The organism is Nitratireductor pacificus pht-3B (assembly GCF_000300335.1).
Lineage (GTDB): Bacteria > Pseudomonadota > Alphaproteobacteria > Rhizobiales > Rhizobiaceae > Nitratireductor > Nitratireductor pacificus.
This window is the reverse complement of the sequence record NZ_AMRM01000013.1, coordinates 1-57,671: the sequence shown is the minus strand read 5'-3', so window position 1 is coordinate 57,671 and position 57,671 is coordinate 1. Positions and strand designations below refer to the sequence as shown.

Genomic DNA, 57,671 nt, shown 5'->3' with positions numbered 1-57,671 from the left:
CATCGCCTGGAATGCGCCGGGCTATGGCGGCTCCGCGCCGCTCGACCTCGAATGGCCGCTGGCAAGCGATTACGCCGCCGCGCTGAAGGCGCTTCTCGACCGGCTCGGGCTGGAGAGAATCCTGCTTGCCGGCCATTCACTTGGCTGCCTGATGGCCGCTTCCTTCGTCACCGCCCATCGTGACCGTGTCGCCCGGCTGCTGCTGAGTTCCCCGGCGCTCGGCCATGGCGTGCCGCGCGGCGCGGCGCTGAGCGCCGCAGCGCAGGGGCGCATCGACGATCTGGAGCGGCTTGGCGCCGACGACTTTGCCGCGCTGCGCGCGCCGAGGCTGGTCTACGAGCCGGAGGCCAATCAGGACATCGTTCGCCGCGTGCGCGACGGCATGGCGAGGGTTAGCGCGCCCGGCTATCCGCAGGCGGCGCGCATGCTCGCCTCCGGCAGGCTTCTGGACGATGCGGAGCGCCTGCAGGTGCCGACCGACGTGATCGTCGGCGCGGAGGACGTCGTCACGCCGCCGGATTCCGCGCGTCGCGCCCATGCCGCGCTGCGCGACCCCTGGCGCGGTGCGCTCACCCTCGTGCCCGGTGCCGGGCACGCCCTTTATCAGCAGGCTCCGGCCGCCTTCGCGGCGGCGCTGGAAGCTCTGGCAGAAACCGTCGGCTGAGGCCGCGAGGAGGAATGACCATGGCAGAGACCGTTCGGGTCGGCAGTCTTCGCGGCATCATGATGCGCGGACCGGGCATCACGAAGACCCTGCCGTTCTACGAGGACATGTGGGGCCTCAGCCTCGCCCACCGGGAGGACGGCATCGCGCTGCTGCGCGGCGCGGGGGGCGAGCCCTTCCTGTACGGCTTGAAGGATGGCCCCGTCTACGGCATTGAATATGTGCATTTCTCCATGCCGGACCGCGCCTCGATGGCGGCGCTGCATGCGCAGATCGTGGCGCGCGGCGGCATCGTGCTCGGCGATCCCGCCCCCTTCGACGACTATGCCGGCGGCTACGGCTTCGAGATGCTCGACCCCGACAACCGCCGCCTGCGCTTCCGCACCGAGGCGCTCAGCCTCGACGAGGAAGCGGAGTGGGCGAAGCCGCGCAAGGTCAGCCATGTGGTGCTCAACACGCCCGACATGGAAGGCGTGCAGGAATTCTACGCCCATGTGCTCGGCTTCCGCGTCTCCGACTACTCCGCCGACCAGATGGTGTTCCTGCGCTGCAATTCGGATCATCATTCGATCGCGCTGGTGCGCGGTGACTATGCCAGCGTCAACCACGTCGCCTTCGAGATGCCGTCGATCGACGAGTTCATGCGCGGCATCGGCCGGATGAAGCAGAAGGGGCACGTGCCGACCTGGGGACCGGGCCGGCACGGGCCGGGCAACAACCCGTTCGCCTATTTCGTCTCGCCCTCCGGCTTCGTCATCGAGTTCACCTCCGAGCTGCAGCAGATCGACGAGGCGACGCACGAGGCGCAGGTGTGGCCGCGCGACAAGCCCGAGGCGATGGATCGCTGGATGACCGCTGGCCCGCCGACGCCCGCCCAGCGCGCCGTCATGCAGGGTCGCCCTGATCCCGGTTTTCCCGAACTCGCGCCGACGAGGAGCAACGCCTGATGCATTATGGATATGACGGCAAGGTGGCCGTGGTCACCGGAGGATCGTCGGGCATCGGTCTGGCGACGGTCGAGACGCTGCTCCAGTCGGGTGCCAGCGTGGCGCTCTGCGCCCGCACGGAAAGCCGGCTGAAGGACGTGGCCGCGGTTCTTGTCCGCGACTACGGCGAGGACCGCGTCCTGGCCCGCGCGCTCTCCGTGCTCGAGCCGGAAGCCGTGAAGGGCTTTGCCGCCGAGGTGGAAGCGCGCTTCGGACGCTGCGACCTGCTGGTCAACAATGCGGGTCAGGGACGCGTCTCGACCTTCGCCGACACCAATGACGACGACTGGCGCGCCGAGTACGAGCTGAAGCTGTTCAGCCAGATCCACCCGACGCGCGCCTTCCTGCCCATGCTGGGCAGGGCCAGGGGCGCCATCGTCGCCGTCAACTCGCTGCTCGCCTACCAGCCGGAGCCGCACATGGTCTGCACCTCGTCGGCGCGCGCCGGCGTGCAGAACCTCGTCAAGTCGCTGAGCGGCGAACTGGCGCCCGACGTGCGCGTGAACTCGATCCTGCTCGGCCTTGTCGGCTCGGGCCAGTGGTCGCGCCGTTTCGCCGAGCGCGAGGACCAGAGCCAGAGCCGGGCCGAATGGTACGGGGCGCTGGCGGCGAAGAAGGGCATTCCGCTCGGCCGCCTCGGGGACCCCTCGGAAGCGGCGGCCGCCATCGCATTCCTCGGCTCGCCTGCGGCGAGCTACATCACAGGCGCGCAGCTCGAAGTGTCGGGCGGCCTGTCTCGTTACATCTGAAGGACACGGGATGAAACTCGAAACAATCACAGTCACCGAGACGGTCGGGGATTTCATCGCCCGGTATCTGGCGGAGATCGGCGTCACCACCGTCTTCGGGGTCATCTCCATCCACAACATGCCGATCCTCGACGCCATTGCCCGCCAGGAACGCATCCGCTTCGTGCCGGCGCGCGGCGAGGCCGGGGCGATGAACATGGCGGACGCCTATGCGCGCGTCTCGGCGGAACTGGGCGTGTGTCTGACCTCGACCGGCACGGCAGCGGGCAATGCCGCCGGCGCGCAGGCCGAGGCGCTGACCGCCGGGTCGCCGGTCCTGCACATAACGACCCAGGTCGATCTGGAATTCGCCGACCGTGACCGCGCCGCGATCCATGACGTGCCGCGCCAGCCCGAGATGCTGCGTGGCGTGTCGAAGGCCGTGTTCCGCATGTGGGACGCGAACGGCGCCGTCGGCGCGCTGACGGCGGCGGTATCGGCGGCCCTGTCCGCCCCGACGGGACCGGTCAGCCTGGAAATCCCGGTGGACGTGCAGCGCAAGCCGGCGCGCGCGACCGCGCATATCCACAAGCCGCAGCCGACCCTGCCGATCGCTCCGGACACGGTGATCGACGAGATCGCCGAATTGGTCAAGGCGGCCAGGCGCCCGCTGCTGTGGCTGGGCGGCGGGGCGCGCGCGGCGGGCAGGGAAGCCACCGAACTGATGCGGCGCGGCTTCGGCATCGTCACCTCCACCAATGGCCGCGCCATCGTTTCGGAAGCCGAACCCGCGAGCTTGGGCGCCTTCAACATGACGCCGGAGGCGGCTGAGCTTTACAAGAGCTGCGACCTGATGATCGTCGTCGGCTCGCGCCTACGCGGCAATGAAACCCGCAACAACATGATGCCGCTTCCCCGGCCTCTGGTTCAGGTCGATGCTGACGCGGCGCAGGGCGGCCGCAACTATCCGGTCGAGGTGTTCGCCCATGGCGATGCCGCCGACACGCTGGCGCGCCTGCTCCAGCGCCTGCCGGACACGCTCGACACCGACACGAACCTCTCCTTCGACATCGCGCGCACGCGCGCCGAGGCCGAGGGCCGGATGCGCGATGTGCTCGGCCCCTACCGCGTCGTCGCCGACACGCTGGCCGACCGCGTGTTCTCGAATGGGCATCCCTGGGTCCGCGACGTCACCATCTCCAACTCCACCTTCGGCAACCGCTATGTCCGCATCGCCGGACCCAATCTCGGCGTTCATGCGCTGGGCGGCGGCATTGGCCAGGGCGTGGCGATGGGCGTCGGCGCGGCGATCGCCAGCGGCGGGGCGAAGGCCATCACGCTGCTCGGCGACGGCGGAACGATGCTCGGCCTCGCCGAGATGATCACGGCCGTCGAGGAGAACGCGCCGCTGGTCTATCTTTTGATGAACGACAAGGCCTACGGGGTCATCCAGAACATTCAGGACGCGCAGTATGGCAGCCGCAGGCATTATTCGGCGCTGGCGACTCCAGACTTCGCCGGCTTCTGCCGGTCGATCGGCATGCCGCACCGACTGGTCAGCAACGTGGCGGACTTCCCCGCCGCGCTCGACGAGGCGGTGGCCGCGGAGGGACCGCGCCTGATCGAGATCGACATGTGCGCCGTCGGCCCGTTCAACGAAGCCTTCGCCGGTCCTCCGGCGGGTGCCGCCGGCAATGGGAAATAGCGCGATGCGGCTCGGACTGATCGGCTTCGGAAATATCGCGTTGACCCTTCTGGGGCAGCTTGCGGAAACACTTGACACTCCGCTTGAGCATCTCGTGGTGCTGTCCCTGCCGGAACTGGCCGGCGACACCGAAGCGCGCCTGAAGGGTGAGTTCGCCGGCGTTGCACGCGAGGCCGTCGTGGTCACCGACGCGCAGGCGCTCCTGTCCCACCGGCCCGGCCTGGTGGTCGAATGCGCCGGGCACGCGGCTGTCGTGGCGCATGTGCCGGCAGTGCTCCGCAACGGCACCGAGGTGGTGATCGTCTCCATCGGCGCCCTTTCCGATGCGAACCTGGAGACGGAGCTGCGCGCCGCCGCCATCGAAGGCGGAACGCGGCTGATCCTGCCGGCCGGCGCGGTCGGCGGCATCGATCTTCTGGCGGCTCTCGGCGCTGCGGGGGGACTTGAGGTTCGCTATCGCGGTTCCAAGCCGCCGCTTGCATGGAGCGGCACCCCTGCGGAGAACACGCTGGACCTCGGCACGCTGAAGGAGGCTGCGACCTTCTTCACCGGGACGGCGCGCGAGGCCGCGCGGGATTTCCCGAAGAACGCCAATGTCGCGGCGACGCTGGCGCTTGCCGGCGCCGGCTTCGAGGCGACGCGCGTGGAACTCACCGCCGATCCCGCGGCCCCCGGCAATGTCCACGAATACTCGGTGGTCTCGCCGTTGGCGAAATACACGATGCGCATCGAGAACCTGCCTTCGGCGGGCAATGCCAAGACATCCGTTTCGACGGTCTACAGCGTGCTGCGCGAAATCCGGAACCGGATCGGTCCGGTGGCGATCTGAGGTGGAGGCGAAGATGATCGAATTGCCGCAGAACAAGCTTTTCATCGCCGGCGAATGGGAGGAGGGAACGGGTGCGGAGATCACCTCGATCTTCCCCGCCGACGGCAGCGTCAACCGCGTGCTGCGCGGCGCCTCGACCGCCGATGGCGAGCGCGCCATCGAGCGCGCCAAACGCGCGCAGGCGGATCCGGCCTGGCGCAATCTGAAGCTGCACGAGCGCGCGCGCTTCCTCTACGCCATCGCCGACGGCATCGAGGCGAACGCCCAGCGGATCGCCCATATCCAGACCCGCGACACGGGCAAGACCCTGCGCGAGACCGGCGCGTTGGCGGCCTCCGCCGCCGGCACGTTCCGCTATTTCGGCGCGATGCTCGAGACCTCGGACGAGGCGCTGACGGCGCAGCGCGGCAACGCCCTCACCATGTCCGTGCACGAGCCGCTTGGACTGGTCGGCGCCATCACGCCATGGAACTCGCCGATCGCCTCCGACGCGCAGAAGGTTGCCCCGGCGCTGGCCGCCGGCAATGCCGTTCTCCTAAAGCCGGCTTCCTGGTCGCCGCTGGTGTCGCTGGAACTGGCGCGCATCATCGAGGCCTCCGGCCTTCCGAAGGGCCTGTTCTCCGTCCTTCCGGGATCGGGCCGCGAGATCGGCAATCTTCTGGTCGAGCATCCGGACATCGCCAAGATCAGTTTCACCGGCGGCACGGAGACGGGCCGGGCGCTCGCCGTGAAGGCGGCCGGCAAGCTGATGCCTGTCTCGCTCGAACTGGGCGGCAAGTCGCCGACCATCGTCTTCGCCGACGCCGATATCGAGCAGGCGCTGGCGGGCGTTCTGTTCGGCATCTTCTCATCGTCGGGCCAGAGCTGCATCGCCGGCGCCCGCCTTTTCGTTGAGCGGCCGATCTACGCGCAGTTCGTCGAGCGGCTGGTGGCGGCGACGAAGCGGCTGAAAGTCGGCCATCCCTTCGAGGCAGACACGCAGGTTGCGCCGCTGGTGCATTTCGACCATCGCGACGGCGTCGCCGAGCATGTGCGGATGGCGCTGGGCGAGGGGGCCGAGCTTCTGGCCGGGGGCGCCGCGCCGGAAGGCCAGGACTTCGACAAGGGCGCCTACTATCTGCCGACCATCCTTGCCGGCGTCGACAACACGGCGCGCATCTGCCGCGAGGAGGTCTTCGGGCCGGTTCTGGTGGTTCTCCCCTTCGATGACGAGGCGGACGTGATCGCCCAGGCGAACGACAACGAATACGGTCTCGCCTGCGGCATCTGGACCCGCGACTTCCCGAAGAGCTGGCGGGTGGGCAGTGCCATCAGCGCCGGAACCGTCTGGGTCAATACCTACAAGCAGTTCTCCATCTCGACGCCCTTCGGCGGCGAAAAGGAGAGCGGCATGGGGCGCGAGAAGGGCCGCGACGGCATTCGCGCCTACATGGCGCAGAAATCCTTCTACACCGACCTCTCGGGCGCGCCGCATCCATGGGCGGCCGCGACGGTGCAGGCGTCATGAGCCGGGCTGTCGCCATCGTCGGTTCGGGACCGTCCGGCTGCTATCTGGCGCAGGCGCTGCTGAAGGCCACGCCCGACCTGCGACTGGACCTGGTCGACCGGCTGCCCGTGCCCTACGGCCTCGTGCGTTACGGCGTCGCCGCCGATCATCAGGGCACCAAGGGCGTGATCCGTCAGTTCGAACGACTGTTCGAGCGCCAGGGCGCCGGCTTTGTCGGCAATGTCGCCGTGGGCGAGGATGTCAGTCTCGATGACCTGCGCGAGGCCTATGACGCGGTGGTGCTGGCGGCCGGCCTGTCGGCCGACCAGGCGCTCGGCATTCCCGGCGAGGAACTTGAGGGCGTCTACCGGGCCGGCCGCCTGACCCGCGCGCTCTACGAGCATCCCGATGCCGAGCCGCTGCCCGGACTGGGACGGCGCGTCGTCATCATGGGCAATGGCAATGTCGCCATCGATCTCCTGCGCCTGCTCGCCAAGACGCCCGACGAACTCGCCGGTTCCGATCTCGGCCCCGGCCCGAGCGCCTGGCTCGCGGCTTCCGGCATCGAGGAGATCGAGATCGTCGGCCGCTCGCCCGCCGCCGCGGCAAAGTTCGACGCCGTGATGATCAGGGAACTGGCGAAGCTCGCGGGCGTCGCCATCCGTGTCGTCGATGCGGGCGCAAGCGACGATCCGGAGGGCGCGAAGACGATCGCGGCGCTGGAGGCCATCGACGGCCACGGCTCCGGTTCCCGCCGCATCACCTTCCGCTTCGGCCTGACGCCTGTCGAACTTGCGGGTGCGGACGGACGGGTCGGTGAAATACGCTTCGTGGACGGAAGCGGCGATGTGACGTCTCTTCCGTGCAGTGCCTTCATCACGGCAATCGGCTTCGATGACGAAGGCGTTCTGCCACGCGATGCCCTGCTCGGCTCGGCGGCGGACAGGGAAGCGGGCGTGCTCGCGCCGGGCCTTTATGCCACCGGCTGGTTCCGCCGTGGACCGCAGGGAACGATCCCAGACAACCGCGCCGACGCGCAGCTCCTTGCCGCGCGCATCCTGGCCGATCTGGAGACGGGCGCCGCGCCCGCGGCAAAGCCGGGGCGGGACGCCTTTCCGGAATGGGCCGGCGCCGTCGGCTATCAGGGCTGGAAGCGCATCGACGCCGCCGAGATCGCCGCGGCACCGGAAAACCGCTGCCGGGTCAAGATCAATTCACGCGACGCCATGCTGGCGCTGGCCTTTCAGGAAGAGGAGTGTCCTCGATGAACATCATGCTTCTTTACGGCACCGAGACCGGCAATGCCGAGATGCTGGCCGAGGACATCATGGCCGAGCTGGAAGGCGAACACGCGGTCGAATGCCGAAACCTCTCGGATTTCGCTCCGGACGAGTTCGATGCCGGCCGGCTGCACATGATCGTCTGCTCCACCTATGGCGATGGCGAGCTGCCGGCTTCCGCGCAGCCCTTCGCCGCGGCGCTGAAGGCGGCTTCGCCCAGCCTCTCCGGCGTTCATTTCGCCATTTTCGGCCTCGGCGACAGCGAGTATGAGGAGACCTTCAACTTCGGCAGCAAGGGGCTCGCGGAACTGCTGGCCGCGCACGGCGCGAAGCAGGTCGGCGAGCGCCTCACGCACGATGCCTCCGGCAGCGACATGGCGGAAGATCTGGCGTTCCCCTGGGCGGCGCAGACAGTAGCGCTTGCCGAGGAAGCAATCGGCGAGAACGCCTGATGAAGGCCGCCGGGATCCGCGCCCTGGTCGCCGCCCCCTGGCGGCACGGCGATTGCATCGATCTTTCGGGCGTTGTCTGCGAGGGCGCTCTCGATCTCGCGGGCCTTGATGTGACGGGGGTCGATTTCACCGGCGCCTCCTTTCCGAGCGGGATCGATGCACGGGGCGCCCGGTTTCTCGGCGTGAGCTGGTTCAGCGGCGCGCGTTTCGGAAGCGAGGCCCGTTTCTCGCGCGCGATCTTCACCAATGATGCGCGCTTCGATGCCGCGGCGTTCGACGCCGCCGCGCGGTTCGATGAAACGGAGTTTCGCGGCATCGCCCGTTTCGACGAGGCGCGTTTTGCAGCCGGGGCGGATTTCCGGAGCCTTGCCTGCTACGGCAATTTCTCATTGCAGGGCGTGGAGATGCGCGGTCCTGCCTCCTTCCGGCAGGCCGAATGGCTGGGTGGCCTGTGGTGCCAGGACGCGCGGTTGCCGGAAGCAGCCGATTTCGCGCAGACGCAGGTGCATGGCCGCCTGTGGCTTCGCCGCGCCCTCGCCGGGAACGCGCCGCTTCGCGATACGGCTTTCGCCCTGTCCTACGGCTATACCTACAACTGATCGGCCGACCAGCCGCGATAGCCGAGCGCTTCCGACATGGCGCGGGCCGCGGCCTTCAGCTCGTGCTCGATCTTCTCCACCTGCGGACTGTCCTCGGCGAAGACGCTCGCATGGCCGGTCACGTTGATGGCGCCCACCGCACGCGCCTGATGGTCGTGGATGGCGACGGCCGCGGAGCCGATCTCGCGCTCGAAATTGGCGACGCTCCAGGCTGCCCCGCGCACCCTGTCTGCCTGCAGTTGCGTTTCGAGTTCCGCCAGCGAGGTGCGGGTCTTGGTGGTGAACGATTCCATCACCTGGCCGGCATAGAGCGCGCGCAGCGAGGCCGCCGGAAGCTCCGCCAGAAGAATGCGCCCGATGGTCGTCGCATGCGCCGGCAGGCGGGTACCCTCGCGCACCGTGCTTGCAAGGTGCGAGTTCGGCGTCTCGCGCGCCAGATAGACGATCTCGCGGCCTTCGAGAACGCCCAGATGCGCCGACAGGTTGAGCGACTGCACGAGCTGCTTCAGGAAGGGGCGGGCGACCTGCAGGATCCCGCGCTCGTTCAGCGCCTCGGAGGCAAGTGCGATGAGGCCCGTCCCGAGCCGGTATCCACCGTCGTCGGCGATCTGCTCGAGAATGCCCTCGGCCTCCAGCGTCGCGAGCAGCCGGATCAGCGTTGTGCGGTTGATGTTGAGCGCCTTGGCGGCACTGCTGATGTTGCGGCAGCGGTTGCCGGCGGCGACATAGCGCAGAAGCGCCACGGCCCGGACCACGGGCGGCACCACGTAGAGCGGCTCCCGCGTCTCGTCCTGCTCGGTTTCAGCCATTCTGATTCCCACCACATTGCGCGTATTTGCACAGTTTAATCATATTTGAACGCGACGATAGGAAAAATATCCAGCCGAACGAATCGCTCCCCTGGAGCGGTGGCGCGTGGAACATGGGCTGTCGGCTGCGCTACAGATAATGCATGCCGAGGCGATGTCCATCCACCTCGTGCACATCGATGCGGGTGTCGTAGATGTCCTGCAGGACCGGTTCACGCATGAATGTATCCGGCGTGCCTTCCAGCACGACGCGGCCATCGCGCATGGCGATGATCCTGTCGGCGTAGATGGAGGCGAAGTTGATGTCGTGGATGACGATGATGATCGACTTGTCGAAAGTATCCGCCGCCCGGCGCAGCAGCTTCATCATCGCCGCCGCATGCTTCATGTCGAGGCTGTTCAGCGGTTCGTCGAGCAGCACATAGTTGGTGTCCTGCGCCAGCACCATCGCCACGAAGGCGCGCTGCCGCTGGCCGCCGGAGAGTTCGTCCAGGAACCGTCCGCTGAGCGTTTCCAGGCCGAGATAGGCGATGGCCTCGCGCACGTGGCGCTCGTCTTGCGCCGTCGGCCTGCCGGCGCAGTGGGGAAAGCGCCCGAACGTCACCAGTTCCTCGACCGTCAGGCGCATGCCGACCTGGTTGGCCTGCCGCAGGATGGCGAGACGCTTGGCCAGCACCTCGCTCTTCGTCTTCTGCACGTCCAGCCCGTCCACCAGAACCGTGCCGGCGCTTGGCGCAAGCAGCCGCGCGATGATCGACAGCAGCGTCGATTTCCCCGCGCCGTTGGGACCCACGATGGCCGTGATTCCGCTGTCGGGCAGCACGAGGTTCACATCGTCGAGAACGGTCTCGTCCTCGTAGGTTTTGCTGACGCCGGTGATTTCGATCATCGTTTCAGATTCCGGTAGAGAAGCAGCATGAAGGTGATGCCGCCGATGAACTCGATAATGATGCTGAGCGCGGTGTCGAAGCCGAAGACACGCTCCAGGATCGTTTGCCCGCCGACCAGGGCGATGATGGCGATCAGCGTCGCCGCGGGCAGGGTATAACGGTGGCGGTCGGTTCCCAGCGCCTGATAGGCGAGATTGGCGACGAGGAGACCGAAGAAGGTGACGGGGCCGACCAGCGCCGTCGAAACCGAGACCAGGATCGCGATCAGGGCGAACAGCAGCATCACGAGGCGCCGGTAGTCGACGCCGAGATTGATCGCCACGTCGCGGCCGAGCGCCAGCACGTCGAGCCGGGCGATGAGCTGGCGGCTGACGATGGAGGCTGCGACGACGATGATGCCGGAGATGACCAGAAGCTCCTGGTCGATGGTGTTGAAGCTGGCGAAAAGCTGGTCCTGCAGGACGATGAACGCGTTGGGGTCGAGAAGGCGTTGCATCAGCAGGGAGAGGCTGCGGAAAAAGACGCCGAAGACGACGCCGGCCAGCACGACCAGATGCAGGCTGCGCCGGCGCCCGAGGAAGAGCCAGCGAAACAGGAGCAGGGACAGGCTGCCCATGATCAGAGCTTCCAGGACGAAGCGCAGGCGTGGGTCGAAGGTGGATAGCTGGTGCGCGCCCATGAAGAAGACCACGGCGGTCTGGATCGCCGCGTACAGCGAATCGAAGCCCATCACCGACGGCGTGAGGATCCTGTTCTGCGTGACAGTCTGGAACAAGACCGTCGAGACCGCCACCGCATAGGCGACGAGCACCATGCTGATCAGCTTGGTTCCCCGGAAGGCGAGGATGAAATCCCACTGCCCTTTGGCGCCGAGCGTCATGAACACCGCCACCGCGACCAATGCCGCGGCGGACAGGCCGGCGAGCACCATCCGTGCCCTGTGGGTGGATTGCCGTTCAGCCAAGGCGCGCCCGCCGTCGCAGGAGCAGATAGAGGAAGATGGCGGACCCCAGAACGCCGACCACCGTTCCGACGGGAATCTCGTAAGGAAAGCGCAGGGTGCGGCCGGCAATGTCGCAGGCGAGCAGGAACGCGGCTCCCGAAAGCGCCACCCATGGCAGGGCCCGCCGCAGATTATCGCCGACCATCATGCGCACCACATTGGCGACGATGAGGCCGAAGAACGGCACCGCGCCGGACGTGACCACTGCTGTGGCGGCGACCAGTGAGACGATCGACAGGCCGAAGGCCAGGATTCGCCCATAGTTGAGGCCGAGATTGCGCGTGAACGCCTCGCCGAGGCCCGCCACGGTGAACCGGTCGGCCGCCAGATAGGCGAGCGCGGCCAGAAGCCCGGCGATCCACAGCAGCTCGTAGCGGCCGCGCAGGACGCTGGAGAAATCGCCATTGGTCCATGCGGCCAGCGATTGCAGCAGGTCATAGCGATAGGCAAGGAACGTCGTGATCGCATTGATCACGCCGCCGAACATCAGGCCGAGCAGGGGGACCAGCAGGCTGGCGCTGGAGGGCATCCTGGCGACGAAGCGCAGGAACAGGAACGTCGCAGCCAGCGCGAACAGCGCTGCCACGAGCATTTTCGAGAAGATCGGCATGGCCGGCGCCAGAAGCGCCGTCGCCAGAAGGCCGAGGCTGGCCGCTTCGACGGTGCCCGAGGTCGTGGGCTCGACGAAGCGGTTGCGAAACAGCATCTGCATGATGACGGCGGCGACGCCCATCGACATGCCCGACAGGATGATGGCCAGGGTGCGTGGAATGCGGCTGACGAGCAGGAGCTGCAAGGCCCCGCCACCCTCGCCGTCTCCGACCAGCGCGCCAAGGGACATGTCGGCGACGCCGATGAAGATGCTGGCCGTCGCGAGGGCTAGGACGAGCGCCGCCGCCAGGATCAGCCCGGCGGCGTTGCTCCATCCACCCGCATTTGCCGGCAATGCCCGCATGGCCACGAAGGATCAGCCCTGTCCGCCCAGCGCCTTGGCCAGATTGTCGACGACCGTCTGGAGGGAGGAAATGCCGCCGCCCACCAGGTACCAACGCACCGTGTCGGCATAGAAGATGCGGTCGTTCTTCGCGGCTTCCGTGGCGGCGATCAGCTCGTTGTCGAGCGTCTGCCTGGCGGTCTGGCCGGAATTGCCGACGGCCGAGTCGCGATCGACCACGATCAGCCAGTCGGGATTGGTCTTCAGGATGAATTCGAACGAAACCGCCTCGCCATGGGTCGCCGCCTCGACATCGTCGACCGCCGGCTGGATACCGAGATCCTGGTGGACCCAGCCGAAGCGGGAGCCGGTGCCATAGGCGGAGATCTTCCCGCCATTGGTCAGGATGATCAGCGCCTTTCCGGCGCTGTCGGCGTGCGCGCGCAGCTCGGCGACGGAGCTGTCTAGCTGGGCGATCAGTTCCGCGGCCTTGTCCTCCTTGCCGAAGATCCGGGCCAGTGTTTCGGTGTTCTTCTTGGCGCCGGCGAAGAAGGCGTCGGGCGCCACGGTCAGGTCGATGGTCGGAGCGATGCGCGACAGCGCGGCATATTGCGGCGCTGAGCGACCGGCAACGATGATCAGGTCGGGCGCGGCGGCGTTGACCGCCTCGAAGTCAGGCTCGAACAGCGAGCCGATTTTCGCATAGGCGTCGCCGCGATACTTCTCCAGATAGTCGGGGATCAGCGCCGACGGCACGCCGGCCACCTCGACGCCCAGCGCGTCGAGCGTGTCGAGCGCGGCCAGATCGAAGGTGAAGACCTTTTTCGGCACGCCGTTCAAAACGGTCTCGCCCTGTGCGTGCTGAACGGTGATCTCCTGCGCCTGGGAGAGCGTAGGCAGAAGCAGGGCCGCGAGGATGAGCAGCGGCGATAACAGCCGCGCGAGATAAGAGACGTTCAGCATGATCGTAGGCTCCGGGATAGGAATAAGGACCAGGCAATCGGGTCACATGACCGTTCCGGTTAGGAACCCTGTCTTGCCTGGCCATCCGTTATCAAATATGATCTTCATAATCAACTTTGATGGGCGGCATTCTTCCATGAGCAGCGCCCGCGATTTTATGGCTCAAAGGAGTTTGCCAATGCCCAGTTCGACGGCCGTCATCGCGACCGCGCACGCATCCAAATATCTGCAGCAGCTCTGCAAGCATTTCGCGCACAAGGTTTCGGTCGAATTCGATGCGGAGCGTGGGCGGGTGGACTTCCCCTTTGGTGACTGCCGCCTCAGCGCGGACGAGAAGGCGCTGACGATCGATTGCGAGACGAAGACGGACGAAGAAATGGAGCGGGTTCAGGGTGTCGTGTTCGACCACCTGAAGCGCTTCGCCTGGCGCGAGGAATTCGAGGCCAGCTGGACGGTCTCCGCCTGAAGCCGCCTGCGGCGTTTGGAAGCGCCCGGACCTCCCCTGCATGCGGGAGAAATGGGATCGGGTGCGGAGCCGCGACAAACCCCCTGATCTCCCTCAATCGGTTTGCGCCGGTTCCCCATTGCGGGTGACGTGCTCTCTTCCGGGGAGGCAGACGGCTGGCTTGACATTCTGAAACCTGATGATTATCAATATTCGTCAGGAAAGAGACATCCATGATCCAGCCAGCACGCCCACGAACCGACCCTGAGGAAACCCGCGCGCGGATTCTCGAAGTCGCCGAGGAGTTCTTCCGCCGGGTCGGGTATCAGAAGACGTCGGTCGCCGACATCGCAACGGAACTCGGAATGAGTCCGGCGAACATCTATCGCTTCTTCCCCTCAAAGGGCGCCATCAACGAGTGCATCTGCGGCCGCGTCGTGGAGGAGGTGGCCGAGTTTGCGTTCGGGATCGCCCGTTCCTCCAATCCCGCCTCCGAAAAGCTCGTCCGCCTTTTGACGGCGATCCATATCCACAACAAGGCGACGCTTCTCAAGGAAAAGCGCACGCACGACATGATTGTCGCGGCGATGCAGGAGAACTGGTCGATCATCAAGGCGCATATCGAGCGCATCACGACCATCGTCGAGGGCATTATCCGGGAAGGCGTGGCTGCGGGCGAGTTCGACGTCGAGGACCCGGCCGAGGCGGCGCGCTGCGTAAAGACGGCTTTCGTGCCCTTCTTCCATCCGATGCTGATCGAGAACTGCATGCAGAACGGCGAGGATACCGAGGCGGGACTGCGCGAGCAGATGGGTTTCATCCTGAAAGCACTGGGCAAGAGAGACTAGCATCGCGCCGTGGAGCGCGATTTCGCACATCCAAAAAATGACGATTGTTCAAATTCGTTATTCAACACTATTCAGAATATGAGGCGCAGATGTCGCTGTTAATGCTCAAACGGATTGTCCTGGTGGCTGCTGGCGCGGCTCTTCTGGCCGGGTGCCAGAAGGAGGAGGCAGCCGAGCAGCCCGATCCGGTCGTGCGTGTCGAGACGGTGCGCCTTGCCCCGCTGGCAGAGACGCGCACCTATACCGGCATCGTCACCCCCCGCATCGAGGTGGCGGAAGCGTTCCGCGTCGGCGGCAAGGTCGCCGCGCGGCTGGTCGATGTCGGCGACACCGTGGAGGAAGGGCAGGTGCTGGCCCGCCTCGACCCGGTCGATCTCAATCTCCAGCTCGAGCAGCGGCGCGCCGAGCTGCAGGCGGCGGCTGCGAGCCTCGCCAAGGCCGAGGCCGACGCGGCCCGCGCCCGCGCGCTGTTCGAGCGCGGCCATGTCGCCCAGGCCGCCATCGACGCGCAATCGCTGGCCGTGGACGAGGCCAGCTCGCGGCACGAACAGGCGAAGCGCAGCGTTGCGCTGGCCGCCAACCAGATGGGGTACAGCGAACTGAAGGCTTCCGCACCCGGCGTGGTGAGCATCGCCACCGCCGAGGCCGGCCAGGTGATCGCCGCGGGGCAGACCGTGGTCAGCATCGCCCGGCTGGACGAGAAGGAGGTCGAGGTGGCGATCCCCGAAAGCCGCCTTGCCGATCTCGAAGGGTCACAGGCCAGCGTCGTGCTCTGGGCGGGCGGCGAAGCCTATCCGGCGGAGCTGCGCGAGGTTTCGCCCGAGGCGAGCGGCACGAGCCGGACCTATCCGGTCCGCTTCTCCATCGCCGGCGCGGATGAGGCGGTGCGCCTCGGCATGACCGCAACCGTATCGCTGACCAAAGGCAATCCGGTGCCCGTTGCCCGCGTGCCGATGACAGCGCTCCTCGACGACGGCCGTGGACCGGTGGTCTTCGTGGTCGATCCGACCTCCAGCGCGCTTGAGCGCCGGCCGGTCGTCGTCGAGGCTTACCAGTCGGAGAAGGCCGTCGTCAGCGGCGGCCTCGAGGGAGGCGAGAAGATCGTCACCCTCGGCGTACAGAAACTGGAGGCCGGCGACAGGGTCCGGCTTGCCGAAATCCAGTCCGCCAGCGCGCGCTGACCCGGGGGCCGACATGCAGCGTTTCAACCTTTCCCAGTGGGCGGTGACCCATCAGGCTCTTGTCCTGTTCCTGATCATCGTCCTGTCGCTGGGCGGGGCCTATTCCTATTCCCGCCTCGGCCGCGCCGAGGATCCGAGCTTCACGATCAAGGTGATGGTGGTGACGGCGGTCTGGCCGGGCGCCACCGCCGAGGAAGTCCAGCGGCAGGTGGCCGATCCGATCGAGAAGATGCTGCAGGAGATCCCCTATTTCGACAAGGTGCGCACCTATTCGAAGCCGGGATCGACCTTCATGCAGCTGCAGCTCGACGACACCACGCCGCCCGGCGCGGTGGCGGACATCTGGTATCAGGTGCGCAAGCGCGTCGGTGACATTCGCGGCAGCCTGCCTGCCGGCGTGATCGGCCCCTTCTTCAACGACGAGTTCGGCGATGTCGACAGCGCGCTCTACATGCTGTCGGGCGAGGGCGCCACCATGCGCGACCTGAAGGATGCCGCCGAAGACATTCGCCAGCGCCTGCTGCGCGTGCCGGATGTGGAGAAGGTGCGCTTCTATGGCGAGCAGGACGAGCGCATCCATGTCGAGGTCTCGCATTCGAAGCTCGCCACGCTCGGCATCGATCCGCAGCTGATCTTCAACTCCATCGCCGCGCAGAACGCCGTGACGCCGGCCGGCGAGATCGAGACCGCTTCCGATCGGGTGTTCCTGCGCGTCGAGGGCGCGCTGAACGGTGTGGACGCGGTGGCCGCCGTTCCGGTCTCCGTCAACGGCACGGTGTTCCGTCTCGGCGATATTGCCGAGATCAGCCGCGGCTATCAGGATCCCCCCACCTTCACCGCCCGGCACGAGGGACGCGAGGCGATCGCCATCGGCGTCGTCATGGCCGAAGGCGCCAACATCCTGACGCTGGGGGAGAATCTCGAGACGGCGATGAATGCAGCCCGCGCGGACCTGCCGGTCGGGCTGGAGGTGGAATTGATCGCCGACCAGCCGGAGGTGGTGCAGGAATCGGTCGGCGAGTTCATCAAGGTCTTCCTGGAAGCGCTGGTCATCGTTCTCGCCGTCAGCTTCCTGTCGCTGGGCTGGCGCACGGGCATCGTCGTCGCGCTCGCTGTGCCGCTCGTCCTGGCGATCGTCATGATCGCGCTCGATCTCCTCGGCATGAGCCTGGAGCGCATCACGCTCGGCGCCCTGATCATCGCGCTCGGCCTCCTGGTCGACGACGCGATCATCGCGGTCGAGATGATGGTGGTGAAGATGGAGCAGGGTTACGACCGGCTGAAGGCGGCGACCTTCGCCTGGACGTCGACCGCCTTTCCGATGCTGACCGGCACGCTGGTGACCGCGGCGGGTTTCCTGCCCGTCGGCTTCGCCCAGTCGACGGCGGGCGAATATGCCGGCGGCATCTTCTGGGTGGTCACCATCGCGCTGGTCGCCTCCTGGTTCGTCGCGGTCGTCTTCACCCCCTATATCGGCGTCAAGCTGTTGCCCGACTTCCACAAGCGTGGTTCCGCGGCAGCGGGCGAGGGCGGCCATCACGACATCTACGACACCCGTCTCTACAATGCCCTGCGCGCCGTGGTCGACTGGTGTGTCTCCTGGCGCTGGCTGGTGATCGCCGCCGTCATCGGCCTGTTCGCCATGTCGATCTGGGCCTTCGGCTTCGTCCAGCAGCAGTTCTTCCCGACCTCGCCGCGGCCCGAGCTGATGGTCGAGATCCGCCTGCCGGAAGGTGCGCCCTTCAAGGCGACGGAGGCGGCCGTCCGAGAGATGGAGGCGGTGGTTGCCGCCGACCCGGAGGTGCTGACCTACAGCACCTATACCGGTGCCGGCGCCCCGCGCTGGTTCCTGGCGTCCAATCCGGAGCTGCCCAAGCCGAACTATGCCATCCTGGAGATGCGCACGGCGGACGCGGCCGCGCGCGACCGGGTCAAGGCGCGGCTGCAGGATTATGTGGCCGAGGGCGGATTGCCACAGGCGCGGGTCCGCGTGACGGAGCTGGTGTTCGGGCCGCCGGTCGGTTTCCCGGTCCAGTTCCGCGTCGTCGGCCCCGACCCGCTGGAGGTGCGCCGCATCGCCTATCAGGTGCGCGACGTGATGGCGCAGAACCCGCGTGCGCTCGACCCCAATCTGGACTGGAACGAGCAGGCGAAGTCGATTCGTCTCGAGGTTGATCAGGACCGCGCCAGGGCGCTCGGCCTGACGCCGCAGGATATCGGCCAGACCCTGCAGACCCTGCTGTCGGGCTATACGGTGACCGCGGTGCGCGACGGCATCGAGACCATCGATGTGGTGGCGCGCGCGGTGGAGAGCGAGCGTCTCGACATCGCGCATCTGGGCGATCTCACAATCGCCACACGTGGCGGCACGGCGGTGCCCCTGTCGCAGGTCGCCCGCGTGGTCTATGGCCACGAGGAGCCGATCCTGTGGCGGCAGAACCGGGACATGCTGATCACCGTCCGCGCCGACGTGCCGGCCGGCGTCCAGCCGCCGGATGTCTCGTCGGAAATCCTGCCGACCCTGAAGCCGCTGATGGAGGAACTGCCGCTCGGTTACCGCATCGAGATGGGCGGCGCCATCGAGGAAAGCGCCAAGGCCAATGTGGCGCTGTTCCAGGTCTTCCCGATCATGGTCCTCGCCATGCTGACGCTGCTGATGATCCAGTTGCAGAGCTTTTCGCAGCTGGCGCTGGTCTTCGCGACGGCACCGCTCGGCCTGATCGGGGCGGCGCTCGGCCTGCTCGTCTTCAACCAGCCCTTCGGCTTTGTCGCGCTGCTCGGTCTGATCGCGCTCGCCGGCATGATCATGCGCAACACGGTCATCCTGGTCGACCAGATCGAGGCGGACATCGCCGACGGGCGCGACAAGTGGAGCGCGATCATCGAGGCGACCGTGCGGCGCACGCGGCCCGTCGTTCTCACCGCGCTGGCCGCGATCCTCGCCATGGTGCCCCTGTCGCGCAACGTGTTCTGGGGGCCGATGGCGTTCGCCATCATGGGCGGCCTCGCAGTGGCCACGGTGCTGACGATCCTGTTCGTGCCGTCGCTCTATGCGGCCTTCTACCGTGTGCGGCGGCCGGACTTCGAGGCCGAGGACACGCGGAAAGATGACGGCTGCCCGGGTGTGATGGCGTTGCCGGAAGCCGCCGAGTAGGTTTCTGCCTATTCGGCGGGGACCCGTGCTTTCGCGACTTGTGGCCGGCCGGCGAAGGCCTTCGCTCCGGCCACGCAGGCAACGACCGCGATGGTGACGGCGAGCATTCCGCCGGTGACCGTCTCGCCGAGCAGCAGCGCTGCGAGCGCCAGCCCGAAAAAGGGCTGGAGCAGCTGCAGCTGGCCGACGGCAACCGTCCCGCCGAGCGCCAGTCCCCGATACCAGAAGACGAAGCCGACGAGCATGCTGAAGACCGTGACGTAGCCGAGGCCGATCCAGGCCGGGACATCAGGCGCCCTGAAACCTCCCGGTAGGGCGACGAGGGTGACGACGAGCATTACGGGGAGGGAGAGGAGAAGGGCCCAGCAGATCACCTGCCAGCCGCCCATCCTGCGCGACAGGGTCGCGCCCTCCGCATAGCCGAGGCCGCAGACAAGGATGGCGCCGAGCATCAGCAGGTCGCCGAGCGGCGAGGCGGTCATGCCCTGACTGAAGGCGAAGCCGACGACAAGCGCGCTACCGGCGATAGAGAACAGCCAGAAGGCGGGGCGCGGACGCTCGCCGCCGCGCAGCACGCCGAAGACCGCCGTCGCCAGCGGCAGCAATCCGACGAAGACGATGGAATGGGCCGAGGTCACATGCTCCAGCGCCAGCGCGGTCAGAAGCGGGAACCCGACGACGACGCCGAGCGCGACGATGACGAGCGCGAAGAGATCCTGCCGTCGGGGCCTTCTGGCGCGAAACGCCAGGACGAGGACGCCGGCGAGAAGGCCGGCGAGGGTGGCCCGCGCGCCTGTCAGGAAGACGGGATCGAACCCCATCACGGCGACACGGGTCGCCGGCAGCGATCCGCTGAAGATCAGGACACCCAGAAGCCCGTTGCCCCACCCGCTCATCGTCTTGTTCATGGCATGCTCCTTGTCTCGGCTCCCATGTGCGGGAAAGGACGTGACGCTACCAGATACAATGCAGTACAATTTCACCTGACTGTAATGGTTGGATGAGCAGTACGGATGGCCCTGACAGACCCGGAAAGCCGCACCACCTTGCTGGCGGAGGTGATGGAGACGATTCGTGGCAGGATCGCCAATCGCAGTCTGACACCGGGGATGAGGCTGCCGTCCATACGCGGCTGCGCGCGCTCGATGCGGGTCTCCAAATCGACGGTCGTCGAGGCCTATGACCGGCTGGCGGCGGAGGGCGTCATCCGTTCGCAACCGGGTTCGGGGTTCTACGTGACGGCGCCCCTTGCGCCACTATCGCTCGCCGAGACCGGGCCCGAGCGTGTGCGCGAGGTCGACCCCTTGTGGATCTCGCGCCAGGCGCTGGGCGCGGGTGACGACCTGCTCATTCCCGGATGCGGCTGGCTGCCGCCATCCTGGATGCCGGTCGAGGGATTGCGCCGGGCGTTGCGCGCGGCGGCGCGCGCCGAGCCGGCGGGCCTCGCCGATTACGGCACGCCGCTCGGCCTGCCGGCGCTGCGGGCGCTTCTCGCGCGCCGCATGGCCGGACACGGCATCGAGGCGGCGCCGGGCCAGATCATGCTGACGGAATCCGGCACGCAGGCGATCGACCTAGTCTGCCGCTTCCTCCTGAATCCGGGCGACACGGTTCTGGTCGACGATCCCTGCTACTTCAACTTTCACGCATTGCTGCGCGCGCATCAGGTGAAGATCGTCGGCATTCCCTACACGGCAGCGGGGCCGGACGTGGCGGGGTTCGCCGGGGCAGTGGCGGAGCACGCACCGCGCCTCTACGTCACCAACTCGGCCCTGCACAACCCCACCGGCGCGACGCTGTCGCCGGTGACGGCGCACCGCCTCCTGACGCTTGCCGACCAGGCGGGCATGACCATCGTCGAGGACGACATCTTCGCCGATTTCGAGGCGGGCCCGGCGCCGCGCCTCGCCGCCTTCGACGGGCTGTCGCGGGTTGTCTATATCGGCAGCTTTTCAAAATCCCTGTCCGCGTCGGTGCGCTGCGGCTACATCGCCGCGCCGGCCGACTGGATCGAAGGGCTGGTCGATCTGAGGATCGCGACGGCCTTCGGCGGGCCGGCCCTGTCCGCCGAACTGGTCCTGACGCTGCTGCAGGATGGCAGCTATCGCAAGCACATGGACACGGTCCGGTCGCGCCTGGCGCGCGCCATGGAGGAGACGCTGGCGCAACTGCGCCGGATCGGCATCGCGCCATGGATCGAGCCGCAGGCCGGCATGTTCGTCTGGTGCCGGCTTCCCGACGGAATGGACGCGGCGGACCTGGCGCGCCGGATGCTCGCCGAGAAGATCGTGCTGGCGCCGGGCAACGCCTTCAGCCATGCCCGCCAGGCGGGAGGTTTCCTGCGCTTCAACGTGGCGCAGTGCGAGGATGAACGCATTTTCGCGGCGCTGGCACGCGCGCTCGCGTGAGGAACTCCGGCGCTTTCAACGACCTGAGCGATGCAGCGGCAATCAGGCACTCCGCCCAGCGGTGAGGGCCGCGACGCCGACATTGTCGATCAGCCGGACGTCGCCAAGCCAGACGGCCGCGAGCAGCCGCGCCGGCTTTGCCGGGCGGACGACCGGCATCAGCGTCGCCTCGTCGCGCAGTTCCAGATACTCGACCATGTCGAAGCCTGCCTCGGTCAGGGCGAGACGACTCGCCGCGAGCGCCGCATCGGCATCGGCGCCCTCGGCAAGGCGTTCGGCCGTTTCGAAGAGGATTGCTGCCAGCCCGGGGGCGATTTTCCTCTGCTCTTCGCAGAGGCGCACATTGCGCGACGAGAGCGCCAGCCCGTCCGCCTCGCGCACCGTCGGGCATCCGACGATCTCGACCGGGATATCGAGATCGCGCACCAGTCGCCTGACCACCTGCAACTGTTGGAAATCCTTCTCGCCGAAACAGGCGAAATCGGCGCCGCTTTGCAGCAGGAGCTTCGTCACCACTGTCGCCACCCCGTCGAAATGGCCGGGACGATGGCCGCCGCACAGCCCTTCGCTGACGTTGCTGACCGACACGGTGGTCGAAAAGCCCGGTGCATACATCTCATCGCCGTCGGGGGCGAAGAGAATGTCGGCTCCAAGCAGCGCGAGCTTGGCGGCGTCGTCCTTCTCCGTGCGTGGATAGGCGGCGAGATCGGCCGCATTGTTGAACTGCTTCGGATTGACGAACAGCGTCACGATCACGCGGTCGGCGCGCGCCAGCGCCGTCCTGACCAGGCTGAGATGGCCGTCGTGAAGCGCGCCCATGGTCGGCACCACGGCGACGGTCGCGCCCGCGCGCCGCCATGCGCCGACCCGCTCTCTCAGTTCGTGAACGGTGCGGACGACGGTGAGGCTCATGCGTTTCCTGCTTTCCTGCCGGCGGCGGGCTCGTCGGCGAAGACATGGCTCTCGTCCGGAAAGCGCCGTTGCCGGACATCCTCCGCATAGGCGGCGATGGCCGTCTGTGCATCATTGCCGAGCTCGGCATAACGCCTGACGAATTTCGGCCGGAAATCGCTGAACATGCCGAGCATGTCATCGACGACGAGCACTTGGCCGTCGCAGGCCGGCGAAGCGCCGATGCCGATGCTCGGAATGGGAATTTGAGCCGTGATCTTGCGCGCCAGCGCATCGGGCACTTTCTCCAGGACGACGGCGAAGGCGCCCGCTTCCGCGACGGCCGCGGCATCGCGTTCGATCGCCGCGCCGCTTTCCCCGCGGCCCTGGACCTTGTATCCGCCGAACGTGTTCACGGCCTGCGGCGTCAGTCCGATATGCGCCATCACCGGGATGCCACGCCGGGTCAGGAAGCGGATGGTCTCGGCCATGCTCTCGCCGCCCTCCAGCTTGACGGCGGCGCAGCCGGTCTCGCGCATCACGCGCGCCGCGCTGCGAAAGGCCTGTTCGGGCGCCTCTTCATAGGAGCCGAAGGGCAGGTCCACCACCAGCAGCGCCCGTTCCACCCCGCGCCGCACGGCCTGCCCGTGAAGGATCATCATGTCGAGCGTGACACCGAGCGTGCTGGGCAGGCCGTGCAGAACCATGCCGACGCTGTCGCCGACCAGGACGATGTCGCAATGCGGATCCACAAGGCGGGCGATGGGGGTGGTGTAGGCCGTCAGGCAGACAATCGGAACGCCGCCCTTGCGCGCTAGGACCTCCGGCGGCGTCAGGGCCATGGATCTTCCGGTTGCGCTCAAGCTGCCCTCCCTCGGCTTGCCTTCGGCGGTCTCGATCATCGCGGCGCGCCGCGATGGCCCGATCGCCCTAGGTGCGGGGGGTATGGCATATTTTTGTGCAGTTGCGAAGGGAAGACTGTGCCGGTGGTTTTAGCTATTCGCTGTCGAAAACATCATTCTGTGTGAGGACTTGCGCCAGCCCGCCCGGCTGCGTCGGTGCGCCGGCAAGAACGAGCTGGGCGGATTTCAGAGCGCCGGTGATGCGCCGCAGCACAGGTTCCGCGCCGAGCGTTTCCAGCGGCAATCCCCATTGGCCCTTGCCGGGCGTGCGCGGCGGCCAGACCGACAGCTCGAAATAGCGCGCCGCCTTGCGGTCGATGTCTCCCCAGTACTGGATGATCGTCGCGGCCGGGGCGGCCTTGGCGATGACACCCAGATCGCGGATTCCCAGGCGCGGCTCGTCGAGCGGCCGCAACGCCAGCACGATCGCATCCCACGAATGTTCGAACACCAGGTCGGCGCGCGGGAAGACGGCGACCTGCGCGCCGGCCTCCCGCAGACCCCGTTCGAGATTGTCGGCCAGCGGGTTGTCGCAGATCAGGGCCACCGCGGCATTCGCCGCACTCACCTCCGCAGCGCGGAACAGTTCCAGGCACAGGGCCGGCTGGTACTCCGCCCCGCCCACGAGCGGATGCGATTCATTGACCGCTGAAATCGGCACGTCATGCTCGCGGCAGGCTTCAACATCGACCTCGCCTCTGATCAGCATCCAGGCTTCGTGCATCAGCGCGACCACTGCGCGGTCGGGCAGACGTTCGACGATGGAGCGGGTGACGGGACCGACCGGGTCGGAACTGACAAGCAGATTGGTCGTCCGGCAGGTCTGGTGATCGATCCGCTCCTCGATGCTCAGATTGCGGCTGAGCCCGGCCACCGAGGCGAGCGCCCGGGTCGCTTCGGCGGCCTCTTCCGCCGATCGAAAGCGGTTCGTCTGCGGGGTGATTGCCGTGACGCTGGCGGCTCCGGCAACCAAGGCGATTGTCGCCGCGGCTGCAAGGGAACCGTTGTCGGCCGGCACGATGACGCGCAGCCCGGAAAGGTTCAGTTCGAAGGTCCGTACGTTCCCATGGATGAGCGACAGCATCCGGGTCGTGTCGGTCTGCGGAAATGCGCGTTCTGGACTGCCACTATTCGTCATCAACAATCATGTCCGGTTCGCCGGATTTATCCCGAGCGGCCAAATGTTCATCGAGCGCTGCGTGCGTCGTTCCGAACGGCGCAAGGGATCGCTCGCTTCCCTTGCCCGTGTCTGCGCCCGTGCCCGCGGCCCGTGACTGCACCAGTCCGGCCGAAGGGGGTGTTTCCGACGAGACGGACAGGAGATTCCCGTCTGTTCGCATAGTCTTGAAGACGCTAGATCGCTCCGGATGGAGCTCCGCTGTGCCTCGACCTCTGCATGTTTCAACCGCCCAATACCGTTCGAACTGCTGGAATGATAAGGCCCAGCGCCCGGTGCGCAGCTAGCACGTTGGTGCAAACCCACTGCGCTTAGGTGTTACGGTGCTCATCTAGTCAGCGTACCGGCAGCGTTATCCTAATCATTTTGAAAGGCGCGCTCCGCCGCAGCCGAAGCCGCGGCGCAGATGATGTCCCAGGGCATCGCCTTTGCGCTGTCGCCCGTTCAGTGATGCGCCCGGAATGCGTTGGATCGGGAAACGTGCTGCAGACCGCTGTCCTCGGCAAAGGCTCTCGTGCTGGCGCGCAATCGGCCGATCAGTTCGAGCTGCCGCTGCAGCGTTTCCATCCGCCTGCCATAGTCCTTCAATGATTGTGCCAGCCCTTCGATCTGGTCGGGAAGCCACGCGTCCTGCGCTTCGTCCTCATAGTATTGCTGGGCGAAGGCCGCGCTGTCCGCCGCGCTCTCGTAACGTTGCTGCAGGCCGAACCGCTCCGAATGGAGCCCGGCTTCCAGCTCGTCGAGCGTGGCGAGGAGACGGCCAAGGCGCTGCATGTCCGTCTGCTGGTCGCGACCCTTGCCACGCATGCGAAAACCGATCTGCATCAGGGCCTCCTCAGGGATCGTTTCTGAGCTGTCTGGCAGCCGCTGCCGGCGCCCGCCCGCCGCGCGCCCGGCCGGCATGCGCCGGTTGAGGGGCGGGGCGCAGCACGTGCTGCTGCCGCCTGCGGTCGAGTTCATGGTCGATGATGGCCTGCATCCGCCGTTTGAAGTTCGCTTCGCTGAACTCCTGTGCGTGGGCGCGAATCAGGTCCGGCCGGAAGGTCGTCTCCATGCGTTCGAAACGCTCGACGGCCGCGATCAGGCCGTCCTCGGACTGGTCGTCGAACAGGATTCCCGTGTGATCGGCGACGACGCTGTCCATGATGCCGCCGCTGGCATGCGCGATCACCGGGCGTCCGCTTGCCATCGCTTCCACCGGAACGATGCCGAAGTCCTCGGTGCCGGGGAACACCAGCGCCCGGCAGCGGGCGAGCTTCTCCTTGAGGACGGGGAAGGGCGCGCGGCCGAGAAAGGTGACCGTCGGTCCGGCCATGCGTTTCAGTGCAGCCATTTCCTGTCCCTCGCCGATCACGACGAGGTTGCGGCCCATGCGGGTGAAGGCCCTGACCGCCAGGTCGACGCGCTTGTAGCCGACGAGCTGACCGGCGGTCAGGTAGAAATCCTCGGTTGCCGCCACCGGGGCGAAGTCGTCGACCGAGACCGGCGGGTTGAGGACCGTGGCCGTGCGCCGGTAGTATTTCTCGATGCGGTCGGCGACGTGCCGGGAATTCGCCACGAAGGCATCGACGCGGGCACTGGTTGTCACGTCCCACACCCTCAGCGCGGGAGCGATCCACGGGAGCAGGAGCCTCGTGAGAACGCCGGAGCCGGCGCGGTAGAAATGGTAGTGATCCCACAGATAGCGCATCGGTGAGTGGCAGTAGCAGATATGGGTGGCCTGCGGGCTGGGGGTGATGCCCTTGGCCGGGCCGGACTCGCTCGAAAGCACCAGGTCATATTGCGACAGGTCCAGGCTCTCCAGGGCGAAGGGCATCAGCGGCAGCAGCGATTGGTAGTGCCGCCTGGCGCCGGGAATCTTCTGCAGGAAGGAGGAGGTGATCCTGTGTTGTCGGATCTTGTCGGAGATCTTCTCGTGGTCGCAGACCAGGGTGAAGATGTCGGCCTCCGGGTACAGGTCGCAAAGCGCCTCCACGACCTTTTCGCCGCCGCGCATGGACACCAGCCAGTAGTGAACGATCGCCACGCGCAATGCCGTGTCTCTCCCGTTGGTTCGATCGTGGATGTCTCCTGCCGATCATGGCGGGAACGGCCGGCGCGGACATGCCGTCTATCCGGCTCGGGGCGTGGCTGAACGGAGGAGCCGGCCGCTCAAATGGCCTAGGCCCTCATCCGATCGTGCCGCGCGGTGCCCGCCGAGGCAGGTCCTCTCCCTCGAATATGGGCCGCGCTTAGGCCGGCTAGCCGAAAGGAACTAGGCGAAAAGCGCCGGGACGGTATTTACCCGGAGCCGATTCGACCGATGATCAGCAAGCGGGAGGAGGCCGGGGACGCTCCGGACAACTGCAAATTCTGGCGCGAATTCCGGCGTGAATTCTGGCGGAGGCATCGGACAGGCACATGGCGAGAACCGGGGTTGGGCTTGTGCGCGCAACAGATGTGACGGGACAAGGCGGGAGGTTGGGCCGGCTGCTCGCCGCAGCCATCGGCGCGCTTCTCGGCCTGTTCCTGGTTTTCGGCATATCGATCGCGCAGGCGGATCAGGCGAATGAGGCCGGGGATTTCCGGCTCCTGCCGCAGACCCGCGTCAAGGTCGCCGTGGTCGAATGGGTGGAGGCCCAGGGCGAGTATCGCGAATGGACGGCGCTCAACGGCGAGTACGCCGTTTCGAAGTCAGGCATGATCGCGCTGCCGCTGGTGGGCCAGACGGTGGCCGCGGGACTGACCTCCGAGGAACTAGCAACCGCGATCGCGGATGCGATCCAGCGCAAGACGGGTCTTGTCAGCCCGCCCTCGGCGATGGTCGAGGTGGTTCGGTATCCTTCCGTCTACGTCAACGGCAGCGTCGACCGGCCCGGCGAGTTCGAATATCGGCCCGGTCTGATCGTGCTGCAGGCCGTGGCGATGGCCGGCGGGCGCATGCGCCGTTCCGATCCTGCGGGCGGGTACTCGGAACTCGAGCAGATCCGCTACGCTGGCGAGTTGGGGCGCATCGACCTGGAACTGCTGCAGCGCCGGGCGCGGCGCGCGCGCCTCGAGGCGGAGCTTGCCGACCGCGCCGAAGTGGACTTCGCTTCGGCGCTCGCCGATGCGCCGTTTGCCGGGCACGCAGCCCAATTCGCGAAGGATGAGGATGCCGTCTTCAGGGCGCGCACCGAAGCCTATGAACGGCAACTCGCCTCCCTGACTGAGCTTGGAGCGCTGTTCCGCGACGAGATCCAGGTTCTAGAGGAGAAGATGACCGCGCAGGACCGGCAGATCGCCATCGCCGAGGACGAGCTGAGCGACATCGCCAAGCTGGTCAAGAGCGGCACGGCGACCAGGTCGCGCGAAACCGGCCTCGAACGCGTCGTCGCCGATCTGCAGAGCAGCAGGCTCGACCTGACCATCGCGTCGATGCGCGCCCAGCAGCGGCTCTCCGAGACCGACCGCGATGCGCTCAGCCTGAAGGGCGCGCGGCGCACGGAGATCGGCACGGCGCTGCAGGCCGTCAATCTGGAAATCGACGATCTCACGCTGCGGCGCGGCGTCACCGAACAGCTCCTGCAGGCGACCGGCGCTTCGCTCGGCAAGCGGCAGGATCGCGCCCTGGAGCAGCAGCCCCTGCGGTTCACGCTGATCCGTGCTGGAGCGGAGGGAGAGCGTCAGCCGGCCTCCGAAACGACCCTCCTGCAACCCGGCGACGTTCTGGAGGTGCATCTCGATCTGGTCGGGGCGTCCGCCCCGCCGCTCGCCGCCGCGGCCGGCCGGCAATCTGCACGCACCAGCACCCGCTGAAGCGACAAAGGGAACGGAACGAAACATGGTGGTCCAGGAAATCCGAAAATTCCCGAGCGGCGACTATGCAAGGCCGGGCAACGACCTGCCGGCGGAGTACATCTCCTTTCGCGACATCTGGTCCTTCCTGCGCCGGCACATGCTGATCCTCGCGCTGATGACCGGGCTGGGCGCTGCGCTCGGCGCGCTCTACATCGCCAAGACGCAGCCCACCTATTCGTCCATCGCGCGCATCGTCATCGACCGTGAGCAGGGTCGTATCGCCTCTCAGGATGCTTCGACCGGGACCATCATCATCGAGACGGCGGAAATCGCCAGCGAGGTGGAGATCGTGAAGTCCGAGGCGATCGCCCGGTCCGTCATCAACGAACTCAACCTTACCGAGGACCCGGAAATCCGCGACAGCACCTCTTGGCGCTCGATGGTGCGCGGCGCATTCGCCTCGCTGGGGGCCTTCTTTGGCGGTTCAGAGGAAGGCGCCGGTGAAGAAGCGGGACCGCCCGACGAGGAAGACATCATGCGCCGCACCATGGCAGGCTTCCTTGGCCGGGTCTCGGTGCGCCGCGTTGGCCAGTCCTATGTTCTGGAGATCGGCTACACCTCGACCGATCCGGTCAAGGCGGCGCGCGCGGCGAACGCCATCGCCAACACCTACATGCGCTCGACGCTGGACGCGAAATCCGAGACCATCGCGCGCGGCGCGAACTGGATCCAGGACAAGCTTGTCGAGATCGGCAGGCAGGCGCACGAGGCGGCGCTCAGCGTCGAGCAGTTCCGCAACAGCAACGACATCGAACAGATCGGAACGGCCACCGCCCTCGACCAGCAGCAACTGGGCGAGATCAGCGCGCAGCTCCTGGCGGCTCGGGCGAACACCGCCAGCGAAGCGGCGAGGCTCGAAACCACGAGCCGTCTCCTGGAGGGCGACCTCGCCGATGGCTATGTCGCCGAAGCACTCAACAACGCCGAGATCAACCGCCTACGCGGGGAACTCGGCGCCGCGCGGACCAGGCTCGAATCTCTTGGCGGCCGCTATGGCGCCGACAGCACGCCGGCGCGTGCCGCGCGGGACGAGATCACCCGCCTCGAAGGGCAGATCAGAAGCGAGCTGTTGCGCATTCAGGGCGTCTACAAGGCGGCGCTGGATACGGCCCGTTCGCGAGAGGCGCTGCTGGAGGCCGAATTGGAAGAGATCAGGGGCGGCGTCTCGCGGAGAAATCTGGCGCGCGTGGAACTGACCGAGCTGGAAAGCCGGGCGACCACCTATCGGCGCATGTATGAAAGCGTGCTGCAGCAGCTGATCACCACATTGCAGAAGCAGTCCTTTCCGATCGGCGACGCGCGGATGGTGACGGCCGCGACACCCCCGCTTGCGAAGAACTGGCCGAAGACCACCCTGATCATGCCTCTGGCGCTGGTCCTCGGCTTCGCCGGCGGCCTTGGCCTGGCGGGCCTGCGCGATGTGTTCGACCGGCGCATCAATTCGGGCGAAAGGCTGGGGCGCGAACTCGGCCTGCCGACGCTGGGCTATGTCCCGTTCACGCGTTTTCGCAGCGGTGCGATCGCCGGGGCGACGACTGAGCCGGCCGCGGCGCTGCGCTATGTGCTGGACGCTCCGTATTCCGGGTTCTCCGAGGCGCTCCGAAGCGTGAAGAATGCAATCGACGCCGCCTTTCCCGCCAATGGGCCGATCATCGTCGGCGTGACTTCGGTCGGTCTCGGTGAGGGCAAGACCACCATCGCCACCAATCTCGCCCAGCTCTACAGCAATGAGGGCGTCGCGGTGGTTCTGGTCGATGCCAGCTTTACCAGTCCGAGCATCAGCCGTCTCGCCAAGGCGCGCGGTCATGCCCTTGGTCTTTCTGTCTGCGGAACGCCGGCCGCGCCGGCCGTGATCGAGAACGACGAGAAGGCCTCGAAGCACAGGTCGGGTGGTGACGGCGACACGGCGGTTCGGGAGCGGCCGACGGTTGTGCACGAGCAGGCGTCGTCGCTGGAGGACCCGCCGGTCCTGCCCGTGCTGACGGTGGAGCAGATCAAGCAGGCTGCGCATCCGGGGCACCGCTACGGGCACTTGCCGGCCCTGAGGCAGCAGCTCGAGACGCTGCGCGGCCGCTACAGCGTGATCATCGTCGATCTGTCGACCTTCGCGACGTCCGCCGATACGCGGGTGATCAGCACGCATCTCGACGGGATCCTGCTCGTGCTCGGCAACCGCCGCAAGATGACCGTCGAATGGCTGGCGGGCGCTCTGGCGACCTTCGGCAAGTCGCGCGTCGGCCTGCTGGGCGTGGTTTTCAACCGCACGCTCGGACCGCGGCGCCTGCCCGCCGCCGCCCTGGGTGGTCTGTGGCCGAACGGGTGGCGCGATGGAAAGGCCTGAGCCTCGCAACGCATGCCCGCGTCTGGCCGTCGGCATCGCCACGACCGGTCGCCGGGGGATTCTTCGGGCCGCCTTGCCGCATCTGCTGCGCCAGGCAAGGCCGGCCGACATGATCGTCATCTGCGCCGCCGAGGAAGCGGATGTCGATCGGGCGGCGCTCGGCGAGATCGCGACCCGCACCCGCATCATCTTCGCCGAGCGCGGCCTGTGTCGCCAGCGCAATGCCATACTGGCCCATGTCGATGAGGCCGACATTCTGCTGTTCCTCGACGACGATTTCCTGATGGCGTCCACATATCTGGCAGAGGTGGAGCAGCTCTTCGCGGCCAACGCCGATCTCGTGATGGCGACGGGCAGGGTCGAGGCGGACGGCATCTCGGGGCCGGGCATCGCGCTTTCGGACGGCCTGCGCCTGCTCGATGGAAGCGGATATGCGGCGGGTCCCTCGCACGAGAACCCCGTCTACAGCGCCTACGGCTGCAACATGGCGGTCCGCATGGAAACGGTCCGCAGCCATTCCCTTGCGTTCGACGAGAACCTGCCGCTCTACGGCTGGCTTGAGGATGTGGACTTCAGCCGCCAGATGGCGCGGCACGGGCGCATCGTCCGCTCGGACCGGCTGCGCGGCGTCCATCTGGGCACCAAGTCCGGCCGGACTTCGGGCGTCAGGCTCGGCTATTCGCAGATCGCCAATCCGATCTATCTGATGCGCAAGAAGACCATGAGCTTTCGCCATGCCGCGCCGCAGATGGCGCGCAACCTGGCCGCCAACACGCTGCGCCTTGCCGCGCCCGAACCCTGGATTGACCGGCGCGGGCGCCTGCGCGGCAATCTGCGCGCCCTGGCCGATCTCGTCCGTGGGCGGCTCGCCCCGCAGAACGTCAGCGCGCTGGAGTAGAGGACGCCATGCGCCCGGATCGCGTCGTCATCATCAACGACCGCTCCGCCGATGTCGGCGGCGCCTCGAACCTGTCGCGCCTGTCGGCGAGGATGCTGCGCGAGGCGGACATACCGGTGACGTTCTTCGCCGGCGATCGCGCAACGGGTGAGGCCGATCCGGACAGCGTCAATCTTGGCGGCGCACCGCTGTTGCAGCAGGGGCGCATCTCAGCGGCGACGCAGGGACTCTACAACCGGCGCGCCTGCGCCGGGCTGGAGGCATTGATCGATCGCCTCGATACACCCGGCACCGTCTATCACGTTCACGGCTGGTCGAAGATCCTCTCGCCGTCGATCTTCCGCCCGCTGGCGCGCTTGCGCGAACGGGTGATCCTGCACGCGCACGACTATTTCCTGGCCTGCCCGAACGGCGGGTTCGTCAACTATCCGCGGTCGTCCGTCTGCGACCGCGTTCCCATGTCCGCCCCTTGTCTCACATCGCAATGCGACAAGCGCGGCTTTCACCAGAAAGCCTGGCGCACGGCACGCCACGCGCTGCTGCACCGCCTGTTCGACATGCGGGCGATGCCCGCCAACATCGTCCTCGTTCACGACCGCATGCGGGACTATTTCCGGCGTGCGGGCATCGACACGCGGCGGATGGTCACCATCCGCAACCCGGTGATGCCCTTCCTTCGGGCCGGGACGGAACCCTGGCGGATGGGCGATTTCTTCTTCATCGGCCGGCTGGAACCGGAGAAGGGATTTGAGGACGCCGCCGCCGCCGCGCGGCTGGCCGGGGCGAGGCTGCACGTGATCGGCGAGGGGGCGGGCAGAAGCCGTCTCGAATCCGCCTATCCGGAGGTGGTGCTGCATGGGTGGCGCACGCGCGACGAGATCGCCGCGCTGCTGCGTTGCGCGCGCTGCGTGGTTGTCTCCTCGCGTGTCCCCGAGCCTTTCGGCCTGGCAGTGCTGGAAGCGGCCGGCAGCGGCATACCGGTCATCCTGCCGGCGGAGGCCCTGTTGAGCGCCGAGATTGTCGCTTCCGGCGCCGGCCTGCGGTTCCCTGCCGGCGACATTGGCGCGCTGGCGGCAGCCATGCGGACCCTGTCGGCCGACGACGCGGCGGTCGAGCGGATGAGCGGCAGCGCGCGCCGCGCCGCGGGGGAGCTGGCGCACACGCCGCAAAGCTGGGCGGCAGCGCTGATCGCGCTCTATGCGGGGATCGTCGAGAATGCGGCGGCATCCGCTGCGCGTTCCGATCTGGACAGGAGCAACCCGTTCGCCGGGTCCGTCCCTGCTAATCCTTTTGGGCAGCGGACCGGCGGGTCCTCCTAGGGAAGATTAGGCCGGCGGAGAAGAAGCTTAGAGGCGATGAAAAATTAAGGGAGAGACCATCGAAATATCTCTGAATATACACCATTAGAGTTATATCACGTATTTTAAAGGGAATATAATATTTGTCATGAGAGGCGAGGTTGTAGGAAAATTGTCTTAGGGGCTGTTACATGCTGTATGCCTTTGATAGTTCCATTAAAGATGAAATAAGAATTGGAAAGACAAGGAAATACCGTGCGTATTTTTTAATCAAAAGGTTGTCGGATATTTTTGCAAGTATTTTCGCAATGCTGTTTTTTCTTCCAATATTCCTGATTGTCTTTGGCTTTCTTCTCATTCATGACGGCGGTCCGGTGATCTATCGTCACAGGCGTATCGGGCGCGGGGGCAGGCCGTTCGATTGCTTCAAGTTTCGTACCATGCGGCGCGATGCCGACAGGGTTCTGGCAGAGCTTCTGAGTGCCGACCCCTGCGCGCGCCGCGAATGGGAACAGCAGCACAAGCTGCGCAACGATCCGCGCATCCACCGTCTCGGGCGGTTTCTGCGCATGTCCAGCCTGGACGAGCTGCCGCAGTTCTTCAATGTGCTGCGCGGCGAGATGAGCATCGTCGGTCCACGACCGATCGTCGAGGCCGAGATCCCGCGCTATGGCGAGCGCATCTACGATTACCTGTCGATGACACCGGGCATAACGGGGCTCTGGCAGGTCTCCGGCCGCAGCGACACCTCCTACCAGCATCGCGTCGACCTCGACAGCCGCTATCGGGAGACCTGCTCGCTGCTGCTCGATCTGAAGATCATCTGCCGTACGGTGATCGTGCTCCTGTTCGAGCGCAATGGCTGCTGACGGCGGGAGGCTTATCGCAGGACCAGATAAAGGACGACGATCCAGAAGAGGAGGCAGAAGGCGATGACCAGCCATCGTACCAGCGTTCTGGTGCTCAGCGCTTTCAGGGGTCTCGCCAGCAAACCGCGGCTTAGATGATTTTCCTTGCTTGCGTCTCGGGCCATTTGCTCGCTGTCCGAAGGATCCGGGGCAAACCGCACATCGCACATGCCCCCATGGGCGCTCTGTCGGCTCGTCAGTCCATACGCAGGTAACGCAAAGCTGCAACCACAATTGGGCAATCACACGATGCGGCCAGATTTTCAGCGATTTTACCGAAACCGGCGGCGAATCACCGAGGACCACGGCAGAACCCTAGCCGATCGTCCCACTGCCGTGAATAGCGCGTGCGGGCGGGCCTGCGGGGCGGCCGTCTGATGGACGTCGATACGCGCCCGCACCGCGAAGCGCCGCCGAAGACGCTTTTCGGCCTGCCGCTGCCCGGCCTGCTGGGCGGAGGGCTCTGGGCGCTGGCGGCGAAGCTCGTCACCCAGGTGGCGCAACTCACGGCCTTCATCATGGCGGCGCATCTCCTGACGCCGGTCGAGTTCGGCTTCTTCGCCTTCACCTCCGCGATGACCATCTTTCTCGTCGTGGTGGCCGAGGGTGGCTGGGCCGAATACATCATGAAATCGGAAGAGGATCCCGGGCGCTGGCGGCAGGTGGCGAGCGTGTCGCTGGGCAGCGGCCTGTTGCTGACCGCGGTGGGGCTTGCCGCGGCCGCCATCCTCTACTTCTATCTCGGAAAGCACTGGGAAGGCGGCCTTCTGGCCTTGTTCAGCCTGTGGATCCTGCCCTCGTCCCTCACCGCCGTCTATGACGGGGTGCTGGTCAATCGCGGCATGCTGCACCGGCAGGGAATGATCCGGATCGTCGCCGAGACCGGAGGACTCCTGGTCACGGTAGGCGGGCTTCTGGCGGGCTGGAACGTGGTTGCGCTGGTCGCCGGACGCCTTGCTCTGCAGGCCTTGGTCCTCGGCGGGTCCGTGGCGGTCGTCGGCTGGATCGCGCCAGCCCTGCCGGGGCAGGCCTTCATGCGTGAGCTGTTCCAGTTCTCGCGCTACATCCTCAGCAACCGGATGATCATCTTCCTGCGCTCCTATTCGGGAACCCTTGCCGTCGGCAGCTTCCTGGGACTTGCGGAGGCGGGCTACTACCGCGCCGCCGAACGGATCGTCGCGGCCTTCTCCGAGCTGATCGGCGAGCCGGCGCGGATGCTGGCCTGGATCGTCTTCCGCCGCGCGCATTCCGGCAAACCGGAGGCGAGGGGCAGCGCCGCCGGGACGGCCGGCGTGGGCAACTGGTTCTTCCCGGCGCTGTTTGCCGTTTCCGCACCGGTCTATCTCGGACTGGCTCTGGTGTCCGACAACCTCATCCACCTGGCGCTCGGCGCGGACTGGGCGCCGGCGGCGCTGGTGGTCGGCATTCTCGCCGCCAAGCAGCTCCTGCTGGTGCCCAGCTATGTCACCGAGCCCTTGCTCGCCGTCCGGGGAGCGGTCAACCGGCTGCCACCCGTTTCGCTGCTGAACGGCGCCGTCTCGGTGGCGATGGTGCTGATCACGGCGCCGTTCGGCTTTGTCTGGGTGGCGGTCGGCCAGTGCGTCGCCGCGGCGATCGCGCTCGCCACCTCGGTCTGGCTGCAGGCACGCTATGGGGGCATCGAATGGGGCCGGGTCCTGCGGAGCAGCGGTTTCGTGGCGATCGCCGCCGTGGTGATGCTCGCCGCCGTCCACTATGTCCGGATGATCGCCGGGCAGGCTGGACTGTCCGTGCTTCAGTCTTTCCTGGCGCAGGTGCTCATCGGCGGGCTGGTCTATGTTCCGGTTCTCGTCCTGTCATGGAAATGGGTCGGCGCGGCGTTGCCGGACCCGGCGGCGGAGAAGCCGTGATGAGGGACCAGCTTCGCCCCCTCAAACGGCGGCTCTCGGCAAGCCTGCGTTCCTCGCTGCTGCCGCTGCAGATCGCGCAGGGGCGCCTGCGCGGCCTGTCCCCGGTTCCGTGCCGCTTCTCCGGCGCCTACCCCTCCCATGAGGTCGCCCTGGCCGCCGCGCGCCGCTCCGGACTGGCCGGCTACGACCATCCGGAAGTGGCGGAAGTCGCCTTCGAGGCCATGTGCCGGATCGCGCCCTGGGATTATCCGGTCCTGTTCTGGCTCCGCCGGCTGCAGGGGGAGGTGACGTCGCTGGTCGATGCCGGCGGGCACATGGGGACCAAGTACCGCGCCTTCCGCGACGCCCTGCCGATTGCGGAAACCTTCCCGTGGACGGTCTACGACCTGCCCGCCATCGTCGACGCCGGGCGTCGGCGCGCCGAGGCCGATGGTCTTCACGGCCTGCGTTTCGTCGATCGGCTCGAAGAGGCAGGCGCGCCCGACCTCTTCCTCGGCTCGGGCCTGCTCCAGTATCTGGATGCGCCGCTGCCGGCGCTGATCGCGCGGCTGAAGGCGCCGCCGCCGCACCTGCTTCTCAACAAGGTGGCGCTGCGCAGGGGGCCGACCGTGGTCACGCTCGAATGCATAGGAAGCGCGCGCGTTCCCTATCAGATCCGCAATGAGGACACGTTTCTGGCGTCCGTGGAGGCGCTCGGCTACCAGATGATCGACCGCTGGAGCATTCCTTCGCTTTCCCATGTCATCGACACCCATCCGGAGCTGGGTTCCAGCGAGAGCGCCGGTTTCTATTTCCGCAGGGCCTGAGGCGCCGCGCGGACCTCAGCCGCGGCGGGGCGCTGCAGGACGGTCCTCAGGTGATCGGCGAGGCGCATCGTCATGGCGACGATCATCAGCGTCGGGTTGGCGTGTCCGCTGGTCGGAAAGACCGAGCTGCCCGCGATGTAGAGCCCGGCCATGCCATGCACGCAGCCGTTCGGATCGACGACGCTCGTCGCCGGGTCTGTTCCCATGCGGGTGGTGCAGGCCGGATGCGCCATGTCGCTGAAGGGCGCGCGCTTGAAGTCCTCGTCGAGAACCCAGGACTCCATTCTGGGCTGCGGCAGGCCGACCCTCCAGAACTCCGCCGAGATCAGCTCGGCGAGCCGCGCGACGCTGGCGATCTCCATCCAGCCGATCTTCCAGTCGACGCGGGCGAGCGGCATGCCGAGGCGGTCCCGCCGAGTCGACAGGGTGACCCGGCTTTCGGGGTTGGGACGCTGCTCGACCATCGTGTCGAAACGGATCTCGTCGATCTTCCGCGGCAGCCCGCGCTTCATGATCAGCCGGCGCCGCAGCCCCGAGGCGAACAGGCCGGGATCCGACAGGACGGTCCGAACGTCGCGCCACCGCGTCGCGGCCGCGTTGCCCCGAAGCCGCTTCAACGCCAGCCATGGATCGTCGGCGGACAATGTCTGCACGGGATAGGCGGCGCAGTTGAGCAGGTTCTCGCGCCGTTGCAGGCGTGGGCTGAGCGCCAGGCCGCGCAGATAGAAATGCGTGGCCCGGCCATGCGTCAGGCCGTAGAACCCGAAATGCTCGGCGATCTCGGCGATCCGCGCCCTGTCGAAACGGGCGACCACCGTCCGCGGATGATCGGCCAGATAGCGGCCGACCACATCGCGCGCATTGCCGATACCGTCCTTGCAGACGTCGTTCGAGGCCAAAAGCAGCCGCGCGTTCTCGATCCCCCCGCAGCACAGCGCCATCACCCCGGCCGTCACGGTCGCCGATGCGCCCTCGAGCGTGCGCGCCTCCAGCGACGCGATGCGGTGACCGCTTTCGTCGGGAATGAGGCGGGTCACGGTGGCGTGCGTCAGGATGTCGATGGTCCCGGCCTGCATGTCGCTGGCGAACCCGGCAAACCGCAGCGGTTCCCCCCGGCGGCCCCTTCCATGGCTGAACTGCCAGAAGAACGTGCGCAGCAGGTCTACATTGATGCCGAGATCCGCCGGTGGCGATGTTAGGCGGCGGCAGAGGGAGGCGTCATAGAGGTTCGGCCCGAGATTGAGCATCTCCGCCGCCCGGTCCAGCGCGTCCACCAGCGCCGCCCGCGGCATCGGCCAGCCTGAACCCGGAACCCAACTGCGCTCGGAGAAGTCGATCTCGTCGAAGGCGGCGCATTTGCCGACCCATGTATGGCTGCTGCCGCCGACGAGGCGGTTGCGCAGCTCGAAGGGCGGGACGTCGTTGAGCCAGGCCAGCTCGCCCGTATAGCCGCGCGACAGTGCCATCGTGTCGCGCTTGCCGGGGTCGCCGACATTCTCCACCCGGTTGAGCGCCTGGACGCCCTGTTCGAAGGTTTCGCCGCCGCTTTCCACGATGAGAATGCGGGCCCTGGTGTCGGCGAGTTCGCGGGCCAGCGTCAGGCCGGCGGGACCGGCACCGATGATGACGAGGTCCGCGGTCAGCCGCGTTCCCGAGGGCATCGATCGCAGATCGAGAAAGGTCACATCCGCCCCGCTTTGGCGTCTCGCCGACGCCCGGTCCCGGCATTCGTTCGTCCGGGAAACACCGCAGCCGGCAAGAAAGCGCGCTGCGGTTTCGTTGAAAAATCCCGCGACAGGGTAGCAAATCGCGGGATGTCGTCGAAACTGGCCAAATTAAATAGAAGAAGCGGCTTGCTAATGTTTTTGGCCATCGCAAGGTAGAAGTGTTGTCATCCGCGTAGATCATTGGCCTATTTGAAAACATCATGTTTGCAGCCTAGGTTCGAAGAACAAGAAAGGCGTTCCGGTGTCTTGGCGTGTTCCTTGGCAGAAGCCGATGGGCACGCCGTTCTTCCACCGGAAAACGCTTCTCCTTCGGGGCAATCTGCCGGGGCAATCGGGAAGCAGGCAATGGCGAAAGTTGGTTTGCGTGAATGGCTCGCGGTCGGCCGGGTGTTGGCTTCGGGGCGCCTGGCGCGTTACGGAGGACCGGGAGAGGGTCCCCTCAACCGGTTCGAGGCCGGCTTCTCGAAACAGTTCGGCATCAAGCACACGCTGGCCGTCAGCAGCGGTACGGGGGCGCTGATCTGCGGCCTGGCGGCGGCCGGTCTCGGACCGGGCGACGAGGTTCTGGTGCCGGCCTATACGTGGATCGCCACGGCCGCCGCCGTGCTGGCCGTCGGCGCGGTGCCGGTCATCGTCGACATCGACGAGACGCTGACCATGGACCCTGCCGATATCGTGCGGCGGATCACGCCGCGCACGCGCGCAATCCTGCCGGTTCACATGGCGAACATGGTCTGCGACATGGAGGCGATCATGCGGATCGCCCGCACACACGGCCTTCTGGTCATCGAGGATGCGTGCCAGGCCGTCGGCGTCAGCTATCGCGGCCGCCGCACGGGCACGATCGGCGATGTCGGCGCGTTCAGCTTCAACCAGTTCAAGAACATCAACATCGGCGAGGGCGGTGCGGTGGTCACCGACAGCGACCGCTTCTTTGCCCGCGCCCGCATGTACCACGATGTCGGCGCGCTGTTCCGCGGCCATCTCGACAATTACAACGAGCCGCATTTCTTCGGCGTCAACCTGAAGGCCAGCCAGATCCAGGGGGCGATGCTGAACGTGCAGCTGAAGAAGCTCGATCCGATGCTGCGCCGCATGCGCCGGCGCCATGGCGTCATGACGCGCATCCTGTCTTCCGCGCAGGCCTTCCGGCTCGGGCCGCACAATGACCCGGACAATGCGGTCGGCCTGCATGTGATGTTCGAGACCGCGAAGGAGGCGAGCGCCTTTGCCGCGCAGCATCGCCGGGGCGTCTACCGGCTTTACGATTCGAGCCGTCACGTCTACACCAACTGGGCGCCCGTCCTCGAACAGCGCGCCGCCCATCCGGCGATGAACCCGTTCACCTGGACGAAGAACCCGGTCGAATATGCGCCCGACATGTGCGCCCGCTCGATCGACATCCTCCAGCGCACCTGCCGTATCAGCCTGGGCGAGAACTATCCCGTGCCCCTGATGGCCTATCTGGCGCGCCGCATGGTCGGCGGCGAGGTTTCGCAAAGGCGGCTTTCCTATGCTGCATAGACCGGCTGCCATCGGCGCTGCCTTCATCGATGTGTGGCAATGGTCCCTGGATGTCCCGGCGGGGGTGCTGCCAGAACTCGTCTCGGCCATGAGCGACGCGGAGTTCGCCCGTGCTGCGCGCTTCGTGCGCGAGCGCGACCGGCTGCGCTTCATCGCCGGCCGCGGCCGCCTGCGCGCCATTCTCGGCGGTTATCTGGGTGTGCCGGCGAAGCGGCTCGCCTTCGCCTACAACGCGTTTGGCAAGCCGCGTCTGGCAGGCAGCGGCGAACCGCCCGTGCATTTCAATCTCAGCCACAGCGATGGCATCGCCGTGCTGGCGGTGAGCGATCACTATCAGATCGGGGTCGACATCGAGCGCGTGGCGCCGTTCCGGGAGGATCTGGCGGGCCACTTCTTCTCGGCCGCCGAGCGCCGGGCGCTGCACCTGGTTCCGCTGCGCGCCTATCTCGATGCGTTCTATCGCTGCTGGACGCGCAAGGAGGCCTTCGTCAAGGCGCATGGTGCAGGCCTGTCGCTGCCGCTCGATTCCTTCGATGTCTCCATCGGCGCGACCGGCGAGCCGCGTCTCAAGCGGCTGGAAGGCATGCCAGACGCGCCGGAGCAATGGCGGCTTCTGAACCTGACGGTGCCGCGCGGCTTCGTCGGTGCCGTCGCGGCGCTGACGGCGGGCAATCCTGTGACACTGCGCTACCGGCGGGACGAGCCGTCGCCGGCCTGGCGTCCGGGCGTATCCGTTGCCGGTCCTGTGATCCGGATGCGCTATGGGCGCGGGAGAGGACAGGACGCCGAAGGCCGGAGCTGAAGCTTCCCGCGCCTCATGCATTCAGGCGGGCGTCGAGGATGTAGCGCGAGCCGCTCGCATCGAAATGATGGCAGCCGACGAGGCCGGGTTTGAAATCCGGCACGATCCGCCGCACGCAGGTCTCGCGATAGGTTTCGCGGTCGAGCTGCTCGATCTCCATGATGTTGAGACCGTAGCCGTAGATGCCGTAGGCGTTGTTCTGGGAGGGGCGGAACAGCCGCTTGTGGCGGGAGAAGACCCGCCCGGCATTGCGCGCCGTTGCGCTGCCGATCACGACGGGATTGCGCCGGTGCGCGACGATCGACGACAGCTTCGGCCCGTCCACCTCGAAGGCGTAGAGTGCTGAGCAATGGTCCTCGAACGCGTGATGTTCGGACAGGTTCGAGAACAGCCACCAAGCGCCCTTGTGGCGAAACAGCGTGCTGTCGGCAACCGACCATCCCTCGAACGCGCTTGAATAGGGTTCCCAGACAAGCGGAAAGTTGACCGCGCGCCAGATTTCCACGCGCTTCTTCTGATGTGTCTCCGGCATCATGAAGATCGCCCCGTCATGGCTGAAGACGAACGGGAATGAGAGATGACTGTCGCCGCCGAGCGCGATGCCGATCGGCTCCAGGCGGTCACGGGTCAGGCGTCCGACCGCGATATGCGCCTTGCTGTCGCCGACGCCGTAATTCTCATAGAAAACATAGGTTTCGCCCTGGTGCCTGAAGAGGAACGGATCGGCCTTGATGGATGTCTGTGAGGGCGGGATTTCCACGGCCTTGCGCGGATCAAAATCGTCGATCGCCCCGCGTCCGCTGTAGAGGGTCCATACGGCAGCCTCGCTGTGGGTGCGCCGGCGCAGGACCTTGGCGGCTAGCATGGTCGAGCCGTGGAGCAGATGCCCCGCATAGGCCGCTGCCTCGCGGAGGCTCGGCGGGGTGGCCGGGCGGGCAGACTGCGCCTTTGCCGCTGGCGCAGCAAGCTTGCGCGTGTCGGCCAGCCGGCCGAGTTCACGCATGGCCAGAAGAACCGACTTCTCCTGGATGAAGGCGGTGTTGCGCGCGGCGCTGAACTTGGTGTTGAACGCGGCCTCGGCGATCTGCACCGCGCGCTTTCCATCTCCGCGCTCGACCGTCAGGCCGAGACGGGTGCCGGCGGCCTTCGCCAGGGTGTCAGCGATCCCTGTCCAGTTGGCATGCGCCGACTGCGCTTCGACATGGCTGAGCGTCCAGACGCCGAACGGCAGGCCGGCGACCAGATCATGCGGCGGGCGAGCCGGCACGTGGCGCAGCACCAGATCGAGGCCGAGTTCGGCCACCGGCTGCGACGCGCCGTCGAGGTGGAGAACGGGGAGTGCCTTCCGGGACCGCGCAAAGCGCGGCGCGGGATAGGGGGCCTGCCGCGCGAACAGGGCGCGATCGAGACGCGCGATCCAGCCGGCGGCGAGACCGGATGGCTGGCCGTCAAAGGGATGCGGGTGAACGAGAAAACCCGCCATCTCAAACCGCTGGTCGGCCAGGAGCCGCTCGAAAAGCTGCAGCTCCCAGTTTTCGAAGCGCCGGCCGAGGCCGGTGAGGATGCCGACCCTCAAGAGCTTGGCGCCGGGCCGATGCGCGTGCCGTTTACTGGTCAAGGAGCGCTCCCGCGTGAAGCCGGTCCGACAGGACGCCGGACAGGTGTTCGATCCCCGCCTGGGTGAGGGAATCCTCGTGCCAGCCCGCAACGTCGAACACTGGCGCGTCCTCCGGCACGAACCCCCGCCAGCCGAACAGGAGGTCATTGGCGCGCCGGTGGTTTGCCTGGCTGCGGAAGAAGAGCACGGTCTCGGCGCTGATCGGTCGCGGCCGGTAGCGGCGCGCGGCCGCCACCAGGAACTCCGTCACATCGGCATTGGCCTGTTCTTCCGCATCCATGGCATTGCCGCCCCTGAAGCGCTCGACCAGTTTCAGCGTGACGTTGAACTCCTTCAGATAGGTGATGAGCCGCATCCGTCCCCTGAGCAGCTTGCCGGTGAAGTAGGCGAGACGCTTGACGCGCTTCTCCATCGTCCAGCGCAATCGGGTGAGGCGCGACTGCGAGCCCACATAGCCGGGCGCCCAGCTGTCGATCAGCGCCACGAACTGGATGCGGTGTCCCAGGCAATGCAGCTGCCGGGTCATCTCCATCGCCAGAACGCCGTTGACGCAAAGCCCGATCAGGGCGATCGACTGGGGTGCCGGCCCGAGCTTCATCGCAGAGATGGCCTCGCCGGCGATCTGCTCGAGCGAGAGCTGCCGGCGGGCCGCATCGATGCTGGCGTTGAACATGCTGAGATTGACCGCCGAAACCTCCGGCGGAAGGAGCCGCGCCAGACGGTAGTAGAGGAACGGATGGTTCAGCGTGTAGAGGGCACAGCTGCCGTCCCCCTCCTGGTAGACGGAGACGTCCCATGTCGGTTGGGGTGCTTCCGGAACGGCCGGAACCACCGGGCCGGTGACAGCCCCGGACGCGGCCGTCCGGAAAGGTGTTTCCTCCGGAGGCTGCGGGGCTTCCCCGAACAGGGCGCGCGCGAACCCGGCAAGCGTCGGCGCCTTGAACAGCAATGCCAGCTCCGGCTTCACGCCGAAGGTCGCCCTGACCGCTGAGAGCATGCGCAGGGCAAGCAGCGAATGCCCGCCGAGGGCAAAGAAATCATCATCCGAATGGACGGTGTCCACGCCGAGCACATCCGCCCAGATGCGGCCGAGCTGGCTTTCCCGCTCGGGGCTGGAGTGCGGCAGGTCCGTCTTCGCTTCGGCAGGACGCGGGGCGGGCAGCGCCGCCGGGGCCGACGCGGGTCCGGCGGTCGGCAGGGACAGCATCACGCTGATGCCGGAGGGCATGTCGGCCGGCGAGAGATGGCCGGACAGATAGGAGGTCAGCCGCATGGGCAGCGTTTCGAGCGGGCCGGCATGGATCGGCGCCGGGGTGACGAAGGCGTAGGGATTTCCGCCGGCGGCGGGCAGTTGCAGCGCCACCTCCGCCACGTCCTTGTGCGCGGCGAGCAGGGCTTCCAGTCGGGAGGTAGAAGGACCACCGGTCGCGGGTGCCGCCGGCGTCCGGACCGGCCCCTGCATGGATGCGAGCGGCGCGTCGGGATTGTCGAGCGCGAAGGCATAGGCCGAACGCCAGAGGTCCAGCAATTCCTGCGCCGTGCGGGCGTCGAACAGGTCGGTGTTGTACTCGACAGACATGCGCCAGCCGTCCGGCCGCCCGATCATGATGAAGTTGAGATCATAGATCACGCCGGGCGATTGCGACGGCGCGCTGATCAGCTCGAAGCCGCCGTAATGCGCGTTCTCCAGGAAGGCCTTCTGCTGGTTGAAATTCACCGAGACGAGAGGATTGCGCGACGGGTCGCGGGCCGGGTTGACCAGTTCCACCAGATTGTTGAACGGCATTCTCTGATGGTTGAGCGCGTCGGCGACCGTCGCACTCACCCGGCGCAGATGCTCGGTGAAGGTCAGGCTCTCGGGAAAGTCGAACCGGAGGACCAGATTGTTGATGAACACGCCGATCAGGCTCTCCAGGTCGACATCCTCGCGGCCGGCGATCTGCGTGCCGAACAGCACTTCGCGGCGCGCGCAATAGCGATGCAGGGCGGCGCTGATGACCGCCGCGCCATAGCTGAAGAGCGAGACCTGATGCGCGCGCGCCGCCGCGTCAATGCGCTCGCTGAATGAGAGCGGCATCACGGCGGACAGGATCTCGCCATGGCTCGTCTTGGTCCGGCCGCGCGGGCGGTCCGGCTCGACCTCGAAATAGGGCGCTCCGGCGAGCTGCGCCCGCCAATAGGCTTTCTCCGTCTCGAAACCGTAGCTGTTGCGATAGGCATCCTGCCAGAGCGCGAAATCGCCATATTGCAGTGCCAGCTCCGCCAGCCCCGGTGTGCGCTGCCCGTCGATCGCGGCGGCGATCTCGCCGACCTCCCGGCCCAGCACCCGGATCGACCAGCCGTCGAAGCAGGATTGATGGGCGGTGATCAGGATGAAGCCCCGCTGGTTCTCGACCATCAGAAAGGTGACACGGAACAGGCCGGGCTCTGCGAGATCGAACGGGGCGGCGGCCGTTTCCTTGCTGATCGACTGGATCCGCGCGTCGCGCTGGTCTTCCGGCACATGCCGCAGATCGATCACCGGCATCTTGAAGTCGACGGCCTCGACCACCTGCTGCTGCGGCTGGCCGTCGGTCTCGCTGAAGAAGGTCCGCAGGATTTCGTGCCGCGCGATCACCTGCCGGAAGGCAGCCTCGATGCTCGCCGTCTTGAAGGCGCCGCGGATCTCCCAGCGCACCGCCACGTTGAGCGCCGGATTGCCCGGGTTCAACTGGTCGAGGAACCAGCACCGCAACTGCGTCTGGGTGCAGGGAAAGGTCGCCACCACGTCGCGCGCGGCCTGTGGGCGGGGGCGTTGATCGGCTTCGCTCATGTTCCCACCCTCGCGACACGCCGTGCGCCGTTGCGGAAGTCCTTCAACGACGGCACATGCGATGCGGTGTCATTGGCCGGCGCGGCACTTTGGGCCTCGGCGCAGACCGCCAGTTCCCCGATGGTCGGATGACGCAGCAGGTGCTTCGCCTCCAGCGGCACGCCGGCATCCATCATCCGCGCCGCGATGCGGAATATGCTGAGCGAATCCGCGCCGAGCGCATAGAGGTTCTCATCGACGCCGATCTCACCCATCTGCAGCACGTCGCACCAGATCTGCGACAGCTTCTCTTCCATCGGCGTGCGCGGCTTCAGCCGGATGGGCGCTGCCTGGCGCGTCGGCACGCCAAGCGCTTCGAGCGCCTTGCGATCGAGCTTGCCGTTCGCCGTCTGCGGCAGTTCCTGCGTTTCGACCCAGCAACCGGGGATCATATGTGCCGGCAGATGCGCCTTGGCGTGGGCCGCCAACTGCTCGACGGAAGGAGCCGCTCCGTCCGTTTCGGGCACGAAATGGCAGACGAGCTGGCGGTCGCCATTCCGGTTGCTCGCGGCCACCACAGCGCAGTGACGCACGCCCTCGGTCCTGTCGACGACGGTTGCGATGTCGCCCAGCTCGATGCGGAAACCGCGCAGCTTGATCTGGTTGTCGCGGCGCCCGAAAAGCTGCAGCGAGCCGTCCGGCATGCGCCGTCCGACATCGCCTGTTCGGTAGAGCCGCTGCGGTACGCCCGCGATGTTGACATTGCGGAAGGCCGCCTTCGTCTGCTCGCGGTTCTCGAAGTAGCCGACAGCCAGCCCTTCGCCGCCGATGTTCAATTCGCCGATGACGCCGACGGGAGCGATCCGCTCCTGTCGGTCGAGGATGAACAGCTGCGTGTTGGCGATCGGATGGCCGATGGTGATCGGCGCTTGCGGATCGTCGATGCGCGCCACCGAAGACCAGATGGTGGTCTCGGTCGGCCCGTACATATTCCAGAGTTCGCCGCCCAGTCCGGTCAGCGTTCTGGCGAGTTCGCCGGGCAGCGGCTCGCCGCCGCACAGCATCTTCAGTCCGGGCTGCTTTTCGAGACCGGCTTCCACCAGAACCTGCCAGAGCGTCGGCGTGGCCTGCAGGACGGTCGCCTTGCTCCGCTTCAGGAGATCGATCAGCGCGAAGCCGTCGCGCACCTGGGCGCTGTCGGCGATCACCACCTTGCCGCCCGTGATCAGCGGCAGATAGAGTTCCAGCCCCGCAATGTCGAACGAGATGGTCGTGACGGCGAGCAAGGTGTCCGTGGCGCCGAAGCCCGGTTCCCGCGCCATCGAGGTCAGGAAGTTCATCAGCGCGCGGTGGGGCACCTCCACGCCCTTCGGCACGCCCGTCGAACCGGAGGTGAAGATGATGTAGGCGGCCGATGTCGCGTGGCGGGTGCGCCGCTCGAGTGGCGTCGTGCTCTGCGCGGCGATCTCCGCTTCCTCGCGGTCGAGGCGGACCGTGACCGCGTCCGCTCCGGCGAGCGCTGCCAGCGCATCGCTGGCGCAGACCAGGGCGGAGATGCGGGCCGTTTCCATGGTCTGGCGCAGGCGGGCTTCCGGATGGGCGGGATCGAGCGGCACGTAGATGTGCCCGGATTTCATGATCGCCAGCAGCGTTACCAGCATGTCGATCGAGCGGTCGAGCGCCACCGCCACGCGGCGGCCGGGGATGAACACCTTCTCATGGATCAGGCGGGCAAGCTGCCAGCTGCGCGCGTCGAGTTCGGCATAGGTGATCGACACGTCGCCATGCTGGGCGGCGATGGCGTCGGGTGTCTCAGCGGCGCGTTCGGCGAACAGGTCGTAGACGAAGCGCTCCTGGTCGAAGGCCGCGTCGGTCGCATTGACCCCGTGGACGAGCCAGTCCGTCTGTTCCGGCGAAAGCAGCGGCAGCGTGGCGATCCTTGCGGTCATATGATCGGCGATGGCCGTGATCAGCGTCCTGAAATGCCCGAGCCAGCGTTCGATGGTCTGGCGCTCGAAGACGTCGCCATTGTAGTCGACGTCGATGCGGATGCCGTCCGTGCTCTCGATCATGTTGAGGAACATGTCGAAATTGGCGAATGCCTTCGGGTTGGGCGTGACACGCGCTTCGAGGCCTCCGAAGTCGATCGCCTTCGCCATCCGCTCGAGGTTGAACTGGATTTCCGTGAGGGGAAGGCGGCTGGGATCGCGCTTGACGCCGAGCTTCCGCACCAGCGTGCCGTAGGTGAAGTCCTGATGCTCGAACGCCTGGAGGACAAGCTGCTGCGTGTCGCGCAGATGGGCTTCGAAGGTCCGGTCTTCGTCGACCCCCTGGCGCAGCGGCAGGAGATTGACGCAATGACCGACGAGGGCCCCGCCGTCGAGCAGGCTTTGCCCGGCCGATGGCACGGCGATGACGATGTCGTTGCTGGCCGACAGGCGGGCGACCATCACCTGCAGCGCGGCGAGCAGGGTCGAGAACAGGGTCGCCCCGCCCTTCGCGCCTGCCTTCTTGAGGCGCTTGCAGATGTCCTGATCGATCGATGCGGTGACCGTGCCACCGGCGAAGCTGCGCCTTTCGGGCCTCGGCCTGTCGGTCGGCAGGTCGGGGAGCTCGGGCACGGCGTTGAACTGGCCTAGCCAGAAGGTTTCCGTTTCGCCGGCCGCTTCCGTCGTCGCGGCGCGGGCCTGCGCGTAGGCGGCGAAGGAGAGCGCCGGCGGAAGGTCGGGTTCCTCGCCCTTCAGCAGCAGGGAATAGGCTTTCGCCAGGTCCTCGACCAGCACGTTCACCGACCATCCGTCGCAGACGATATGGTGCGCAGTGAAGACGAGCACGTGCCGTTCGGCGGCGAGGCGGACGAGTTGCGCCCGCACCAGCGGCCCGTTGACGAGGTCAAACGGCGTGCGGGCTTCGGCGTCGGTGATCTGTGCGAGCCCGGCATCCTCCGCAAGCTCGCGCAGCGGCAGCTCGACGGCGAAATCCGGGATGATCTCGAACTGGTCCCCGGCGCGCGAGAAACGGATATGGAGAGCGTCGTGGCGGCTGATCACCAGGGCGAAGGCGCGCCGGAACACGGCTTCGTCGAACGGCCCGTCGAGCGCCAGGTTGAAGGATTCGTTGAAGGCGCAGGATGCCTCGTCGCCGGCCTGCGCCGCGAGCCAGATTTCCGTCTGCGCCTCCGTCAGCGGCGCGGACGCCGGGGCGGCTGCTGGTGCCGGCTCCTGCGTCTTGGCAGGCACGGTCGTGGCCGCAACGGGAAGCGCTGGCGCCAGAATGCCGGCTTCCTGCAACGCGTCGAGGCTGTTGGCGAAGACTTCGGCGATGCGTGCGAAATCCTCCTCGGAATGCTGCGTCGTGAGGAAGCAGGGATAGCCGTCCTGCACATGCAGCCCCTGCAGGCGCGCATGGGGATAGAACAGCGCGCCGAGTGGATCGGCGCTGCCGAAATCCGTGACAAACCAGCTCTTGTAACCATGGATCGGGCTTGCGATGCCGCGCCGCGCCAGATCGTCGTTCAGGGTGCCGACGAGTTGCTCCGTGCGGGCCGCGACGCGGTCGTACAGCGCCTGTCCTTCACCCTTGATATGCTCCAGAACGGCCTTGGCGGCCGCCAGCACGATCGGATGGCGCACGAAGGTGCCGGCGAAGAAGGTCGGCGCGACCATCGGCACGCTATCGTCGCCATAGGCCCAGCTTCCCCCATCCAGCGCGTCCATGAAGCGGCTGTCGCCGGCGAGCACGCCGATCGGCATGCCACCGCCCAGCACCTTGCCGTAGGTCGCGAGATCGCCGCGAATGCCCCAGACCGCCTGCATGCCGCCCGGGTGGACGCGGAAGCCGGTAACCACCTCGTCGAAGATCAGCGCGAAGGCGTTCTGCGTGGCGATGGCGCGCAGTTTGCGGACGAAATCCTCGGGGCGCAGTTCGGGATGCCGGCTCTGCACCGGTTCGATGATGACCGCGGCGATGTCGTCGGCATTGGCGCGGATCCAGTCGAGGCTCTCGGGCGTGCCGTAACCGAGCACGGTCATGTTGGAGACCGAACCGGGCGGGATGCCGGCGGCGATCGGCAGCGCCGCATGGACGCCCGAGCGGCTGCGGCCCTTCACCAGAACCTCGTCGAACTGGCCGTGATAGTCGTTGCCGAAGACGACGACGCGTTCGCGCCCGGTCACGGTTCGAGCGACCCGCATGGCCGCCATCACCGCTTCAGAACCGGTGTTGCAGAAGGTGACGCGCTCGTGGCCCGTCAATTCGCTCACGAGATCCGCCACCTCGCCGGCGAGCGGCGTCTGCGGCCCGATGGCGAAGCCGCTATTGGCCTGCGCGATGATGGCCTCGACCACGAAATCCGGCGCATGGCCGAAGGCCGTCTGGCCCATCCCGTTGACGAGGTCGATGTATTCATTGCCGTCGATGTCCCAGATGCGAGCGCCTTTCGAGCGGTCGGAGACGACCGGGAAGACCATCTCTTTCCATTCTGAGCGGAAGCCAGACGCCGCGCGCGGATCGGCGAGGCGGGGCCGGTGCGCCTCGGTGAATGCCTTGGACTTGGCATTCCGCGCCGCGTAGCGGGCGGTCAGATCGGCGATGAAGGCGCTTTTCTGCGGCGACATCTCCTGGTCAGCGCGCCGGGTGCCAGGCTTGTAGAGGCGGATGCGTTCGCCGCCGATCTCCTTCTCCTCGCCGCCGGTGGAGGGAGCCGATGCAGCCGGGGCCGGAGCGGCAGGCATTGCCGGCGTCGGAGCGGCGGAGCCGCCGCCGAGCGACTGGATCGCCTGCATCTGCTGGGTAAAGAGCTGCTGCGCCATCTGCAATTGCGACTGGAACAGTGCCTCGAGCCCGACAGGCGTTGTGATCTGTCCGTTCGTCATTGTCGATGGCGCAGCAGGCGCGGCAGCCGGCGTGGGGGGGACCGGTATCGCCGGGGTCTCCGGAACCGGCTGCATGGCATCGGCCGGCAGCTCGGCATCCAGATGCCGCGCAAGAGCGTGAAGGGTCGGGATGTTGCCCAGAAGCTCCCGGAAGGAGAGCCTGACCCTGTATTCCTTCTCCACCTTCTGGGCGAACTGGCCGATGAACAGGGAATCGAAGCCCAGTTCGAGGAACGTCGCGCCGCCCGCATCGTCCGGCAGTTCCTCTCCGGAGAGATCCGCGAGGAGGACAGTCAGCGCGGCCTCCAGCCGGGCGGGCCGGTCGGCAACGGGTGGAACAGGTGCGGCTGTCATCGTGGCAGCTCCGTTTGTCGGGTTCGTCGGTTGAGCGGGGGCGGCGATCACAGTGCCGGCCTGGCGAAGCGGCTTCGGCGCGTCGATCCAGTACAACTGCCGCTGGAAGGGATAGGTCGGCAGATGGACGGTGCGTCGGGCTTGCGCGGGCAGCGCCGGCCAGTCCGGTTTGCACCCGGCGATCCATAGCCGGGCATGGGCCTCCGCGAAGGTTTCCAGCGCCTGCTGCGCGCGGTCGTGCTCCGGCAGCGACTGGATGATTGCCGCCACCGCGTCACGCTTGAGCGTCTGTGCGCTGAACACGGAAAGAGTGCGTCCGGGACCCGTTTCCAGAAGAACCGGCCTGCGGCCTTCGCACGCCGTGCCGACCCCGTCGGCAAACCGCACGGCATCGCGGCAATGGCGCGCCCAATAGGCGGGGGAGGCTCCCTGATCGTCCGTCTGCCACTCGCCCGTGACGCAGGAAACATAGGGGATGGTGGCCGGATGGTAGGAGACGCGCGCCGTCTCTTCCTCAAGAAGCCGGGCCGCCTCGTCCATCATCGCCGAGTGGAAGGCGTGCGAGGTGTGGAGGCGGCTATAGGCGATGCCGGCGGCATCCAGCGCGGCGCAGGTGGCGTCCATGGCATCGAACGGGCCGGAAACGACGGAGAGCTTCGGGGCGTTGACGGCGGCGATCTCGACGCCGTCGCTCAGGTGAGGCGCGACCGTCTCCGCCTCGGCGCGCACCGAGACCATTGCTCCCCGCGGCTGCTCCTGCATCAGCCTGCCGCGCGCGGCGACGAGCTTTAGTCCGTCCTCGAAGGACATGACCCCGGCGAGCGTGGCGGCGACGAACTCGCCGACGCTGTGGCCGACCATCGCCGCCGGCACGATGCCCCGGCTCATCCACAGCTTTGCCGTCGCATATTCGACCAGGAACAGCGCGGGCTGGGCGATCTTCGTATCGCGCAGCGCCTCGGCAAGTTTCTCGTCGGCCTCGCCCGCGTTGCAGATGAATCTTCGCAGGTCGGCATCGATCAGCGGTTCGGCGATCTCGGCGCCCCGGTCGATCCAGCGGGCGAATTCCGGCTCCGTCGCGTGGAGTGCGGCGCCCATGCCGGGATATTGTGCGCCCTGGCCCGGAAACAGGAAGATGACCGGCGGCGCGGTCTCCTCCGCCCGGCCGGAAATCTGGCGTTCCTCGGCCAGCCGTGTAATCGCCTCCTCCCGGCTTCTGGCGACGACTGTGCAGCGTTCGCGGAAATCGTGCCGGCCGTTCTGCAGCGTGTGCGCTACGGCGGCGAGCGGCAGGTCGCTGCCGCGCAATGCGGCGGCAAGGTTTTCGCGCATGGCCGCAAGGGCGGTCTCGTTGCGCGCGGAGAGCGGCAGGATGCGCAGGGTGTCGCCTTCGTCCCCGGGGAGTGCGGCTGCCGGCGGGGCTTCCTCCAGAACCAGATGCACATTCGTTCCGCCCACGCCGAACGAGCTGACCCCGGCGCGGCGCGGCGTGTCTTGCGCGGCCCAGTCGCGGAGCTGGACGGGAATGGAGAACGGGCTCCCGGCGAGCTCCATATGCGGGTTCGGCGCAACGAAGTTTGCGACCGGAGGGATCTGCCGGTGGCGCAGCACCAGCGCGGCCTTGATCAGTCCTGCGACCCCCGCCGCGGCATCCAGATGGCCCAGATTCCCCTTGACCGAACCGAGTGCGCAGGAACCTTCGCCCGCAACCGTGCCGAAGGCCCGGGTCAGGCCGCTGAACTCGATCGGGTCGCCGAGCGGCGTCGCCGTGCCGTGGCATTCTACATAGCCGATGGTCTCCGGCGCGATGCCGGCGCTGGCATGGGCGGCGGCGATGGCGTCCGCCTGGCCGGACACGCTCGGCGCGGTGTAGCCGACCTTGTCGGCACCGTCATTGTTGACGCCGTAGCCGCGGATCACGGCGTGGATGGGATCGCCGTCGCGAAGCGCCTCCTCGAGGCGCTTGAGCAGGACGACGCCCGCGCCGCTGCCGAACACCGTGCCGGCGGCATCGGCGTCGAAGGGCCGGCAGAAGCCGTCCGGCGAGACCATGCCGCCTTCCTGGTAGAGATAGCCGCGCTTCTGCGGGAAGGTGATCGAAACGCCGCCGGCGAGCGCCATGTCGCAGCCATAGGTCAGCAGGGCCTGGCAGGCCTGCGTGACCGCCAGCGCCGAGGTGGAGCAGGCCGACTGGACGGTGAAGGCCGGGCCGCGCAGGTTCAGCTTGTAGGCGACGCGGGTCGCCAGCGTATCGTTGATCGCACCGATCAGCTCCGGGAACATGCCGACCTGATAGTTCGACGTGAACTGCTCCGCCGTGTCCCGGTCGGAGAGCACGTTGTTGATCAGGTAGGTGCTCATCGCCGAGCCGGCGAAGACGCCGATGGATTCGCGGGCGTTGAAGGGATCGCAGCCGGCGCCTTCCAGCGCCTCCCAGCAGATTTCCAGGAACAGCCGGAACTGCGGATCGACCAGCGCCGCCTCGCGGGGATACATGCCGAAGAACTCGGCATCGAACAGGCCGGGGTCGTCGAGATAGGGGCGTGCCGCCACATAGTCCGGCGCGGCGCGCACCGCGTCGTCGAAGGCGTCTTCGATCTCGTCGGGGCTGAAGGTGCGGAAGGCGTGCCGCCCCTCGCGGATCATCTCCCAGAGCGCATCGACGGAGGCGGCGCCGGGGAACCGGCCCGTCATGCCGATGATCGCGATGTCGCCGATCCCCTCGTCCGGGGGAGGGGGCTGGTTGTCATGTACGGTTCTCTCGTTCATCGCGACCCCCGGCGGAACTGGCTCATCCCCTTCTTCCGCAACGCCGCGCGCATGCCGATGGACGGGGCGGCGGCCGTTGCGTCGGGCGCAGCGTCGAGAAACCGCGCCAGGCTGGCGATGTTGGGATGCTCGAAGACGGCGACCACGTCGATCGTCCGGCCGAGCGCCTGCTCCAGCGCCGCGTGAACGCGCATCAGCTGCATCGACGTGCCTCCGAGGTCGAAGAAATTCTGCTCCGGTCCGATGTCCCGCGTGCCGAGAACCTCTTCCCAAAGCCGGGCGATGACCGCCCGGGTTCCCTGCACCCCGTCGTGTGCCGGCGGCGCCGCCGGCGCGGCAGGCAGGGTCAGGCGGGAACGGTCCACCTTGCCGGCGGGGTTCATGGGAAAGGCGTCGAGAACGATGGCCTTGCTCGGAATCATGTGGGCCGGAAGAGCCGACCGCAGACGCTCCAGGACTGCGGCGGCGAAGCGTAGCGCGCCGTCCGGCACAGGCTTGCGCGGCTTCAGGAAGGCGACGATGCGCTTGGCGTTGCCCGCCTGGTGGCACTGCACGACCGCGTCGGACAGGTGCTCGTCGCGCCGCAACGCGGCTTCGATCTCATCCAGCTCGATCCGCTTTCCGTCGATCTTGATCTGGCGGTCGCGACGTCCCCGGAAGTGCAGCAGGCCGTCTTCCCCCATCACGGCCATGTCGCCGGTCAGGTAGCAGCGCACGGCGTTTCCATCCCGGGTGCCGACCGTCACGAAGCGCTCGGCGGTCAGGTCCGGCCGGTTCATGTAGCCGATGGCGAGGCCGTCGCCGGAAACGGCGAGTTGCCCCTCGCTGCCCGGCGGCAGTTCGGCGAGCCGGTCGTCGAGGATGTGAACGCCGCTATGAGCGATCGAATGTCCGATCGGCATGTCCGCGCCGGCGAAATCCGAGGGCACCTCGAAGGCCGAGGCCATCACCGTCACCTCGGTCGGGCCGTAGGCATTGGTCAGGACGCAGTTCGGGTGTCGCCGGAGAAAGCGGCGGGCATGTTCGGCGGACGCTACCTCGCCGCCGAACAGCACGTGCCGCAGCGTGTGCATGCGGGGACCCTGATGATCGACGAGGAGATGAAACAGCCCGGTGGTGAGCAGCATGACCGAGACCGCATGATCGGTGATCACCTGCGCGAGGCGCGGCAGCGACAGCGTCCGGTCGCCGATCCCGACGAGCCGGCAGCCGTTGAGAAGCGCGCCCCAGATTTCGAAGGTGGCCGCGTCGAAGGAGATCGTCGCGGTGTGCAGAATCACGTCCTGCGGACGAAACCGGATGTAGTTCTGCGCCCGGACGAGCCGCACGACGCCGCGATGCGGGATGACAACCCCCTTGGGCCGTCCGGTCGAACCAGAGGTGTACATGACATAGGCTGCATCGCCCCCATCGGCCGCGATGCCGGGCGGCAGTGGAGACATGTCGGGCAGCGCGGCAAGCGCGGCGTCGAGATCGAGCTGGCGGGCGTCGCCGAGGGCGGATGGCGGTACGGTTCCAGCTTCGCCGTCTTCGGTCAGGATCAGCCGCGGCGCACAATCGTCGATCACATAGGCTAGATGCTCTGCCGGATACGCGGGATCGAAGGGGGCGTAAGCCGCGCCGGCCTTCAGGATCGCCAGTTTTGCGATCAGCGTCTTGATCGCCCTCGGCAGGAGCAGCCCGACCACATCGCCCTTCACCACGCCAAGCCGGATCAGCGCGTGCGCCAGAAGCGAGGATTGCCGGTCGAGTTCGCCATAGGTAAGACGATCGTCGTCGAACTGGAGGGCCACCGCGTCTGGCTGGCCGGCCGCGATCTGCGCCACGATGCCGTGGATCGTTGCCTGGCGGTCATAGGTGCCGGGAACTGCGGGTTGAAGATCTGTGGGGTGCGCTTCGGCTTCGCAGTGGCGGGGCGTGGGGCGCCCATGTGGAAAATCCAACTGCCGCTGCGTGCCGTTCATGCCGAGGTCCCACCCGAAACGTGACCCGCGCTGAAGAGAAACGATCTGAAAACGTTGCCATTTTCCGTTGAAAGCGCAGGGAAATCACTGGCTTCTCAAGCCTTGTCAGGGAAGGATTTCACGCAGTTGCGAAAAGAAACAGATGGCCATCAGGATGAACCGGATTTCCTCCCGACGACCTATCCCGGCGCGGTCCTAGCCCATTCGGTGGGGTTCGGTTTGTCAGGGGCGATGGACCCCTCCCAAAGCATTACGGCGCCGCGCGTCCAGTGCGACGCGCAAAGGACGCTGCAACACGTTTGAAAGGATGCATGTTCGTCAGTCGAGGCGATAGGCGCGCACGTAATCGACGAACATATGCGAGGGGTCCGGGGTCGCGTCCTTCGTCGGGCCATCGACCAGCGCCAGGTTCAGGAGAATGTAGAGCGGCTGCCGGTGCTCCGGCTGCGTCTCGGTTTTCCAGACGAAGCGGCGGTTGAAATAGACGCGGATCCAGTCGCGGTCGACCCTGACCCCGTAGGTGTTGAAGGCGCCCGGGGCGTCCGCACCCGGACCGAAGACCTCGTTGCGATTGTACTGCGAGCTGTGCCGGCCGTCGCGGTGCCAGACATGCACGACCGACGAATAACCGCCCGGCTTGTCGCCGTAATATTCGAGGATGTCGATCTCGGCGGTCGCCTTGGAACGGTCCTTGCCGATCAGCCAGAAGGCCGGCCAGACGCCCGGTCCGTCAGGCAGGCGGGCGCGCATTTCGAAATAGCCGTATTGCTGGGCGAAGCCATCGCCGCGCGGATCCACCGAGGCGAGGAGGCCGGATTGCCATTCTCCCTCATCGTCGCGCCTGGCCTCGATGCGCAGGATCCCGTCCTCGATGCTGAACGGAAAGCCTTCGCGCGGGTCGGAGAAGCGCGCGCCGCCGAAATCTCCCGACCATGGCGTATGGGCGATCCAGCGCGTACCGGGTCCCCAGGCGGAAACGTCGAGCGTGTCGAAATCCTCTTCGAAGGAAAGTGCCATCTGTTCGAGGTTGAGCTCATCCTGCTGCACGACCGCTGAAGCGTGATGCCCCACCCCGGTCAGCAGGACCATGCCCGCAATGAGGCTGCCCGCGACCACGATGCGGCGCCTTGCGCGTGAATGCCCCGGAGGGCCGATTGCGGGACTATGGGCCAATGCCACCTCCTGAACCGACCATATCATGCGCCCTAAGCGCGATGAATTCGTCCAAGTGTCCGCGGATAGTCCTTAAGGTGTACATGCGGGTGGAACGACGCTCCCTCTCGACCATGCTAGCCTTCGCCATGCCATGACATGCTGACGGGGAGCGCTGGAACACCATGCGCATCGAGTTGCTGGGCATTGTTGCGATGATCCTGGGCACGGTGGCGCTGCTGGCGCCGGTTCGCTGGTCGTTCTATGTCATCGTCTTCTCGACATTGTTCGGCGCTGCCGCCGCCCTCAGCCTCCCGGGTTTGGGCGGCGCATCCATTCTGGTCCCGAGCCTGCTGCTGGCCTTCTATTGCCTGCGCCAGTTCATGGCCCATGGCGAAGGGCCGGTCCTGGCATCCGTCACGGGCACCTCCGCCGGCTTCTGGCTGCTGCTCCTGACCGTCTATGCAGTGATGACGGCGTTCTTCCTGCCGCGCCTTCTGGAAGGGGAAACGGAAACCATGATCGTCCTGCGTTCTTCCGTCGGGCGCAGCATCATCGATCTGGTTCCCCTGTCCTCTTCGACCAACAACATCACCCAGTCGGTCTACGCGCTGGGTGGGTTGTTCTGCTTCGCCTTCACCTTCGCCTATCTGCGTCGCGGCGGCTCATCGTCCGATCTGGTCAATGCGATGCTGATTGTCGGAGGCCTCAATCTGGTTTTCGCGGTCCTCGATGTCGTCACCTACTACTCGGGCACCGCCTATCTCTTCGATTTCATCCGCACGGCCAACTATGCGCTGTTGACCGGGTCGGAGAAGGCGGGTTTCAAGCGCATCTCCGGGACGTTTCCCGAGGCGTCGGCCTTTGCGGGCTACACCATCGTCCTGTTCGCGTTCACCGCCAGCCTCTGGCTCGATCGCGTTCGTCCAATGGTGACCGGCATGCTCTCCGGGCTGTTGCTGGTCGCGCTGCTTCTGTCCACGTCGAGCACGGCGCTGGTGAGCCTCACTGCGGTCGTCGCCTTCCTGCTGGCGCGCTCGGTACCGGCATCGGCGGGCGTGGCGCCGCGGGGCCGGCCGGCGTTTCTCGTCGGCATTCTGGTCCTTGCGCCGCTGCTCTGTCTCCTTGCCATCGTCGCCGCCCCGGGACTGGTCCAGGACATCTGGTCGTTCCTCGACGAGATGCTGTTCTCGAAGCTCGACAGCCAGTCGGGCCGCGAGCGCTTCATGTGGAATGCGGTGGCGTTCCAGGTCTTCCAGGACACCTGGGGGCTGGGCGCGGGGCTCGGCAGCGCGCGCGCCTCGAGCTACGCGCTGGTGCTTCTGTCGAATGTCGGCATCGTCGGGACGGCGATGTTCATGCTGTTCGTCGGTTCTCTCCTTCTCCTGCGCTGCGGCGGGGCACGCTATGACACTGCGGTGACGCGGGCAGCCAAGGCCGGGCTGGTTGCCGGCCTGTGTGAAGCGATGATCTCCGGCACGGTCTACGACCTCGGACTGATGTTCTATGTGCTCGCCGGCTCCATAGCGGCGCTTGGATGGCAGCCCGTCCGTTCGAATGAGACGGCAACCGGAACAGTGGAGACGGTGCGGTGAAGCTGCTCGTCTTCAACGTTCGATACAGCCCCAATCTGGGGGACGGCGTCCTCGCGCTCTGCCTGGAAGCCGCATTGCGCCAGGCCGTTCCGGGGCTGACGGTCGAGACTATCGATCTTGCCGGGCGCGACGCCTACGGCGCCGCCGGCGGCGCGCGGCGCAGGCAGGCGCTGACGCTGCTCGGCTGGCTGCCGGCCGGCCTGCGCCG

At 66.8% G+C, this 57,671-nt stretch carries 41 protein-coding genes and 1 pseudogene (1 of these 42 running past the window's edge); 25 read left to right on the top strand and 17 right to left on the bottom strand.

The features are described from left to right. The 9 genes in view from NA2_RS12630 to NA2_RS12590 are tightly spaced (at most 20 nt apart) and all read left to right on the top strand, a layout consistent with a single transcriptional unit that may run on beyond the window. Positions 1–664 carry the 3' portion of an alpha/beta fold hydrolase gene (locus NA2_RS12630; RefSeq protein ID WP_008597319.1) on the top strand. 149 nt of this gene lie to the left of the window's left edge, so the window shows 664 of its 813 coding nt (coding positions 150–813); its start codon lies off the left edge, out of view; it ends in the stop codon at positions 662–664. Positions 665–684: 20 nt separating this feature from the next. After that, positions 685–1,611: a VOC family protein gene (locus NA2_RS12625; protein ID WP_008597318.1), complete on the top strand. Its 927-nt coding sequence runs from the start codon at positions 685–687 to the stop codon at positions 1,609–1,611. After that, on the top strand, positions 1,611–2,399 hold the full coding sequence (locus tag NA2_RS12620) for an SDR family oxidoreductase (protein WP_008597317.1): 789 nt from the start codon (positions 1,611–1,613) through the stop codon (positions 2,397–2,399). The genes NA2_RS12625 and NA2_RS12620 overlap by 1 nt, the downstream gene beginning before the upstream one ends. Before the next feature lie 10 nt (positions 2,400–2,409). Then, the gene (locus NA2_RS12615) at positions 2,410–4,083 is read left to right on the top strand and encodes a thiamine pyrophosphate-binding protein (RefSeq protein ID WP_008597315.1); all 1,674 of its coding nucleotides are present in this window, start codon (positions 2,410–2,412) and stop codon (positions 4,081–4,083) included. Between the two features lie 4 nt (positions 4,084–4,087). After that, on the top strand, positions 4,088–4,912 hold the full coding sequence (locus tag NA2_RS12610; protein WP_008597314.1) for an aspartate dehydrogenase: 825 nt from the start codon (positions 4,088–4,090) through the stop codon (positions 4,910–4,912). Positions 4,913–4,925: 13 nt separating this feature from the next. Then, a complete protein-coding gene (locus NA2_RS12605) occupies positions 4,926–6,419 on the top strand; it encodes an aldehyde dehydrogenase (protein WP_008597313.1) in 1,494 nt (497 codons plus the stop codon). Continuing rightward, positions 6,416–7,666, top strand: a complete 1,251-nt coding sequence (locus NA2_RS12600) for an FAD-dependent oxidoreductase (RefSeq protein WP_040677763.1) — start codon at positions 6,416–6,418, stop codon at positions 7,664–7,666. Before NA2_RS12605 ends, NA2_RS12600 begins: the two co-directional genes overlap by 4 nt. Continuing rightward, positions 7,663–8,130: a flavodoxin domain-containing protein gene (locus NA2_RS12595; RefSeq protein WP_008597310.1), complete on the top strand. Its 468-nt coding sequence runs from the start codon at positions 7,663–7,665 to the stop codon at positions 8,128–8,130. The genes NA2_RS12600 and NA2_RS12595 overlap by 4 nt, the downstream gene beginning before the upstream one ends. Next, on the top strand, positions 8,130–8,729 hold the full coding sequence (locus NA2_RS12590; protein ID WP_008597309.1) for a pentapeptide repeat-containing protein: 600 nt from the start codon (positions 8,130–8,132) through the stop codon (positions 8,727–8,729). The genes NA2_RS12595 and NA2_RS12590 overlap by 1 nt, the downstream gene beginning before the upstream one ends. Here the strand turns inward: NA2_RS12590 and NA2_RS12585 are convergent. The 5 genes from NA2_RS12585 to NA2_RS12565 all read right to left on the bottom strand — a co-directional run bounded on the left by NA2_RS12585 (position 8,720) and on the right by NA2_RS12565 (position 13,328). After that, entirely contained in the window at positions 8,720–9,538 is an 819-nt protein-coding gene (locus tag NA2_RS12585; RefSeq protein WP_008597308.1) for an IclR family transcriptional regulator, read from the bottom strand. The two genes, NA2_RS12590 and NA2_RS12585, sit on opposite strands and share 10 nt — an antisense overlap. Before the next feature lie 130 nt (positions 9,539–9,668). Further along, a complete protein-coding gene (locus NA2_RS12580; RefSeq protein WP_008597307.1) occupies positions 9,669–10,427 on the bottom strand; it encodes an iron ABC transporter ATP-binding protein in 759 nt (252 codons plus the stop codon). Continuing rightward, on the bottom strand, positions 10,424–11,359 hold the full coding sequence (locus NA2_RS12575; protein WP_008597306.1) for an iron chelate uptake ABC transporter family permease subunit: 936 nt from the start codon (positions 11,357–11,359) through the stop codon (positions 10,424–10,426). The genes NA2_RS12580 and NA2_RS12575 overlap by 4 nt, the downstream gene beginning before the upstream one ends. Positions 11,360–11,384: 25 nt before the next feature. After that, a complete protein-coding gene (locus NA2_RS12570) occupies positions 11,385–12,386 on the bottom strand; it encodes an ABC transporter permease (RefSeq protein WP_008597305.1) in 1,002 nt (333 codons plus the stop codon). Between the two features lie 12 nt (positions 12,387–12,398). After that, complete coding sequence (locus NA2_RS12565) at positions 12,399–13,328, bottom strand: siderophore ABC transporter substrate-binding protein (protein ID WP_008597304.1); 930 nt, start codon at positions 13,326–13,328, stop codon at positions 12,399–12,401. Between the two features lie 178 nt (positions 13,329–13,506). On the opposite strand from NA2_RS12565, the gene NA2_RS12560 reads away from it, so the two are divergent. The 4 genes from NA2_RS12560 to NA2_RS12545 all read left to right on the top strand — a co-directional run bounded on the left by NA2_RS12560 (position 13,507) and on the right by NA2_RS12545 (position 18,956). Next, positions 13,507–13,794, top strand: coding sequence for a DUF2218 domain-containing protein (locus NA2_RS12560; RefSeq protein WP_008597303.1), 288 nt, complete (start codon positions 13,507–13,509; stop codon positions 13,792–13,794). 212 nt (positions 13,795–14,006) lie between these two features. Further along, positions 14,007–14,621, top strand: a complete 615-nt coding sequence (locus NA2_RS12555) for a TetR/AcrR family transcriptional regulator (protein ID WP_008597302.1) — start codon at positions 14,007–14,009, stop codon at positions 14,619–14,621. A gap of 89 nt (positions 14,622–14,710) precedes the next feature. Continuing rightward, positions 14,711–15,802: an efflux RND transporter periplasmic adaptor subunit gene (locus NA2_RS12550; RefSeq protein ID WP_040677757.1), complete on the top strand. Its 1,092-nt coding sequence runs from the start codon at positions 14,711–14,713 to the stop codon at positions 15,800–15,802. A gap of 13 nt (positions 15,803–15,815) precedes the next feature. After that, positions 15,816–18,956, top strand: a complete 3,141-nt coding sequence (locus NA2_RS12545) for an efflux RND transporter permease subunit (RefSeq protein ID WP_008597300.1) — start codon at positions 15,816–15,818, stop codon at positions 18,954–18,956. Positions 18,957–18,964: 8 nt separating this feature from the next. On the opposite strand, the gene NA2_RS12540 is transcribed toward NA2_RS12545, so the two are convergent. Beyond that, positions 18,965–19,864 (bottom strand): DMT family transporter, encoded by a 900-nt coding sequence (locus tag NA2_RS12540; protein WP_008597299.1) that lies wholly within the window; start codon positions 19,862–19,864, stop codon positions 18,965–18,967. 105 nt (positions 19,865–19,969) lie between these two features. Here NA2_RS12540 and NA2_RS12535 point away from each other — a divergent pair, with 105 nt between their 5' ends. Further along, positions 19,970–21,364, top strand: coding sequence for an aminotransferase-like domain-containing protein (locus NA2_RS12535; RefSeq protein WP_008597298.1), 1,395 nt, complete (start codon positions 19,970–19,972; stop codon positions 21,362–21,364). A 42-nt stretch (positions 21,365–21,406) separates the two neighbouring features. Here NA2_RS12535 and panC read toward each other — a convergent pair whose 3' ends face one another. The 5 genes from panC to NA2_RS12510 form a co-directional block, all read right to left on the bottom strand. Next, positions 21,407–22,276 carry a pantoate--beta-alanine ligase gene (panC, locus tag NA2_RS12530; RefSeq protein WP_008597297.1) on the bottom strand — a complete coding sequence of 290 codons (870 nt, stop codon included), beginning with the start codon at positions 22,274–22,276 and terminating at the stop codon, positions 21,407–21,409. Continuing rightward, positions 22,273–23,118 (bottom strand): 3-methyl-2-oxobutanoate hydroxymethyltransferase, encoded by an 846-nt coding sequence (gene panB, locus NA2_RS12525; RefSeq protein WP_040677754.1) that lies wholly within the window; start codon positions 23,116–23,118, stop codon positions 22,273–22,275. The genes panC and panB overlap by 4 nt, the downstream gene beginning before the upstream one ends. Before the next feature lie 133 nt (positions 23,119–23,251). Next, the gene (locus NA2_RS12520) at positions 23,252–24,295 is read right to left on the bottom strand and encodes a hypothetical protein (protein WP_244423640.1); all 1,044 of its coding nucleotides are present in this window, start codon (positions 24,293–24,295) and stop codon (positions 23,252–23,254) included. 483 nt (positions 24,296–24,778) lie between these two features. After that, complete coding sequence (locus NA2_RS12515; RefSeq protein ID WP_008597294.1) at positions 24,779–25,159, bottom strand: hypothetical protein; 381 nt, start codon at positions 25,157–25,159, stop codon at positions 24,779–24,781. Positions 25,160–25,169: 10 nt separating this feature from the next. Then, a complete protein-coding gene (locus tag NA2_RS12510) occupies positions 25,170–26,366 on the bottom strand; it encodes a glycosyltransferase (RefSeq protein ID WP_008597293.1) in 1,197 nt (398 codons plus the stop codon). A 428-nt stretch (positions 26,367–26,794) separates the two neighbouring features. Here NA2_RS12510 and NA2_RS12505 point away from each other — a divergent pair, with 428 nt between their 5' ends. From NA2_RS12505 to NA2_RS12470, 7 genes are all read left to right on the top strand, one after another. Further along, positions 26,795–28,111: a polysaccharide biosynthesis/export family protein gene (locus tag NA2_RS12505; RefSeq protein ID WP_008597292.1), complete on the top strand. Its 1,317-nt coding sequence runs from the start codon at positions 26,795–26,797 to the stop codon at positions 28,109–28,111. 25 nt (positions 28,112–28,136) lie between these two features. Then, positions 28,137–30,494: a GumC family protein gene (locus NA2_RS12500; protein WP_008597291.1), complete on the top strand. Its 2,358-nt coding sequence runs from the start codon at positions 28,137–28,139 to the stop codon at positions 30,492–30,494. After that, positions 30,481–31,392, top strand: coding sequence for a glycosyltransferase family 2 protein (locus NA2_RS12495; protein ID WP_040677722.1), 912 nt, complete (start codon positions 30,481–30,483; stop codon positions 31,390–31,392). The genes NA2_RS12500 and NA2_RS12495 overlap by 14 nt, the downstream gene beginning before the upstream one ends. An 8-nt stretch (positions 31,393–31,400) precedes the next feature. Next, a complete protein-coding gene (locus NA2_RS12490; protein ID WP_008597289.1) occupies positions 31,401–32,711 on the top strand; it encodes a glycosyltransferase family 4 protein in 1,311 nt (436 codons plus the stop codon). 170 nt (positions 32,712–32,881) lie between these two features. Next, positions 32,882–33,559: a sugar transferase gene (locus NA2_RS12485; protein WP_040677720.1), complete on the top strand. Its 678-nt coding sequence runs from the start codon at positions 32,882–32,884 to the stop codon at positions 33,557–33,559. A 416-nt stretch (positions 33,560–33,975) separates the two neighbouring features. Beyond that, a complete protein-coding gene (locus tag NA2_RS12475) occupies positions 33,976–35,487 on the top strand; it encodes an oligosaccharide flippase family protein (RefSeq protein ID WP_051011638.1) in 1,512 nt (503 codons plus the stop codon). Further along, positions 35,487–36,293, top strand: a complete 807-nt coding sequence (locus NA2_RS12470) for a methyltransferase, TIGR04325 family (RefSeq protein WP_008597285.1) — start codon at positions 35,487–35,489, stop codon at positions 36,291–36,293. Before NA2_RS12475 ends, NA2_RS12470 begins: the two co-directional genes overlap by 1 nt. On the opposite strand, the gene NA2_RS12465 is transcribed toward NA2_RS12470, so the two are convergent. After that, the gene (locus NA2_RS12465; RefSeq protein ID WP_008597284.1) at positions 36,275–37,978 is read right to left on the bottom strand and encodes a GMC oxidoreductase; all 1,704 of its coding nucleotides are present in this window, start codon (positions 37,976–37,978) and stop codon (positions 36,275–36,277) included. The genes NA2_RS12470 and NA2_RS12465 overlap by 19 nt on opposite strands. A 387-nt stretch (positions 37,979–38,365) precedes the next feature. On the opposite strand from NA2_RS12465, the gene NA2_RS12460 reads away from it, so the two are divergent. Further along, positions 38,366–39,544, top strand: coding sequence for a DegT/DnrJ/EryC1/StrS family aminotransferase (locus NA2_RS12460; protein ID WP_008597283.1), 1,179 nt, complete (start codon positions 38,366–38,368; stop codon positions 39,542–39,544). After that, positions 39,534–40,346 (top strand): 4'-phosphopantetheinyl transferase family protein, encoded by an 813-nt coding sequence (locus NA2_RS12455; protein ID WP_008597282.1) that lies wholly within the window; start codon positions 39,534–39,536, stop codon positions 40,344–40,346. Before NA2_RS12460 ends, NA2_RS12455 begins: the two co-directional genes overlap by 11 nt. A gap of 13 nt (positions 40,347–40,359) precedes the next feature. On the opposite strand, the gene NA2_RS12450 is transcribed toward NA2_RS12455, so the two are convergent. The 5 genes from NA2_RS12450 to NA2_RS12430 all read right to left on the bottom strand — a co-directional run bounded on the left by NA2_RS12450 (position 40,360) and on the right by NA2_RS12430 (position 55,805). Further along, positions 40,360–41,964 (bottom strand): glucosamine inositolphosphorylceramide transferase family protein, encoded by a 1,605-nt coding sequence (locus tag NA2_RS12450; RefSeq protein WP_157188220.1) that lies wholly within the window; start codon positions 41,962–41,964, stop codon positions 40,360–40,362. Next, positions 41,954–44,776, bottom strand: coding sequence for a condensation domain-containing protein (locus NA2_RS12445; RefSeq protein WP_008597279.1), 2,823 nt, complete (start codon positions 44,774–44,776; stop codon positions 41,954–41,956). Before NA2_RS12445 ends, NA2_RS12450 begins: the two co-directional genes overlap by 11 nt. Continuing rightward, a complete protein-coding gene (locus tag NA2_RS12440; protein ID WP_008597278.1) occupies positions 44,773–52,752 on the bottom strand; it encodes a hybrid non-ribosomal peptide synthetase/type I polyketide synthase in 7,980 nt (2,659 codons plus the stop codon). The genes NA2_RS12445 and NA2_RS12440 overlap by 4 nt, the downstream gene beginning before the upstream one ends. Continuing rightward, positions 52,749–54,716: a non-ribosomal peptide synthetase gene (locus NA2_RS12435; protein ID WP_008597277.1), complete on the bottom strand. Its 1,968-nt coding sequence runs from the start codon at positions 54,714–54,716 to the stop codon at positions 52,749–52,751. The genes NA2_RS12440 and NA2_RS12435 overlap by 4 nt, the downstream gene beginning before the upstream one ends. A gap of 318 nt (positions 54,717–55,034) precedes the next feature. Next, positions 55,035–55,805 carry a glycoside hydrolase family 16 protein gene (locus NA2_RS12430; protein WP_040677744.1) on the bottom strand — a complete coding sequence of 257 codons (771 nt, stop codon included), beginning with the start codon at positions 55,803–55,805 and terminating at the stop codon, positions 55,035–55,037. Positions 55,806–56,053: 248 nt separating this feature from the next. Here NA2_RS12430 and NA2_RS12425 point away from each other — a divergent pair, with 248 nt between their 5' ends. Further along, positions 56,054–57,463, top strand: coding sequence for a hypothetical protein (locus NA2_RS12425; RefSeq protein ID WP_008597275.1), 1,410 nt, complete (start codon positions 56,054–56,056; stop codon positions 57,461–57,463). Beyond that, a pseudogene (locus NA2_RS12420) lies at positions 57,460–57,671 on the top strand (polysaccharide pyruvyl transferase family protein); the annotation flags it as partial. The gene NA2_RS12425 and the pseudogene NA2_RS12420, both read left to right, overlap by 4 nt.

What these genes read in the sequence shown, in the direction of transcription:
- NA2_RS12580 (WP_008597307.1), bottom strand. Translation starts at nt 10,427, where the DNA reads ATGATCGAAATCACCGGCGTCAGCAAAACCTACGAGGACGAGACCGTT.
- NA2_RS12625 (WP_008597318.1), top strand. Translation starts at nt 685, where the DNA reads ATGGCAGAGACCGTTCGGGTCGGCAGTCTTCGCGGCATCATGATGCGC.
- NA2_RS12540 (WP_008597299.1), bottom strand. Translation starts at nt 19,864, where the DNA reads ATGAACAAGACGATGAGCGGGTGGGGCAACGGGCTTCTGGGTGTCCTG.
- NA2_RS12475 (WP_051011638.1), top strand. Translation starts at nt 33,976, where the DNA reads ATGGACGTCGATACGCGCCCGCACCGCGAAGCGCCGCCGAAGACGCTT.
- NA2_RS12545 (WP_008597300.1), top strand. Translation starts at nt 15,816, where the DNA reads ATGCAGCGTTTCAACCTTTCCCAGTGGGCGGTGACCCATCAGGCTCTT.
- NA2_RS12455 (WP_008597282.1), top strand. Translation starts at nt 39,534, where the DNA reads ATGCTGCATAGACCGGCTGCCATCGGCGCTGCCTTCATCGATGTGTGG.
- NA2_RS12585 (WP_008597308.1), bottom strand. Translation starts at nt 9,538, where the DNA reads ATGGCTGAAACCGAGCAGGACGAGACGCGGGAGCCGCTCTACGTGGTG.
- panC (WP_008597297.1), bottom strand. Translation starts at nt 22,276, where the DNA reads ATGAGCCTCACCGTCGTCCGCACCGTTCACGAACTGAGAGAGCGGGTC.
- NA2_RS12495 (WP_040677722.1), top strand. Translation starts at nt 30,481, where the DNA reads ATGGAAAGGCCTGAGCCTCGCAACGCATGCCCGCGTCTGGCCGTCGGC.
- NA2_RS12515 (WP_008597294.1), bottom strand. Translation starts at nt 25,159, where the DNA reads ATGCAGATCGGTTTTCGCATGCGTGGCAAGGGTCGCGACCAGCAGACG.
- NA2_RS12610 (WP_008597314.1), top strand. Translation starts at nt 4,088, where the DNA reads ATGCGGCTCGGACTGATCGGCTTCGGAAATATCGCGTTGACCCTTCTG.
- NA2_RS12570 (WP_008597305.1), bottom strand. Translation starts at nt 12,386, where the DNA reads ATGCGGGCATTGCCGGCAAATGCGGGTGGATGGAGCAACGCCGCCGGG.
- NA2_RS12535 (WP_008597298.1), top strand. Translation starts at nt 19,970, where the DNA reads ATGGCCCTGACAGACCCGGAAAGCCGCACCACCTTGCTGGCGGAGGTG.
- NA2_RS12485 (WP_040677720.1), top strand. Translation starts at nt 32,882, where the DNA reads ATGCTGTATGCCTTTGATAGTTCCATTAAAGATGAAATAAGAATTGGA.
- NA2_RS12600 (WP_040677763.1), top strand. Translation starts at nt 6,416, where the DNA reads ATGAGCCGGGCTGTCGCCATCGTCGGTTCGGGACCGTCCGGCTGCTAT.
- NA2_RS12615 (WP_008597315.1), top strand. Translation starts at nt 2,410, where the DNA reads ATGAAACTCGAAACAATCACAGTCACCGAGACGGTCGGGGATTTCATC.
- NA2_RS12500 (WP_008597291.1), top strand. Translation starts at nt 28,137, where the DNA reads ATGGTGGTCCAGGAAATCCGAAAATTCCCGAGCGGCGACTATGCAAGG.
- NA2_RS12605 (WP_008597313.1), top strand. Translation starts at nt 4,926, where the DNA reads ATGATCGAATTGCCGCAGAACAAGCTTTTCATCGCCGGCGAATGGGAG.
- NA2_RS12550 (WP_040677757.1), top strand. Translation starts at nt 14,711, where the DNA reads ATGTCGCTGTTAATGCTCAAACGGATTGTCCTGGTGGCTGCTGGCGCG.
- NA2_RS12590 (WP_008597309.1), top strand. Translation starts at nt 8,130, where the DNA reads ATGAAGGCCGCCGGGATCCGCGCCCTGGTCGCCGCCCCCTGGCGGCAC.
- NA2_RS12595 (WP_008597310.1), top strand. Translation starts at nt 7,663, where the DNA reads ATGAACATCATGCTTCTTTACGGCACCGAGACCGGCAATGCCGAGATG.
- NA2_RS12445 (WP_008597279.1), bottom strand. Translation starts at nt 44,776, where the DNA reads ATGAGCGAAGCCGATCAACGCCCCCGCCCACAGGCCGCGCGCGACGTG.
- NA2_RS12460 (WP_008597283.1), top strand. Translation starts at nt 38,366, where the DNA reads ATGGCGAAAGTTGGTTTGCGTGAATGGCTCGCGGTCGGCCGGGTGTTG.
- NA2_RS12470 (WP_008597285.1), top strand. Translation starts at nt 35,487, where the DNA reads ATGAGGGACCAGCTTCGCCCCCTCAAACGGCGGCTCTCGGCAAGCCTG.
- NA2_RS12490 (WP_008597289.1), top strand. Translation starts at nt 31,401, where the DNA reads ATGCGCCCGGATCGCGTCGTCATCATCAACGACCGCTCCGCCGATGTC.
- NA2_RS12440 (WP_008597278.1), bottom strand. Translation starts at nt 52,752, where the DNA reads ATGAACGAGAGAACCGTACATGACAACCAGCCCCCTCCCCCGGACGAG.
- NA2_RS12425 (WP_008597275.1), top strand. Translation starts at nt 56,054, where the DNA reads ATGCGCATCGAGTTGCTGGGCATTGTTGCGATGATCCTGGGCACGGTG.
- NA2_RS12575 (WP_008597306.1), bottom strand. Translation starts at nt 11,359, where the DNA reads ATGGTGCTCGCCGGCCTGTCCGCCGCGGCATTGGTCGCGGTGGCGGTG.
- NA2_RS12435 (WP_008597277.1), bottom strand. Translation starts at nt 54,716, where the DNA reads ATGAACGGCACGCAGCGGCAGTTGGATTTTCCACATGGGCGCCCCACG.
- NA2_RS12520 (WP_244423640.1), bottom strand. Translation starts at nt 24,295, where the DNA reads ATGACGAATAGTGGCAGTCCAGAACGCGCATTTCCGCAGACCGACACG.
- NA2_RS12560 (WP_008597303.1), top strand. Translation starts at nt 13,507, where the DNA reads ATGCCCAGTTCGACGGCCGTCATCGCGACCGCGCACGCATCCAAATAT.
- NA2_RS12620 (WP_008597317.1), top strand. Translation starts at nt 1,611, where the DNA reads ATGCATTATGGATATGACGGCAAGGTGGCCGTGGTCACCGGAGGATCG.
- NA2_RS12555 (WP_008597302.1), top strand. Translation starts at nt 14,007, where the DNA reads ATGATCCAGCCAGCACGCCCACGAACCGACCCTGAGGAAACCCGCGCG.
- NA2_RS12565 (WP_008597304.1), bottom strand. Translation starts at nt 13,328, where the DNA reads ATGCTGAACGTCTCTTATCTCGCGCGGCTGTTATCGCCGCTGCTCATC.
- NA2_RS12430 (WP_040677744.1), bottom strand. Translation starts at nt 55,805, where the DNA reads ATGGTCCTGCTGACCGGGGTGGGGCATCACGCTTCAGCGGTCGTGCAG.